The 57,128-nt window shown below is 71.9% G+C and carries 48 protein-coding genes and 3 pseudogenes (1 of these 51 cut by a window edge); 20 read left to right on the top strand and 31 right to left on the bottom strand.

The window, feature by feature from the left end; genetic code table 11:
- From ACFXMF_RS00510 to ACFXMF_RS00490, 5 genes are all read left to right on the top strand, one after another.
- Nucleotides 1–52 carry the 3' end of a hypothetical protein gene (locus ACFXMF_RS00510; protein WP_379989579.1) on the top strand. 215 nt of this gene lie to the left of the window's left edge, so the window shows 52 of its 267 coding nt (coding positions 216–267); the start codon falls outside the window, past its left edge; it ends in the stop codon at nt 50–52.
- An 88-nt stretch (nt 53–140) separates the two neighbouring features.
- Entirely contained in the window at nt 141–1,430 is a 1,290-nt protein-coding gene (locus tag ACFXMF_RS00505) for an amino acid deaminase (RefSeq protein ID WP_379989580.1), read from the top strand.
- Nucleotides 1,431–1,440: 10 nt separating this feature from the next.
- Nucleotides 1,441–3,054, top strand: a complete 1,614-nt coding sequence (locus ACFXMF_RS00500; protein ID WP_379989581.1) for an amidohydrolase family protein — start codon at nt 1,441–1,443, stop codon at nt 3,052–3,054.
- A 130-nt stretch (nt 3,055–3,184) separates the two neighbouring features.
- Nucleotides 3,185–3,646 (top strand): hypothetical protein, encoded by a 462-nt coding sequence (locus ACFXMF_RS00495; protein ID WP_360305704.1) that lies wholly within the window; start codon nt 3,185–3,187, stop codon nt 3,644–3,646.
- Nucleotides 3,643–3,966 (top strand): transcriptional regulator, encoded by a 324-nt coding sequence (locus tag ACFXMF_RS00490; RefSeq protein ID WP_360305706.1) that lies wholly within the window; start codon nt 3,643–3,645, stop codon nt 3,964–3,966. Before ACFXMF_RS00495 ends, ACFXMF_RS00490 begins: the two co-directional genes overlap by 4 nt.
- A 99-nt stretch (nt 3,967–4,065) precedes the next feature.
- Here ACFXMF_RS00490 and ACFXMF_RS00485 read toward each other — a convergent pair whose 3' ends face one another.
- Together ACFXMF_RS00485 and ACFXMF_RS00480 are read right to left on the bottom strand one after the other, a co-directional pair.
- Nucleotides 4,066–4,920: an ABC transporter permease gene (locus ACFXMF_RS00485; RefSeq protein ID WP_379989582.1), complete on the bottom strand. Its 855-nt coding sequence runs from the start codon at nt 4,918–4,920 to the stop codon at nt 4,066–4,068.
- Between the two features lie 75 nt (nt 4,921–4,995).
- The gene (locus tag ACFXMF_RS00480; RefSeq protein WP_379989585.1) at nt 4,996–6,441 is read right to left on the bottom strand and encodes an MATE family efflux transporter; all 1,446 of its coding nucleotides are present in this window, start codon (nt 6,439–6,441) and stop codon (nt 4,996–4,998) included.
- A gap of 184 nt (nt 6,442–6,625) precedes the next feature.
- On the opposite strand from ACFXMF_RS00480, the gene ACFXMF_RS00475 reads away from it, so the two are divergent.
- The 4 genes from ACFXMF_RS00475 to ACFXMF_RS00460 are packed head-to-tail and all read left to right on the top strand — an operon-like array spanning nt 6,626 to nt 11,707.
- Complete coding sequence (locus ACFXMF_RS00475) at nt 6,626–8,170, top strand: ABC transporter substrate-binding protein (RefSeq protein ID WP_380017780.1); 1,545 nt, start codon at nt 6,626–6,628, stop codon at nt 8,168–8,170.
- Nucleotides 8,158–9,201 carry an ABC transporter permease gene (locus tag ACFXMF_RS00470; protein ID WP_379988431.1) on the top strand — a complete coding sequence of 348 codons (1,044 nt, stop codon included), beginning with the start codon at nt 8,158–8,160 and terminating at the stop codon, nt 9,199–9,201. Before ACFXMF_RS00475 ends, ACFXMF_RS00470 begins: the two co-directional genes overlap by 13 nt.
- Nucleotides 9,198–10,061: an ABC transporter permease subunit gene (locus tag ACFXMF_RS00465; protein ID WP_360305714.1), complete on the top strand. Its 864-nt coding sequence runs from the start codon at nt 9,198–9,200 to the stop codon at nt 10,059–10,061. Before ACFXMF_RS00470 ends, ACFXMF_RS00465 begins: the two co-directional genes overlap by 4 nt.
- Nucleotides 10,058–11,707, top strand: coding sequence for an ABC transporter ATP-binding protein (locus ACFXMF_RS00460; protein ID WP_379988405.1), 1,650 nt, complete (start codon nt 10,058–10,060; stop codon nt 11,705–11,707). The genes ACFXMF_RS00465 and ACFXMF_RS00460 overlap by 4 nt, the downstream gene beginning before the upstream one ends.
- Before the next feature lie 124 nt (nt 11,708–11,831).
- Here ACFXMF_RS00460 and ACFXMF_RS00455 read toward each other — a convergent pair whose 3' ends face one another.
- The gene (locus ACFXMF_RS00455; protein WP_360305718.1) at nt 11,832–12,551 is read right to left on the bottom strand and encodes a response regulator transcription factor; all 720 of its coding nucleotides are present in this window, start codon (nt 12,549–12,551) and stop codon (nt 11,832–11,834) included.
- A 423-nt stretch (nt 12,552–12,974) separates the two neighbouring features.
- Between ACFXMF_RS00455 and ACFXMF_RS00450 the strand changes: the two genes are divergently transcribed.
- From ACFXMF_RS00450 to ACFXMF_RS00435, 4 genes are all read left to right on the top strand, one after another.
- Nucleotides 12,975–13,259, top strand: coding sequence for a hypothetical protein (locus ACFXMF_RS00450; protein WP_379988406.1), 285 nt, complete (start codon nt 12,975–12,977; stop codon nt 13,257–13,259).
- Nucleotides 13,256–13,864: a phosphatase PAP2 family protein gene (locus tag ACFXMF_RS00445; RefSeq protein ID WP_360305722.1), complete on the top strand. Its 609-nt coding sequence runs from the start codon at nt 13,256–13,258 to the stop codon at nt 13,862–13,864. The genes ACFXMF_RS00450 and ACFXMF_RS00445 overlap by 4 nt, the downstream gene beginning before the upstream one ends.
- 130 nt (nt 13,865–13,994) lie before the next feature.
- A complete protein-coding gene (locus ACFXMF_RS00440; RefSeq protein WP_379988407.1) occupies nt 13,995–15,449 on the top strand; it encodes a sensor histidine kinase in 1,455 nt (484 codons plus the stop codon).
- 108 nt (nt 15,450–15,557) lie between these two features.
- The gene (locus ACFXMF_RS00435) at nt 15,558–17,450 is read left to right on the top strand and encodes an alkyl/aryl-sulfatase (RefSeq protein ID WP_379988408.1); all 1,893 of its coding nucleotides are present in this window, start codon (nt 15,558–15,560) and stop codon (nt 17,448–17,450) included.
- 235 nt (nt 17,451–17,685) lie between these two features.
- Here the strand turns inward: ACFXMF_RS00435 and ACFXMF_RS00430 are convergent, their stop codons facing one another.
- Entirely contained in the window at nt 17,686–18,699 is a 1,014-nt protein-coding gene (locus tag ACFXMF_RS00430; protein WP_379988409.1) for a saccharopine dehydrogenase, read from the bottom strand.
- 94 nt (nt 18,700–18,793) lie between these two features.
- Here ACFXMF_RS00430 and ACFXMF_RS00425 point away from each other — a divergent pair, with 94 nt between their 5' ends.
- On the top strand, nt 18,794–19,456 hold the full coding sequence (locus tag ACFXMF_RS00425) for a TetR/AcrR family transcriptional regulator (protein WP_360305730.1): 663 nt from the start codon (nt 18,794–18,796) through the stop codon (nt 19,454–19,456).
- A gap of 228 nt (nt 19,457–19,684) precedes the next feature.
- Here ACFXMF_RS00425 and ACFXMF_RS00420 read toward each other — a convergent pair whose 3' ends face one another.
- The gene (locus ACFXMF_RS00420; protein ID WP_379988410.1) at nt 19,685–20,263 is read right to left on the bottom strand and encodes a hypothetical protein; all 579 of its coding nucleotides are present in this window, start codon (nt 20,261–20,263) and stop codon (nt 19,685–19,687) included.
- A gap of 556 nt (nt 20,264–20,819) precedes the next feature.
- Here ACFXMF_RS00420 and ACFXMF_RS00415 point away from each other — a divergent pair.
- On the top strand, nt 20,820–21,707 hold the full coding sequence (locus tag ACFXMF_RS00415) for a Scr1 family TA system antitoxin-like transcriptional regulator (protein WP_379988411.1): 888 nt from the start codon (nt 20,820–20,822) through the stop codon (nt 21,705–21,707).
- Complete coding sequence (locus ACFXMF_RS00410; protein ID WP_379988412.1) at nt 21,704–21,895, top strand: DUF397 domain-containing protein; 192 nt, start codon at nt 21,704–21,706, stop codon at nt 21,893–21,895. The genes ACFXMF_RS00415 and ACFXMF_RS00410 overlap by 4 nt, the downstream gene beginning before the upstream one ends.
- 124 nt (nt 21,896–22,019) lie before the next feature.
- Here the strand turns inward: ACFXMF_RS00410 and ACFXMF_RS00405 are convergent, their stop codons facing one another.
- From ACFXMF_RS00405 to ACFXMF_RS00295, 23 genes and pseudogenes are all read right to left on the bottom strand, one after another.
- Nucleotides 22,020–22,304 (bottom strand): hypothetical protein, encoded by a 285-nt coding sequence (locus ACFXMF_RS00405; protein WP_379988413.1) that lies wholly within the window; start codon nt 22,302–22,304, stop codon nt 22,020–22,022.
- A gap of 841 nt (nt 22,305–23,145) precedes the next feature.
- Nucleotides 23,146–24,756 (bottom strand): lipase family protein, encoded by a 1,611-nt coding sequence (locus ACFXMF_RS00400; protein WP_379988414.1) that lies wholly within the window; start codon nt 24,754–24,756, stop codon nt 23,146–23,148.
- A 286-nt stretch (nt 24,757–25,042) separates the two neighbouring features.
- Nucleotides 25,043–26,161 (bottom strand): aminopeptidase P family protein, encoded by a 1,119-nt coding sequence (locus tag ACFXMF_RS00395; protein ID WP_379988415.1) that lies wholly within the window; start codon nt 26,159–26,161, stop codon nt 25,043–25,045.
- 49 nt (nt 26,162–26,210) lie between these two features.
- Nucleotides 26,211–27,527 (bottom strand): dipeptidase, encoded by a 1,317-nt coding sequence (locus ACFXMF_RS00390; protein WP_379988433.1) that lies wholly within the window; start codon nt 27,525–27,527, stop codon nt 26,211–26,213.
- 79 nt (nt 27,528–27,606) lie between these two features.
- Nucleotides 27,607–28,044, bottom strand: coding sequence for a hypothetical protein (locus ACFXMF_RS00385; protein WP_360305746.1), 438 nt, complete (start codon nt 28,042–28,044; stop codon nt 27,607–27,609).
- Nucleotides 28,041–29,528: an APC family permease gene (locus ACFXMF_RS00380; RefSeq protein ID WP_360305748.1), complete on the bottom strand. Its 1,488-nt coding sequence runs from the start codon at nt 29,526–29,528 to the stop codon at nt 28,041–28,043. Before ACFXMF_RS00380 ends, ACFXMF_RS00385 begins: the two co-directional genes overlap by 4 nt.
- Nucleotides 29,529–29,924: 396 nt before the next feature.
- Nucleotides 29,925–31,370 (bottom strand): MFS transporter, encoded by a 1,446-nt coding sequence (locus tag ACFXMF_RS00375; protein WP_379988416.1) that lies wholly within the window; start codon nt 31,368–31,370, stop codon nt 29,925–29,927.
- A gap of 1,020 nt (nt 31,371–32,390) precedes the next feature.
- The gene (locus ACFXMF_RS00370; RefSeq protein ID WP_360305752.1) at nt 32,391–32,807 is read right to left on the bottom strand and encodes an NUDIX hydrolase; all 417 of its coding nucleotides are present in this window, start codon (nt 32,805–32,807) and stop codon (nt 32,391–32,393) included.
- A gap of 748 nt (nt 32,808–33,555) precedes the next feature.
- A complete protein-coding gene (hypE, locus tag ACFXMF_RS00365; RefSeq protein ID WP_360305754.1) occupies nt 33,556–34,632 on the bottom strand; it encodes a hydrogenase expression/formation protein HypE in 1,077 nt (358 codons plus the stop codon).
- Nucleotides 34,625–35,749 carry a hydrogenase formation protein HypD gene (hypD, locus tag ACFXMF_RS00360; RefSeq protein WP_360305756.1) on the bottom strand — a complete coding sequence of 375 codons (1,125 nt, stop codon included), beginning with the start codon at nt 35,747–35,749 and terminating at the stop codon, nt 34,625–34,627. Before hypD ends, hypE begins: the two co-directional genes overlap by 8 nt.
- A complete protein-coding gene (locus tag ACFXMF_RS00355; protein ID WP_379988417.1) occupies nt 35,746–36,096 on the bottom strand; it encodes a HypC/HybG/HupF family hydrogenase formation chaperone in 351 nt (116 codons plus the stop codon). Before ACFXMF_RS00355 ends, hypD begins: the two co-directional genes overlap by 4 nt.
- A 74-nt stretch (nt 36,097–36,170) precedes the next feature.
- Entirely contained in the window at nt 36,171–38,498 is a 2,328-nt protein-coding gene (gene hypF / locus ACFXMF_RS00350) for a carbamoyltransferase HypF (RefSeq protein WP_379988418.1), read from the bottom strand.
- Nucleotides 38,495–39,301, bottom strand: coding sequence for a hydrogenase nickel incorporation protein HypB (hypB, locus tag ACFXMF_RS00345; protein WP_360305762.1), 807 nt, complete (start codon nt 39,299–39,301; stop codon nt 38,495–38,497). Before hypB ends, hypF begins: the two co-directional genes overlap by 4 nt.
- Nucleotides 39,302–39,305: 4 nt before the next feature.
- A complete protein-coding gene (locus tag ACFXMF_RS00340) occupies nt 39,306–39,698 on the bottom strand; it encodes a hydrogenase maturation nickel metallochaperone HypA (RefSeq protein ID WP_360305764.1) in 393 nt (130 codons plus the stop codon).
- A gap of 188 nt (nt 39,699–39,886) precedes the next feature.
- A complete protein-coding gene (locus ACFXMF_RS00335) occupies nt 39,887–39,988 on the bottom strand; it encodes a DUF6893 family small protein (protein WP_379988420.1) in 102 nt (33 codons plus the stop codon).
- Nucleotides 39,973–40,665: a hydrogenase maturation protease gene (locus ACFXMF_RS00330; protein WP_360305766.1), complete on the bottom strand. Its 693-nt coding sequence runs from the start codon at nt 40,663–40,665 to the stop codon at nt 39,973–39,975. Before ACFXMF_RS00330 ends, ACFXMF_RS00335 begins: the two co-directional genes overlap by 16 nt.
- Nucleotides 40,662–42,194, bottom strand: coding sequence for a hypothetical protein (locus ACFXMF_RS00325; RefSeq protein WP_379988422.1), 1,533 nt, complete (start codon nt 42,192–42,194; stop codon nt 40,662–40,664). The genes ACFXMF_RS00330 and ACFXMF_RS00325 overlap by 4 nt, the downstream gene beginning before the upstream one ends.
- Nucleotides 42,191–42,880 (bottom strand): DUF6084 family protein, encoded by a 690-nt coding sequence (locus ACFXMF_RS00320; protein WP_360305770.1) that lies wholly within the window; start codon nt 42,878–42,880, stop codon nt 42,191–42,193. Before ACFXMF_RS00320 ends, ACFXMF_RS00325 begins: the two co-directional genes overlap by 4 nt.
- Nucleotides 42,881–43,020: 140 nt before the next feature.
- Nucleotides 43,021–43,635 (bottom strand): annotated as a pseudogene (locus ACFXMF_RS00315) (DUF5947 family protein); the annotation flags it as partial.
- Nucleotides 43,632–44,153 carry a hypothetical protein gene (locus tag ACFXMF_RS00310; RefSeq protein ID WP_379988423.1) on the bottom strand — a complete coding sequence of 174 codons (522 nt, stop codon included), beginning with the start codon at nt 44,151–44,153 and terminating at the stop codon, nt 43,632–43,634. The pseudogene ACFXMF_RS00315 and the gene ACFXMF_RS00310, both read right to left, overlap by 4 nt.
- Nucleotides 44,150–45,937 carry a nickel-dependent hydrogenase large subunit gene (locus ACFXMF_RS00305; RefSeq protein WP_360305774.1) on the bottom strand — a complete coding sequence of 596 codons (1,788 nt, stop codon included), beginning with the start codon at nt 45,935–45,937 and terminating at the stop codon, nt 44,150–44,152. The genes ACFXMF_RS00310 and ACFXMF_RS00305 overlap by 4 nt, the downstream gene beginning before the upstream one ends.
- 82 nt (nt 45,938–46,019) lie before the next feature.
- On the bottom strand, nt 46,020–47,102 hold the full coding sequence (locus tag ACFXMF_RS00300) for a hydrogenase expression protein HypE (RefSeq protein WP_379988424.1): 1,083 nt from the start codon (nt 47,100–47,102) through the stop codon (nt 46,020–46,022).
- 74 nt (nt 47,103–47,176) lie between these two features.
- Nucleotides 47,177–48,720 (bottom strand): annotated as a pseudogene (locus ACFXMF_RS00295) (M28 family metallopeptidase).
- Nucleotides 48,721–49,359: 639 nt separating this feature from the next.
- Here ACFXMF_RS00295 and ACFXMF_RS00290 point away from each other — a divergent pair.
- Nucleotides 49,360–49,593: pseudogene (locus ACFXMF_RS00290) on the top strand (peptidylprolyl isomerase); the annotation flags it as partial.
- Between the two features lie 58 nt (nt 49,594–49,651).
- Here ACFXMF_RS00290 and ACFXMF_RS00285 read toward each other — a convergent pair.
- Nucleotides 49,652–50,071, bottom strand: coding sequence for a hypothetical protein (locus tag ACFXMF_RS00285; protein ID WP_379988425.1), 420 nt, complete (start codon nt 50,069–50,071; stop codon nt 49,652–49,654).
- A 521-nt stretch (nt 50,072–50,592) separates the two neighbouring features.
- On the opposite strand from ACFXMF_RS00285, the gene ACFXMF_RS00280 reads away from it, so the two are divergent.
- From ACFXMF_RS00280 to ACFXMF_RS00270, 3 genes are all read left to right on the top strand, one after another.
- A complete protein-coding gene (locus ACFXMF_RS00280; RefSeq protein WP_379988426.1) occupies nt 50,593–51,330 on the top strand; it encodes a nitroreductase in 738 nt (245 codons plus the stop codon).
- A 551-nt stretch (nt 51,331–51,881) separates the two neighbouring features.
- Nucleotides 51,882–52,433 (top strand): RICIN domain-containing protein, encoded by a 552-nt coding sequence (locus ACFXMF_RS00275; RefSeq protein WP_379988428.1) that lies wholly within the window; start codon nt 51,882–51,884, stop codon nt 52,431–52,433.
- Between the two features lie 240 nt (nt 52,434–52,673).
- A complete protein-coding gene (locus tag ACFXMF_RS00270) occupies nt 52,674–53,519 on the top strand; it encodes a helix-turn-helix domain-containing protein (RefSeq protein ID WP_379988429.1) in 846 nt (281 codons plus the stop codon).
- Here ACFXMF_RS00270 and ACFXMF_RS00265 read toward each other — a convergent pair.
- Both ACFXMF_RS00265 and ACFXMF_RS00260 read right to left on the bottom strand, forming a co-directional pair.
- The gene (locus tag ACFXMF_RS00265; RefSeq protein ID WP_380017640.1) at nt 53,444–55,336 is read right to left on the bottom strand and encodes an ABC transporter ATP-binding protein; all 1,893 of its coding nucleotides are present in this window, start codon (nt 55,334–55,336) and stop codon (nt 53,444–53,446) included. The genes ACFXMF_RS00270 and ACFXMF_RS00265 overlap by 76 nt on opposite strands.
- Entirely contained in the window at nt 55,333–57,033 is a 1,701-nt protein-coding gene (locus ACFXMF_RS00260; protein WP_379989008.1) for an ABC transporter transmembrane domain-containing protein, read from the bottom strand. The genes ACFXMF_RS00265 and ACFXMF_RS00260 overlap by 4 nt, the downstream gene beginning before the upstream one ends.
- Nucleotides 57,034–57,128: the final 95 nt, after the last annotated feature.

Here is a 57,128-nt window from a genome sequence, read left to right as displayed (position 1 = left end):
CGTCGAGCGGTCGCCGCCGTCTCGCCGACGGCCGCGTGACGCCGACCATTGACCCGGCGTTGGCTCGGATGTTAGACAACGCCGAGCGATATACGCAATGGGCGTTGCACAGGATGCAACGATGATGTCAGGAGGCTCCCATGGCTGCCGACAACGCGGTCGGCCGGCTCGCCGGGCTCGCGGACGAGCGTGTCGACCACCGCTTCAAGGCCCTGCCACCGGACGCCGAGGGCCTGACCGTCGGCGAGCTGGCCGCCGAGCGCCGCAACCTCTTCACCGGCGGCTTCACCACACCGGTCCTGGCCCTGTCCGCCGAATCCGTCGAGCACAACCTGGCCCTGATGGAGACGTACGCGCAGCGGCACGGCCTGGCCTTCGCCCCGCACGGCAAGACGTCGATGGCCCCGCGGTTGTTCGCCCGCCAACTCGAACACGGCGCGTGGGGCATCACCGTGGCCGTCCCGCACCAGGCGCGCGTGGCCCGCGCGTTCGGCGTCTCGCGCATCTTCCTCGCCAACGAGGTGGTGGACGCGCCGGCGCTGCGCTGGTTGGCCGGGGAACTCGACGCGGACCCGGACTTCCGCTTCCTCTGCTACGTCGACTCCGTGCGCGGCGTCGAATTGATGGACGCCGCCCTGCGTGCCGCCGAGGCCCGTCGCCCGCTCGACGTGGTCGTCGAACTCGCGGCCGGCGAGGGCGCCCGCACCGGAGCCCGCACCGAGAGCGAGTGCGCCGAGATCGCCGACGCGGTCGCCGCCTCCCCGGTGCTGCGCCTGGTGGGCGTCGCCGGCTACGAGGGCGAGGTGCCGCAGGCCGACGGCGACCGGGTGCGCACCTGGCTGCGCCGACTGACGTCCCTGGCCGCCGACTTCGACAGGCAGGGCTGCTTCGAGCAGCTCGACGAGATCGTGGTCAGCGCGGGTGGAAGCGCCTGGTTCGACGCGGTGGCCGACATCTTCGCCGAGCTTCCCGAGCTGTCCCGCCCGGTCCTGAAACTGCTGCGCTCCGGAGCGTATGTCTCGCACGACGACGGCCACTACCGGCACCTCACGCCGTTCAACCGGGTCCCCGACGAAGGCGCCCTCCAGCCGGCCTTCCGCCTGTGGGCCCAGGTCGTCTCCCGTCCGTCCCCCACGCAGGCGTTCGTCAACGCCGGCAAGCGCGACGCCGCATACGACCTCGACCTGCCCGAGGCACACGTCGTGCGTTCCGCGCGCGACGGCTCGGTGCGCCCCGCCACCGGCATCACCGTCTCCGGCCTCTCCGACCAGCACGGCTGGGTCACCACCGACGCGGGCGCCGAGCTGGAGGTCGGCGACTGGCTCGGCATGGGCTTGTCGCACCCCTGCACGTCCTTCGACAAATGGCAGTTGATCCCGTTGGTGGCAGCCGACGGCACCGTGACCGACTACATCCGCACCCTGTTCTAGGAGCCGTCGCATGGACCTCGTCATTCGCGATGCACGCGTCGTCGACGGCGCCGGTGGTGCGTCCTACCGGGCCGATGTGGGTCTGGACGGCGGCCGGATCAGCGAGATTCGGCGGGCGGGCGGCCCCCGGCTCTCCGGTCGGCGCACCCTGGACGCGGGCGGCCTCGCGCTCTCGCCCGGCTTCATCGACATGCACGCGCACAGCGACCTCGCCTTGCTGCGCGACCCCGATCACCGCGCCAAGGCCGCTCAGGGCGTGACGCTCGAAGTCCTGGGCCAGGACGGGCTGTCGTACGCCCCCGTCGACGACCGCACGCTCGCCGAGGTGCGCAGGTCGATCACCGGCTGGAACGGCGACGGCTCCGACATCGACTTCGACTGGCGCACCGTCGGCGGCTACCTCGACCGCCTCGACCGGAACTTCGGCGGACAGGGCATCGCGGTCAACGCGGCATACCTCATCCCGCAGGGCACACTCCGCATGTACGCCATGGGTTGGGACGACCGCCCCGCGACCGACACCGAACTCGCCCGGATGAAACGGCTCGTCGCCGAGGGCATGGAACAGGGCGCGGTCGGCATGTCGTCCGGACTCACCTACACGCCCGGCATGTACGCGGACGACGCCGAACTCACCGAACTGTGCCGCGTCGTCGCCCGATACGACGGCTACTACTGCCCGCACCACCGCTCGTACGGAGCCGGGGCGTTGCAGGCGTACGAGGAGATGGTGCACCTCACCAAGGCGGCCGGCTGCGCGCTCCACCTCGCCCACGCCACCATGAACTTCGGCGTGAACAAGGGCAGGGCCCCCGATCTCCTGGCCCTGCTCGACTCCGCCCTGGACGACGGCTGCGACATCTCGCTCGACACGTATCCCTACACCCCCGGCTGTACGACGCTCGTTGCCGTGCTGCCGAGTTGGGCGAGCGAAGGCGGTCCCGAGTCGACCCTGGCCCGCCTCCGGGACGACGCCACCGCCGCGAAGATCCGCCACCACCTGGAGGAGATCGGCTCGGACGGTTGCCACGGTGTCCCCATCGAGTGGGACACGATCGAGATGTCCGGCATCTCCGAACCGGGCCTTGCGGACTACGTGGGCAAGACGGTCGCCCGCAGCGCGATCGAGCGCGGCGAGGAGCCGTGGGTCACCGCCCGACGCCTGCTCGTCGACGACCGACTCGGCTCGACGATCCTCCAACACGTCGGCCACGAGGAGAACGTCCGGCAGATCATGCGCCACCGGATCCACACCGGCGGCAGCGACGGAATCCTGCAAGGAGACAAGCCACACCCGCGCGCGTACGGCACCTTCCCGCAGTACCTGGGCCGCTACGTCCGGGAGTTGGGGATCCTGAGCCTGGAAGAGTGCGTGGCGCACCTGACTTCGCGCCCGGCGGCCCGACTGCGCCTGTCCGACCGGGGTTTGGTCCGCGAGGGATACCGCGCCGACCTGGTCCTCTTCGACCCGGACACGGTCGCGGCCGGCTCGACGTTCGAAAACCCGCGCACCCTGCCCGTCGGCATCCCACACGTCCTGATCGACGGCCGATTCGTCATCGAGGACGGCCACCGCACGAACGTCCTCGCGGGCAAGGCAATCCGCCGGACGACCATGGCTTAGCCCGGGGGCCGACGGGGCCGAGGCCGCGCCGCCGCGATCGACTCGGTCGAAGCGCCGTCGCGCGGGCCCTTGACTTTCCCATCGGGAAAGTAGGACTCTTACTTTCCCGATGGGAAAGTGAGGTTCCGTCATGACGAACACCGCTCCGGAGCAGGCCCGTGCCGCGCTGGATGCCGTCGACCGTGCCCGGCGCCAGGTGGCCGACCAGGTCGGTCTGCCGCGCGGCTACTGGTGGGTGATGGCGGCCGGCTGGCTCGGGTTGGGTGTGCTCGGCAGCGTGTCGCCGTGGCTGGGCGGGACCGCGGCCGCGGTTTTCGGCGCCGGGCACGGGACGCTCGCGTCCCGTCTGCTGGCCGGCCGTCGGCGCACGGACGGATTGCGGGTCAGCGCGGCCGTCGCCGGGCGTCGCACCCCCGTGGTCGTGGTCGGCATGTTGGTCGGGCTCGTCGGCGTCACCGTCCTGGCCGCTCTCGCGCTGCACGCCGACGGCGCCGAGCACGCCAGTATCTGGGCGGCGGTACTGGTCGCGGCCGTCATCGGCTTCGGCGGACCGGACATCCTGCGCGTCCTGCGCCGTTGGGCGCGGGCATGACGAAGGCACGGTTCGACGAGCTGATCCACCCCAGCACCCGGCTGACGCTGGTGGCGACCCTGGCGGCGGCCGACTGGGCGGAGTTCGCCTTTCTCAAGGAGCAGTTGGGGTTGTCGGAATCGGCGCTGTCCAAGCAACTCGCCACTCTGGAGGAAGCCGGGTACGTGGCCACGGAGCGCCGCCCGAGCGGCGGCCGCCGCAAGGTGCGTGCCCGCCTGACCACCGCCGGCCGGGACGCCTTCGACGGCCACGTCGCGGCACTCCAGGCCATCGTCACCGGCGCCACCACCCCCGCCGAAAGCCCCGCAGCCCGGTCCTGAGGCGGGCGCCGGGGCCGAGCCTGCGGGGCTGATCCGACGGGAGACGAGTTCGGGCGTCCCGGATCCCATGGGCCGGCCGTGCAGGGGGCGGGGCCGAAGTCAGTGGTTGCCGGCGGCGTGTGGTGGCGGGGGACTGTGCCGTCGGTGCCATGGGCGGCGGGACGGGGGCTTGGCATCCGGGGCGGCGGGGGCGGTGATGCGGGCCCGGGCGATCAGTTCCAGCGTGATCGCGGTGGCGACGGCTTGTACGGCCATCAGGGCGACGAGGACGAAGAGTTGCACCGCGCCGGCCGTGATCGGGTCGGCCCCGCCGAGCAGCATGCCGACGAATGCGCCCGGCAGGGTGACCAGGCCCACGGTGCGGGTCTGGTCCAGACCGGGGACGAGTGCCTCCGAGGCGGCCGGGCGGGCGATCTCGATTCTGGCGTCCCGTTCGAGCATGCCCAGTGCGAGGGCGGCCTCGACCTCGCCGTGACGCAGTCGCAGCACCGCCAGGCTCTGTCGGCCGGCCAGGACGGTCGCGGTGAGCGCGCCGCCGATGAGGATTCCGGTGATCGGGATGAGGGTGATGCCGCGGGGCGGGACGAGGCCGGTCGCCAGGAGCAGCCCGACGAGGGGCAGCACACCCGCGGCGATGGGGACGGCCGTCCACCACCACGTGCGGTCGGGGGTGATTCTGCGACCCGCGGTGCGCACGGCGACCGCGAACATCACGAACAGGAAGGCCGGAAGGCCCGCGGGCGCATGCGCCAACCAGCCGATGGCGGCGGAGACGGCCGCGAGTTGGAGGGCGGCCCGGATGCCCGCGAAGAGCACCTCCCTGGCCCGGCCGGCGTCCTGATCGGGTGACAGGCGGCACACCGCGACCACGGTGACGGCGGCGGCGAGCAGCAGCGCCAGGACCCAGCCGAGGGCCGCGTCGACGGGCAGCAGGGCGGCCGAGGCCGAGTTCATGGGATCACCGTAGTACCGATCACCGAACCCCCTGCCGCGGCTGCCCGCTCGGACACGACGGCCGCCCCGGGTCGGCTACGTGGCCGCGGCGACGGCCGGCCCGGCCGCCCGGCGGTCGAGGGCGGCGGTGAACGCGCGCAGGAGCAACGCGGCGGTGGCGGCGAGTCCGGCGAGCAGGCCGAGCCACAGGCCGAGGGCGTCCCCGCCGAACCCGAACGCGAACAGGCACGACGCGGGCAGGCCGATCGCCCAGTAGCCGACGAGCGTGACGCGGAAGCCGGTTCGGGTGTCGTCGAGGCCGCGCAGGAGTCCGACGCCGATGTTCTGCGCGCAGTCGAAGAACTGCAGGACGGCGGCGACGACCAGCAGCCGGGTGGCGATCGTGCGGGCGTCGCCGGCGGAGGAGTCCAGGAACGGGGCGAGGACCAGGTGCGGGAGCGCCAGGTACACGACGCCGACCGCGGCCATCACGCACGCCGCGCAGCCGAGCGCGGTGCGCATCAGGCGGCGGGCACGGGCGAGTTCGCCGAGGGTGATCTCGCGGCTGACGTTGATCGACGCGGCGTGGGAGAGGCCGACGGCGACCTGGAAGACGATGTACACCAGTTGGTTGACCGCAGTGTGGGCGGCGAGGGCGGCGGGCCCGAACGATCCGGCCATCAAGGCGGTGAAGAAGAAGAACCCGGCCTCGGAGCCGTAGGTAGCGGCGATCGGCACGCCCAGTCCGACCAGGCGCCGCACGGCGACGCGGTCCGCCTTGGCGGGGTTCAGGGCCAGCAGCGGCGCGAGTTCGCGATCGCGGCGGGCGGCGGCGTACAGGGCCAGGAAGGTCAGGAAGTAGACCCCCGACGTCGCGGCGCCGATCCCGACCAGCCCGGCCTCGGGCAGGATCCAGGTGCCGTGCACGAGGGCCCAGTTCAATCCCGCGTTGACGGCGACGGAGGCGAGCGTGATGCGCAGGAGCGCCTGGGGACGGCGCATGCCGACCGTGAACTGGCGCACCGCCTGGAACCACAGGCACGGCAACAGACCGGGGGCGAGGGCGGCGAGCATGTGCTGCGCGCGGCGGGCGACGTCGTGGTCCTGGCCGAGCACCGGAAGCGCCTGACCGACGCCGAGCATCAGCACCGCGCCGATCAGGCCCGCGCCGGTGGCGACGGCCATGGCGGCGCGTACGACGCCGCGCACCTCCTCGCGCGCGGCGTCCGCCGTCCCGGGTTCGCCCGCCCCGGCGTCCGCGGTGCCCGGCGTGGTCGGGCCCGCGGCGTCGGCGGCGCGCTCGGCCCGCGCGGCGGCCGCGGCGACCTGGTTGCCGACGGAGGTGACCAAGCCCACGCCCATGGTGCGCACCTGGTTGAACACGACGATCGCCAGTCCGCCTGCCGCGAGTTCCTCGGTGCCGAGCAGGCCCATCATCACGGTGTCGGTGGTGGTCAGCGCGACCTGGGCGAGTTGGGTGAGGATCAGCGGGACCGCGAGCACGGCCAGGGCGCGGCCGTCGCGGAGGAAGGTCGTGGACATCGTGCGCAGCGGCTCCTCGGGATCGGGCAGGGCACCGTAGCAGTCGAGTTCCACGCCGTCGGAGCGCGGTCGTGCGGGCGACCGCGAACACGGTGCGCTACCGTCTGCGGTCTTGCGCTGTCAGTCGAAATTAGGATAGGCACACCTAATCCAACTGTGCCGGACCGAAGAACGAGGACGCACCGTGTACGTGAACAGGCGCCAAGTGCTGATGACCGCCGGCGGACTCGGGGCGGCAACCCTCGTCGGATGCTCGTCCCAGAGCGGCGGCGCCCCGGCGCCGCAGACCACCGGCGGCACCCCGAAGAAGGGCGGCACGCTTCGCGTCGGCGCGCTGGGCCGGGCCGGGGCGATCACCCGCGACCCGCACGGCACGCAGAGCAACGAGAGCGACTACCTGGTCCTGTCCCTCGTGTTCGACACGCTGACCGTCCCCGCCGGCCGGCCCAACACCGCGCCCCGCCTGGCCGCGTCGTGGGAGTCCACCCCCGACCTGAAGACCTGGCGCTTCAAGATCGCCCCCGGCGCCGCCTTCCACGACGGCAGCCCGGTCACCGCCGCCGACGTCGTCTGGTCGCTGCGGCGCCTGCGCGGCACCAAGTCCGGCGCCTCGCGCCTGCCCGGCATCCAGGCCGAGAACATCACCGCCGACGGCGACGGCACCGTGGTCCTGGTGTCCGACTACCCCAACGCCGAACTGCCGCTGCTGACCCGCCTCAGCAGCTTCATCCTCAAGAAGGACACCCCCGACAACGCGCTGGACAAGGCCCCCGGCACCGGCCCGTTCAAACTCGACTGGTACCGCAACGGCAACGCCCGCCTGGTCCGCAACGAGAAGTGGTACGGCGGCGAAGTCCTGCTCGACGCGGTCGAGATCACCATGTTCGAGACGGCGCAGGCGATGTCCAACGCGATCCTCGCCGGCCAGATCGACCTGGCCTCCAACGTCGGCCCGGTGGCCGCGCGCATCGCCGAAACCCGCAAGGACCTGCGGGTGGTGCGCCGCGCCGACGACATGGCCATGCCGATCGTCATGCGCACCAAGGACGGCCCGTTCGCCGACCCCCGCGTGCGCGAGGCCCTGCGCCTGGTCGTCGACCGCGACGCCATGGTCAAGCAGGTCCTGTCCGGCTACGGCACCGTCGCCAACGACGTCATGGGCACCGGCGACCCGCGCTACGCCCGCGACCTGCCCCAGCGCAAGCGCGACCTGGCCCGGGCCGGGCAGCTCCTCGCCGAGGCGAACTTCGACCTCGGCAAGACCTACGACCTGATCACCACCGAGGACATCGCCGGACTCGCCGAGTCCGCCACGCTGTTCGCCAACCACGCCCGCGAAGCCGGCATCAGGATCAACGTGGTCAAGCAGGAGTCCGGCACCTTCTGGGACGCCACCTGGCTCAAGGGCACCCTCTACACCACCTACTGGGGCACCAACGACTCGGTGCTCTTCCTCGGGTCCAAGCTCATGGTCGGCGACGCCGGGCAGAACGAGGCCCAGTTCGCCGACCCGGCCTTCGACGACGCCTACCGCCGGGCGGTCGGCGCCGCCGACGAGGCCGGCCGCGCCGCCGCCCTCGTCGAGGTCCAGAAGATCCAGTACGAGCGCTCCGGATACCTGCTGTGGGGCATGGCCGACGGCATCGACGTCGCCGCGGCCAAGGTCCAGAACCTGCCCACCCTGGCCGGATACGGCCGCGTGCAACTGCAGAGCACGTGGCTGCGCTGACCCCAGGCGCGCCGGCGGCCGGGTCCACCGACCCGGCCGCCGCGGGCCCGCCCGTACCGCCGCGCCCCCGTGACGACTTCGCGCGCCGTGCCGGGCGGGCCGCGCTGCGCGCCGGTGCCGTGCTGCTGCGCCGCATCCTGGTGCTGGCCGCCCTGCTGGCAGTCGTGTTCGCCGCCGTCGAGATGCTCCCGGGAGACGCGGCCACCGCCACGGCCGAACGCGGCGACAGCGCCGCCGCCATCGCCGCCCGCCGCGAACACCTGGGCCTGGACCGGCCGTTGTGGGAGCGCTTCACGGACTGGATGACCGCACTACCGACCGGTGACCTGGGCACCTCCGCGCGTGGCGAGAAGGTCGCCGACCTGCTGCGCGACCCCTTCCCCAACACCCTGACCCTGGCCGGCGCGGCGTTCGCCCTCACCGTCGCCGCGTCCCTCGCCCTCGGCTGCCTGGCGGCCGCGCGCCCCGGCAGGCGCACCGACCGGATGATCGGCCACACCGCCACCACCGCGTTCGCGGTCCCCGACTTCGTACTGGCCACCGGCCTGGTCCTGGTCCTGTCCCTGTGGACCGGCCTGCTGCCCGCGGTCACCGTCGCCGACGCGTCCGGCAAGCCCGCCGAATGGACCATGATGATCATGCCGGTACTCGCCCTCGCCGTCCCGCAGACCGGCTGGAACACCCGCATCGTCCGCGGCGCCCTCGCCGACCAGGCCGACGCCGCCCACGTCGAAGCCGCCCGCCTGGACGGCCTGTCCACCACCCGCGTCCTGCTGCGCCACGCGCTGCCCGGCGCACTTCCCGTCATCGCCACCGGCATCGCCACCTCGACGGGCATGCTCCTGGGCGGCGCCGTCGTCGTCGAGACCCTCTTCAACCACCCCGGCATCGGCACGGTCCTGGCCGGCGCGGTCGCCGGGCGCGACACCACCCTGATCGCCGGGTGTGTCGCCCTCGCGGGCGCCGCGATCACCCTCGTCCTCCTCGCCGCCGACCTCGTCCGCGCCAAGACCGTGGGAGCCGGCCGATGACCACCGCCTCCGCCTCGACCGACACCGCGACGCCCGCACCCGCCCGCCCGGGCCGGCACCCGCACCCGCGCCGCGCGCTCCTCCTGCTCCCGGCCGCGCTCTTCCTCGCCGTCGCCCTAGCCGGGCCCTGGCTCGCACCGCACCCCATCGACGCCCCGGTGACCGCCACCTACGCCGAGGCGGGCGACGGCGCCCTCCTCGGCGGTGACCAACTCGGCCGCGACGTGTGGTCCCGCCTGCTGGACGGCGGCACCGCGTTGATCGGCTGCGCCTTCCTCATCGGCGCCGCCGTCACCGCGACCGCGGCCCTGCTCGGCTGCCTCGCGGCACTGCGCCCACGCGCGGGTCGCGTCCTCGAACGCGCCGCCGACGTCGCCATCCTCCTGCCTTCCGTCCTGGGCATCATGCTCGTCGCGCTCGCCTGGCCGGACGGCGGACGCTGGGCCGTCATCGGGGCGGCCATCGTCCTGGGCATCCCGTTCGCGGTCCGCGTGATCGCCGCGGCAGCCGCGCCGCTCGCCGCCGCCGGGTACGTCGAAGCCGCCCTGATGCGCGGCGAATCCAGCCTCTCCATCACCGTCCGCGAACTCCTGCCCAACCTCCGCGGCACCGTGGCGGCCCTGTTCGGACTGCGCTTCGTGGAAGCCGTCTACATCATCTCCACGGCCGCGTTCCTCCAGATCGGCCCGCAGCCACCCGAAGCCGACTGGGCGCTGATGATCCGCGAGAACGCCCCCGGCATCCTCCTCAACCCGTGGGCCGTCCTGGCCCCCAGCGCCGCCGTCGCCCTCCTCGCGATCACCGTCAACCTCGCCACTTCGGCACCGGCCCCCCGCACCCAGGCGGTGACCTCGGCATGAGCCCGCGCACTCCCACCCACCCGGGACCCGACGACGGCACACGGCTCCCCACGCACGCGGACACCGCCACCGGCGGCGGGAGCCTCGCGACCGGCGATACCGCCGACGCGGTGGTCGTCGACATCGCCGGACTCGGCGTCCGCCTGGTCGAAGGCCCCCACCTGCTGCACCCGGCCCACGCCACCGTGCGCGCGGGGCGCATCACCGCGCTCACCGGCGCGTCCGGCTCCGGAAAGACCACACTCCTCAAGGCCCTGCTCGGTCATCTGCCGGCCGGCGCCACCACCGAGGGCACCGCACACGTCCTGGGCCACGACGTGTTGAGGCTGGACCGCGCCGCACTCGGCCGGCTGCGCCGCACCGAACTCGCCTATGTCGGTCAGGACCCCGGCTCCGCGCTCAACCCGTACACGAGCGTTCGCCGCATTGTTGCCGAGACCGCCCGGGACCGAACCCGACAGGGCGTCGAGGCCGTCCTCGCCGAATGCCGACTGCCCCTGGACGGCGGTCTGCCCGACCGTCGCCCCGGCGCCCTGTCCGGCGGCCAACAGCGCCGAGTCGCCCTCGCCCGCGCCCTGGCCCGCAACCCCCGACTCCTCCTGCTGGACGAACCCACCGCCGGACTCGACCCCACGTTGCGCGACGAGATCGCCCGGCTCCTGCGTCGCCTCGCCGACACCCGCGGCCTCGCGGTACTGATGGCCTGCCACGACCCGGAACTGGTCGGGGCGTGCGCCGACGACACCATCACTCTCGCCACTTTGGGCCCGCCCGCGCCGCCGCCCGCCGCCCCGCAGCGGCCGCGAGTCCCGGCGGGGCGCAAGCCACCCGGCGAGAGCGCCGCCACCCGCGTCGACCCCACCCACGTGGGCTCGCCCGCCGGGCCCGTCGTCGCGGCAAGGCCCGAGCGGCACGCGCTCGCCGCCCATCGGGTCACCGTCACCTTCGGCACCGGCCGCGATCGCCGCCCGGCCCTGGACGGTGTGGACCTGACGCTCCCGGCAGGCGCAGCGATCTCGATCGTCGGGCCGTCCGGCTCGGGCAAGACCACGCTGCTGCGCGTGCTCGCCGGACTCGCCGTGCCGGACGCCGGCACACTCACCCTGGACGGCGCGCCCCTGCGCCCCGCGATCCGTCGCCGCGGACGGGACCGGCAGCGCCGCATCCAGTTCGTCCCGCAGAACCCGCTCGCCACCCTCAACCCCAGCCGCACCGTCGGGGCCGCCCTCGCCCGCCCCCTGGCCCTGCACACCCGACTCACCCGCGCCGCCCGCACCGCACGCGTGGTCGAGCTGCTCGAACTGGTCAGCCTGCCGCCCGCCTTCACCGACCGCTACCCGGCCGAGCTGTCCGGGGGCCAGCGGCAGCGCGTCGCGATCGCCCGGGCCCTGGCCGTCGACCCCGACTACCTGCTGTGCGACGAGATCACCAGCGCCCTCGACCCCGACACCGCCGCCGCGGTCATGGACCTGCTGCACACCGTGTGCGTCGAACGCGGCACGGCTCTCGCCCTGGTCACCCACGACCACGAACTGGCCGCCGCGTACACCCGAACCGTGCACGTCCTCACCGACGGCCGACTGACGGCGTGCGGCGACGCCGCGACGGTCCTGGCCCACACCACGGGGGTCGGTCGAGAGCCCTGAGCATCGGGCCGGGTCGCCGGGCCCTCGCGTCGGCGGTGGGCGGGTCGTGTGCCGTATTCCGGGGCTGCCGACACGCGGCCCGGCGATTTGGGCCGTCGGTGGCGAGTCGCCCTCGGATGGCGAATCAGTCGGAAGCGACCAGCCGGTACCCGACCCCGCGCACGGTCTCGATCACCGGCCGCCGGCCGGGCGTCCCGGACGGCGCTGCGGGCCCCGTACCCGCGTCGCGACCCTCGCGGGCGAGCTTGCGCCGGAGGTAGCCGACGTACACCTCGACCACGTTCGCCGGGCCCTCGTAGTGTGCGTCCCACACGTTCGCCAGGATCTCCGTCTTCGAGACCGCGTCGCCCGCCCGCCGCATCAGGAACTCCAGCAGCGCGAACTCCCGTGGGGTCAACGGCGTTTCCTCGCCGTCGATCGCGACGCGGCGGCGTGCGGGATCCAGGGTGAGGCCGCCCACCGCCAGCACCGCCGGCCGTACCGGCGCCCCCCGGCGCACCAGTGCGCGCAGCCGTGCGATCAGGACCACGAAGCCGAACGGCTTGGTGAGGTAGTCGTCCGCCCCCAGGTCGAACGCGTCCGCCTGGTCGTAGTCGCCGTCCTTGGCGGTCAGCATCAGGATCGGAGTCCACACGCCCGCCTCGCGCAGCCGCTCGCACACCCGGTAGCCGCTCAGGCCCGGCAGCATGATGTCGAGCACGATCACGTCGTAGGCGTTCTCGGTCGCGGCCCACAGGCCGTCCGGGCCGGTGTGGACCACCTCGACGTTGAAGCCCGCGTCGACCAGCCCCAGTCGCACGGTCTCCGCCAACCGGACCTCGTCCTCCACCAGCAGTACCCGCACCCGACACCTCCGCCGCCCGCGCACCGGCCGCCGGAACCGCCGACCGTGCGGCCCAGCACACCACCGCGAACCCAAGAGCACGCTGAGACACGGCGGCGCGATCGGTCCCGGCCCGTCCGACGCACGTCGCGCTCGTGGTCTTCCGTCCCTTCCGGGAAGGGGCGGGCGGCCTTCCCACTGCCCGCGAGGCACCCCCGCAGGCAGTGCCGGCTGCACCGGGGGGACCAGCCCTTCCCCCATGCGCGAGGCACCGCCCCGAGCTGCTCGACCGCGGTACTCAGCGGATTCTCAGGACCGCCCCGGCAGGCTCGGGGTGGACAACGCGGAGCCGTGCGGCGCTGCGGTGTCCGGGCCGCGCCCGGCGTGGGAACGCCGCAGGCGCGGCGGACGCGGAATCACCGGACGGGAAGGGAGGTGCGCGTGATGTCGTCCACTGCCGGCGACCCGGCCTCGAACGCCCGGGACGCGCGTTCGTGGCCGGGGTCGTTCGACGCGCCGGGTAGTGCGGGGGTGCTGCTCGTCGAGACGGGCCCGATGGCGCTCCCGCACAGACCGCCGGTGCTCGCCAGGCGCGACGCGCGCCGGCGTCGGGGCGAGATCCCCGAGGCGCCGGCCCACGTCGGTGCGCACGCGCACCCGGCCTCGTCCCCGAACCCGCCCCGCTCACGCGAGGACGACCCGGCCGACGGAACGGGGGACCGGGCATGAGCGGCCTCGCGTTCTCGGGCGCCTCCGTCGACGGACCGCTGTACGAGCGGGTGACCGAACTCGCCCGCGAGGCGCCGCCGTTCCTCAACCGGGTGGTGGCCGACTGGTCGACGTACGGCCTGGCGCTGTTCGCGGTGCTGATGCTGACCGTGTGGTGGACCGCCCGCAGCCGCGAGCCCGCGGCGATGGCCCGGGCCCTGGCCGCGCCCGCGATCGTGGCCCTGGTGTACCTGCTGGACACCGGACTCAAGTCGGTGTTCGCGGAAAGCCGCCCGTGCCGGACCCTGACCGGGGCCTTCACCCTGGAGGCGTGCCCGGGTCCGCACGACTGGTCGTTCCCCAGCAACCACGCGGTCGTGGCCGCGGCTGCCGCGACCGCGCTGTGGGCGGTGGATCGGCGCATCGGCGCGATCGCCGCCGTCGCCGCGCTCGCGATGGCGGCCTCGCGCGTGTGGGTGGGTGTGCACTACCCGCACGACGCGGCGGCGGGCCTGCTGATCGGGGTACTCCTGGCCTGGCCCCTGGTCCGGATGGCCGGACGGGCCGCACCGCTGGTCGAGGGCCTGCGAGGCACCCGATGGCGGGCGTACGTGGCGACCCGATGACAGCCCCGCGAAAGCCCCGCCCCCGGTGCCCCGCCGACCGCGCACCCGACCCGACCGCCCGAAGCCGGCGACACGCGGCCCGCGCAAGCGCCGCACCCGAGCCGGGCGACCGCGAACTACAGTGACCGACATGTGGCCCCGGCTCGGCGCGTGGTACCGACGGCACGCCGGGGTGCGCATGCGGTCCGCGCTGGCCGCCGCAGCGGTCGTCGCCGTCGTGATCGCCCTCGCCGCGGCGGCGTTCCTGTTCCTCTACCACGGCTCCCTGCTCGACTCCCTCGACGCCGACGCCCGCCGCCGCGCCGCCGCGGTCGCCGCCGAACTCACCCGCCCCGAGCCGCCGGGCCAGGCATCCGGGGCGATCCCCCCGGAACGCGGCGACCTGACACCCGTCCAGATCCTCGGCCCGGACGGCACCGTGGTCGCCGCCTCGCCCTCGGTGCGCGGGCTGCCGCCGCTGACCCCGCTGCGCCCGCAACCGGGCCGGACGCAACGCGAGAACCGCAGCCCGGTCCCCGGCCAGAGCGACACCTACCGCGTCGCCGCGCTGGGGGTGGCCCGCCCCGACGGCACCTACACCGTCGTGGTCGGCGAGTCCCGGGAGGCGATCGACGACAGCGTCGAGGACGCGGGCGCGCTCCTGCTGCTCGGCTGCCCCTTCCTGATCGCCGTCGTGGCGGCGGCCACATACCTCTTCGTCGGACGCTCCCTGGTGCCCGTGGAGGCCATGCGCCGCAAGGTGTCGGTGGTCACCGCCGACCGGCTCGACGAACGCGTCCCCGTCCCCGAGGCCCGCGACGAGGTCGCCAACCTCGCCGAGACCATGAACGCCATGCTCGACCGCCTGCAGACCCAGGTCGAGGCCCGGCGCCGCTTCGTCGCCGACGCCGGGCACGAACTGCGCAGCCCCATCACCACGCTTCGCGGCGGCCTCGAAGTCCTCGCGGCACGACCGCTCGTCACCCGCGACGCCGACCTGGTCGGCCTGCTCACCGCCGAGGTCGGCCGCCTCGACCATCTCGTCGACGGGCTCCTGTGGCTGGCCCGCGCCGACGAACACGGTCTGCACACCCGGCACACCGACGTCGACCTGGACGATCTCCTCGACGCCGAACGCCGCCGCCTGGCCGCCCGATACCCCGCACTGCGGATCACCGCCGAGCCGACCCCGACCCGGGTGTACGGCGACGCCGGACAACTCGCCCAAGTCCTGCGCAACCTCGCCGACAACGCCGCGGCCCACGCCTCGTCCGCGGTGCGCCTGGTGGTCGCCCCGTCGGCCGACGGACACACGGCCGTGCTCGACGTGGCCGACGACGGCCCCGGCGTGCCCCCCGCCGAACGCGACCGCATCTTCGGCAGATTCGTCCGCCTGGACCCCAGCCGCGACCGCGACTCCGGCGGCGTGGGCCTGGGCCTCGCCATCGTGCACCACCTCGTGGCCGCCCACCACGGCACCGTGGCCGTACACGAAGCACCGGGCGGAGGCGCACTGTTCCGAGTCGTCCTGCCCACGGAACCCGACCGCCCCGCGGAGCCCAACCGCCCCACAAGCCCACCCCACGACGCCACCGACGACGCCTGAACCCGCGCGGCCGTCACCCGATCCGACCCTCGGGACCGCCCCGGGAGCGCAAAGTCCATCCGGGTGCCCCCGAGTTCAAAAGTCGCCGATGGGTGCAAATGTGACGTAATGACTTCGATGCCCAAGCCGGCCCAGCCGTCCATCGCCCGACAGCAGGCACAGTTGCGCACCCGTCTGCCGTTCTCCGACACGCAGGACTTCGAGGACGCGACTCGCGGTCTGATCGCACGCCGCACGCCGAATGCCGTCATGGGCGAGGACGGCACCGTCGTATGGGACAACGACACGTACGCGTTCGTGACCGGCGACTCCCCGGACACCGTGAATCCGAGCCTGTGGCGCCAGTCCCGGCTCGCGACCGAGCAGGGCCTGTTCGAGGTCGTCGAGGGCATCTACCAGGTACGTGGCATGGACCTGTCGAACACCACATTCGTCGAGGGCGACACCGGGATCATCGTCGTCGACACCCTGCTGTCGAAGGAGACGGCCGCCGCCGCGCTCGCCCTGTACCGCGAACACCGCGGCGACCGCCCTGTCACCGGCATCATCTACACCCACTCCCACGTCGACCACTTCGGCGGCGTCAAGGGCATCACCACCCAGGAGGAGGTCGACGCCGGCCGCGTCCCCGTGCTCGCTCCCGCGGGCTTCACCGAACACGCCGTCTCGGAGAACGTGTACGCGGGCACCGCCATGGGCCGACGTGCCGCCTACATGTACGGCGCCGCCCTCGCCCGCGGTCCACGAGGACAGGTCGGCGCCGGTCTCGGCCAGACGGTCTCGACGGGCACCATCACCCTGATCCCGCCGACGGTGACCGTCACGACCACCGGGCAGGAAGAGGTCGTCGACGGTGTTCGCATGGTCTTCCAGATGGCTCCCGACACCGAGGCGCCCGCGGAGATGCTCATCCACTTCCCCGACTTCCGCGCCCTGTGCGCGGCCGAGGACGCCACCCACAACCTCCACAACCTGCTCACCCTGCGCGGCGCCGTGGTCCGCGACCCGCACTCGTGGGCGAAGTACCTCACCGAGGCGATCGACCTGTTCGGCGACACCACCGACGTCGTCTTCGCCTCGCACCACTGGCCCACCTGGGGCCGAGAGCGCGTCGTGGCGTTCCTGGGCATGCAACGCGACCTGTACGCGTACCTGCACGACCAGACCCTGCGCCTGATCAACAAAGGCTGGACCGGCCCCGAGATCGCCGAACATCTCCGGTTGCCGCCGGCGCTGGAGAACGCCTGGAACACGCACGGCTACTACGGCACGGTGAGCCACAACCTCAAGGCCATCTACCAGCGCTACATGGGCTGGTTCGACGGCAACCCCGCCCACCTGTGGCAACACACCCCGGTCGAGGCCGGCAAGCGCTACGTCGACTTCATGGGCGGCGCCGACACCGTGGTCACCAAGGCGCGCGCCTCCTTCGACGGCGGCGACTACCGCTGGGTCGCCGAGGTGCTCGGCCACCTCGTCTTCGCGCAACCCGACCACGCCGGGGCCCGCGAACTCCTCGCCGACACCTACGAACAACTCGGCTACGGCTGCGAGAGCGGCACCTGGCGCAACTTCTACCTCTCCGGCGCCACCGAACTGCGCGACGGCCGATTCGGCACCCCCACCGTCACGGCCTCCGCCGACGTCGTCGCCAACCTCACCCCGCAGATGCTCTTCGACGCCATCGCCATCCGGATCGACGGTCCCAAGGCATGGGACGAGCAGCTCACCGTAGACGTCAAGCTCACCGACACCGGCGACCACTACCGGCTCCGCCTGTCCAACGGTGCCCTGACCTACAGCGCGGTCTCGCACAAGGGCGACGCCGACCTCACCCTCACCACCACCACCGCCGCCCTTCCCGCACTGGCACTCGGCGGCCTGACACCGGACGACCTCGCCGAAGCGGGCATCCGGGTCGACGGCGACCCGTCGATCCTGCGCACCCTCGCCGACGTACTCGACCCCGGCGACCGGGACTTCCCCATCGTCACCCCCTAGAGAGCCTGCCGCGCCGGGTCCTTTTCGGCACGGCTCGCGCAAGCAGCCGCCGAGGAGGGGGCCGTGAAGGCGCCGCATCACTCGGGGGCGGGTGGAGCCGGTGAGGATCGAGCGCCAGCGGCGCCACCGGCGCCACCGGCCGAAGCGGCACCGTCGCCACGCGGATGACGACTGTCGTCGGACGCGGAAACGTCTGCTTTTCGCCACGGCCAAGCGTCGGTGGGGTTCAGCGGTCCTACGCGCCGGGGGCGTCCACGAAGACCGCCCCGATCTCCGCCAGGCCCTTTGCCGCATCCACCGGGTCGATCAGCGACTCGGGGGTGTGGATGCCCGGCGCGGCGGCGTCGCCGGCGAGGCCCAGCAGCCGTTCCACGCCGAGCGCGATGCCGAGGGCGGTCAAGGGGCGCTGCCCCGCGGCGTGTACGAGGTAGCGGGCGACCGTCAGGGGTGCTCCCGACGGGCCGATGCCGTCGATGTCGATCCGGACCTCGGCGGACGGCCCTTCGCCGCGGCGCCGGCCTGCCGATTCGGCGACCGCGAAGTCGAACCGGACGTCCGGTGCACCCGTCGCGAGCGCCAGGCTCGGCACGTCGAGGACCGCGATCCGGGCGGCCGGCAGGACGGTGCCGTCGAGGGTGGTGACCTCCGTCTCCGTATCCGCGCCGGCGACCCAGGTGAAGACACCGTCCCGGCGCACGAGTCCCGCGCTGGTGGCGGTGACCCACCGCTCCAGGTCCGCCACTCCTGCGGGGCCGCCGGTGTCGGTCTCGTCGAGGACGGCTCCGATGGCGATGCGGTCGACGCGGCGGAATTCGCGGGCGACGTGCAGCGCGGCCAGTACGACCGTGCCCGCGCAGAAGTGACTCGCCAACAGGATCGGTGCGGTGCCCGGACGTTGCGCGCCCGCGACGACCTCCGGGGCGATGTCCACGAAGCCGCTGGAGATGCCGAGGTACGGCAGCCCGTGCCGCTGCGCGTACCGCAGGGCGTTGAGCCGGTCGTCCCACAGCGTGGCGACGACGGCCGAGAACCCGGTGCCGTCCGCCGGGAGGCCGAGGTCGCCGCGCCGCATGTCGACGGTGACGGCGGTCGCGTCGCGGAGGCCCCCGGCCACCTGTTCGGCGCGGCCGATGTCGCGGCCCGCGATCACCAGGGGCAGCGCCGGGTGCCGGCGGCGCAGGAGGGCGGCCGCTCCCGAGCCCGCCTGCCCCGAACCGCCCAGGATCAGTACCGGCTTCGTGTGTCCCATCGTGTTCCTCCGTCTCACCTTGAGGCTACATTCTGTAACCTACATTTTGTAGGTTACATCGTGTAGGTAGACTCGGGGAAACGCAAGGAGGGCCATGACCCCGTCTCCCACCCGCCTCCCCAAGGCCGCCCGGCGCGAGCAACTGCTCGACGCCGCCCTGGGGATCGTGCGCGCGCATGGCGCGGACGCGCTGACGCTGGTCACACTCGCCGAGGCGGCCGGGGTGAGCAGGCCGATCGCGTACGACCACTTCGCCACCCGCGCGGGACTGCTGCTCGCCCTCTACCGGCGGCTGGAGGAACGCCACCGGGCCACGGTGGAGCAGGCGCTGCGGACCGCTCCGCCGAACGCGGGGGCGATCGCCCGCGCGACGAGCACCGCGTACTTCGCCTGCGCCACGGACATGCCGGAGTTCACCGCCGTCTCGGCGGCGCTGAAGGGCGACCCGGAAGTCGCGGTGCTGCAACAGGAGATGCTGGACGGCTACACGAGCGTGATGGCCGCCGCCCTGGCCCCGTACTCCGACCTGGACGCCGAGGCGCTCCGCCTGCACTGCCTCGGCCTGCTCGGAGCCGCAGAGGCGATCGCCGCGGAACTCAACCGGGGCCGGACCACCGCCGATGCGGCCGTCGCCACACTGGCCTGCCTGATCACCGCCGCTGTGGCCACCACTCCCGACGAACTCGGCGAAGCGCGCCCCCGGGCCGGGTCCGACCGACCACGCCTCGAACCGGCGGAGGATCGCGGCGACGCGTAGTGCGGCTTGGCGGTCGGTGGCGAGACCGTCGCCGCGCATGGCGATGCCGCGCCGGCTCGGCGTGGCAGCGAACCCCAGGGTGCCGTCGGGGCCGAGGACCGGTCGCCGACCCCGTCGGGGGCTGCCGGGCCGTGAAGTCCGCGCCGACCAGGACAGGCTCGTGCCCATGCCCGCGAGAGGCGCGGGGCAGGGCGCCGCGTCGCTGAGCAGTAGCCGCAGGCCCGACGGTCAGGGGTTGGGGCGGGACGCGAGCCAGTTCTGGAGTTCGCGGTGGCGGAACTGGTAGGCGATGCCGGATATGCGCAACAGACCTGCCCCGTACGACCAGTGCAGGAAGGCGCCGAGGCGCCGGTGAGTGTCGTTGGGGCGGTAGCGGCCGGGTCGGGTCGGGTGTTGCCGGACCACGGCGGGCACGTACAGACCCAGCAGGTGGTCGCGGACCGTGCCGGGTGAGGCGAGGGCGCACAGGTCGCCGGGGTCGCGCACCGGGAGCAGGGTGTCCGGGTCGCGTTCCTCGTAGACGGTGGCGGCGAGGTTGAGGCGCCAAGGGGTGTCGAGGGAGCGGGCGAGGGTGCCGCCGGGTGCGGTGTGCAAGGTGGTGACGACGGGTGTCCAGCGGGTCGGGTCGGTGCTGCGGGCGGTCAGGTACGCGTCGGCCTGGGCGGGGGTGACCGGCTCGATCTCGATGCGGGCGGCCTCGCGCATCCGCATGTCCAGGGCGGCCAGTTCGCTGTACTGGTCGGTGCGGCAGGTCAGGATGACCGAGGCGCTGCCCGCGGGGTCCTGGTAGGCGTTGAGTTGCCGCAACGCGACCACCGCCCGGCGTCAGAGCAACCGCGGTGGCGGCCACGGACGCCACGTCGAATTGCCACGTCAGCCATAGGGCCGGCGCCACGGAAGCCGCCTGTAGGACTCCGTAGACGGCAGCCGCTCGCCCCGTCCGCAATCGCACCATGGCACGCATCATCCCCAGCGCCACCGTGCGCGGGCCGACGATCTCCGCTCCCGGTGCCGGATCGTGACTACCCGCCGCCGGCGCGTGATTGAGCGCTCGGTCGTGCTCGCGGGTGCTTCGGGCCGACCGGAAGGACCGGACGCCGTTCCGGCCGACGCGATCACGTGCGGAGTGTGGAGGACGACACGCGCGCGAAGGTGCGGGCCGGGGCGACGAGTTGGCGAATCGCCTGGTTCATGGGGCCGGCATGCGGCGGCCGCGTCCCCGGGCACCGGCGGGGCATCGCGTACGCGCAGTCATTCTTCGGACACGAAGAGTGGACGGTACGGGTGGTTTTCCGCCACGATGGGCGGTGTCCGGGGCAGCTCATCAGGGCCGTTGTGATGCGGCATGAGAAAGGGGCAGCGGATGGACATCGTCGGAGTCGAAGGGGAGGCGTCCGGGGCCGTCGGCGCGCGGGTGGTTCCGGTGGGGGAGTGGGAGCGGGAGCCTCATCCGTCGGACAGTCTGCGCACGTTCGGAGCCGTGGTTCAGGCGCTGCGCGAGCACGCGGGCCTCAGTCGGGTCGACCTGGGTACCCGGGTCCGGTTCTCCAAGCACACGGTGGAGTCGGTGGAGTTGGGCCGCCGGATGCCGGACGAGGCGTTCGTGGAGCGTGCGGAGGAGGCTCTCGGCAACACCGGCGCACTGCGCATGGCCGCCCGGCATCTCACGCGGGGAGAGGCGGGGCTCGCGGCGTGGTTCCGGCGGTGGGCTCGGCTGGAGCGGGAGGCGGTGAGCCTGTGCACGTACGAATGCCGTTTGGTGCCGGGGTTGTTGCAGTCGGAGGCGTATGCGCGGGCGGTGTTCGACAACAGCATCCCGCTGCTGACCGATGAGCAGACGGAGGCACAGGTGGCGGCCCGAATGGAGCGACAGACGATGATGCGGGAGCGGCCGACCGTGCCCTTCGGCTTCATCGTGGAGGAGTCCGTTCTCCGACGCGGACTGGGCGGGACGCGGGTGCAGTCGAGCATGCTGGACCATGTGCTCGGGCTTACCGCGCCGCGCAATGTGACGCTTCAAGTGGTGCCGCTGCAATCGGAGTTCCACGGATGCTTGGACGGGCCTGTGCGAATCTTGGAGACCCAGGAGGGGCGGCGGCTCGGCTACTCCGAGGGGCAGCAGAACGGTCGGCTGATCTCCGACGTGAAAGAAATGAGTCTGCTCTGCCGACGCTATGACACACTGCGCTCGCAGGCCCTGAACCCCAAGGAATCCCGGGATCTGCTGGAGCGACTGCGAGGAGAGCTATGAACAGCGGTACGTCGGAACTCGCCTGGTTCAAGTCCAGCTACAGCGGTACCCAGGGCGACGACTGCGTGGAGGTCGCCATCACCGAACAGGGCGTCCACGTAAGGGACTCCAAGGACGTGACCCGCCCTGCGTTCGCCGTGGGTCGCGCCGAGTGGGCTCCGTTCGTACGGTCCGTGGCCGTGCGCTGATCGACTTGCCCGCCGCCTGACACCACCGGAGTTCGATGGGGTGTCAGGCGGCATGGCTCGTTTTGTGGCTCTTCGCAGTCGCTGGTGCGTCAGGCTGCGCATGTGGCCGACGGATAGCGCTCGTTCAGCCCTTCTCGTCGCGTTCCTCATCCACGCGCCGACGGCGTGCTCGCCCGGCGATCTCCCCGGCGAGCCTGCCCTTTACCGCGCCGGCCCGATCGAGGGTTCCGCTGCCGATGCTCTTGGCGGCTCCGACTCCCTTCGCTCCTGTTTCGAGCGCCCTGTTCCTCACCTCTGTGGCCGCCTCCACCCATCGTCTCGCCTCCGACGACTCGCCACCCGAATCGATTCCGAGCCGCCCGTGAAAGTCGTGGACGCCGGTGATGACATGGTTGCTCGACTGGACCACAGCCGGGGACTTGGTCGGGTGCCGCAGCACCTTCGCGTTGGCCGCGCCGGACGCCGCATTTGACCGTGGGCTGCTCCGAAGTCACGGCCTGGCGCCGGTTGCGAGACTGGACCGAGGCCGGAGTCCGGCCGCGCGGGTCGGGAACTGGGCCGCATGTGCCGACGCGCTGGCCCAAGCCCTGGCGGAACGGGGACAGGGCCGCGTGAATGCCGGGGAATGGGGTGAAGCGCTCGCCGACTTCGCCACGGCGGCGCGGCTCGGCCACTCTCTGGGCCCCGGCGGCCAGGCAGCCGTGCACCGCGCGTGGCGGAACGTCGGGCGGAGCCGGAACGGGTACGGCTACTCGACGATTACACGAATCCACGGCCTGGAACCGGCCTACCCGCTACTGCCCGGGGACAGCGCACTGGCCGAACTTGCCGCAGAGTTGGCGCGGCAGGGCCGGAACGTCTTCGACAGCGATTCCGAGCAGAGCAGGAGGCGGTTCGCCCGGGCCCTGGCCGTTTCGCCTGGCGACGAGGACGCCCGGTCCGGGCTCGACGACCACCTGGGACATCGGGATGGTTCCTGGTTCGGAGCTGCAATCTCGGGCGGGCCCCGATCTCCGCCATGGGATACGACGAGGCGCCGACACTGCTCGACGAGGCCGACACGACCGCAGAGGCGACCGGGAACGACGCGATGCGCCCCGCGCCACGATCGTGCGAGGGCGGGTCCGCCGGCATCGGGAGTGGTCGACGCCTGTCGGGCACCGTCGATGCCGATGTGTCGCACGCGAACGGCTGCGCGTCCGGTACCGGGAATCGGGAGTCGGGACGCCCGACGTGGGCCTCGACCGGGACTAGCTCGGCTCCCCGTCACCGGTCGACCGGTCCTCGTACGTGAACTCGCCGGCCGGGCCGGTGGGCGACGTGGCCACGCCGACCGTCACGGTGACGTCCACCGTCTTCGCATCGTCCGCGTTCGATTCGTCGAGCAGCCGGGGCGGCGCCTTCGCCGTGACGAGGGTCGTGGACTTGAACTCGGAGTGCGCGACGTGGTCCTTGAACCGCACGGTCGCATGGGACGTGAAGCCCGAGCCGTTGATCGCGACCGGCGTGCCGACCGGCCCGTGGATCGGGTCGATCGAGCCGACCACGACGGGTGCGGGCCCGCCGTAGGCGAACCGCCCCAGCGGGACGGCGGGCGAGGTGCCGAACAGGTTGGTGACGCGGACGTCGACGATGCCGACCCCGTCGGGTACGACCGCCGCGATCCACATTCCTTCCAGGTCGTGGGCGAACTCGGTGCACGGGACGGGACCGAAGTCGACGACGCTGTCCGGGGTGAACCCCGTGCCGTTGACGACGAGCTGCGTGCCGCCTTCCCCGCTGGTGAGGCTCAGCCCGGTGACCACCGGGCCGGCGGGGACCTGAGGCGCGCTCAGCAGGTACAGGTAGCTGTAGTTGGAGTGTTGGAAGGCGACCTGGGCCATGAAGTCGGCGGTGGTCTTGTTGATGCAGAACGTGTCGTGCCAGTAGTACGACGGGTTCCACGTGACGGGGCTGTCGGCGAGGGGCTGGACGTACACGTAGTGCTTCTTGAGCTTGTCGATCTCCGTCAGAAGGAGCTTCACCTCGTCGGTCGCCACCGGGCCCTGGGGGGACGGGTACCACTTCGTGGCTTCGAGCACGGCGGACCACGCCAGCGGGACCACGTCGTAGGCGTTGACGTGGCGTTCGTGCAGGATCCAGGGCAGGCCGTCGACGTGGTCGGCGAAGCTCTGGAGGCCGGCCGTGGGGGCGGCGAAGGTGACGAGTGCGAACTGCGGCGGGTTCGGCGTCCACGTCCGGGTCTGGAGGTACGTGGCCAGCATGGTGGCGACACAGCCGCCCAGGCTGTGGCCGGTCACGTGGACCGTCGGCTGGGGCGAGGACGGCACGACCGCGAGAAGGAGGGCGAGCGCCTGCGTGAGCGTCGCGTCCACCGGGATGGCGGCGTCCGGCCCACCGGACCCGTCGGCCCCATCCGGCTCGGCCGGCACCCCGGTGATCCCGCGAGCCGTCGCGACCTGCGTGAACGCGGCCATGGCACCGGTCGAGACGGCGATGTCCGTCGACCCGCCCGCAGTGAACGGCACCACGGTGCCGACGTCGAGGTCCTCCATCGTGTCGATCGGCTGGGAGACGGTGCCCCGGACGGCCACGACGATCTGGTTCGAGCCGTCGGAATTCCAGGCGATGTAGGCCAGGTTGGCGTTGTCCGGACCGAGGGCCAGCCACTTCAACAGCCAGGTGCCGCCGGTGGCCAGCGTGGGGTCCTGCAAGTGCGAGGTGATGCCGGACCTGGCGCGCAGGGCCTGCTCCAGCGTGGTCTCACCGGACGGACGCGGAACCGCCGCCGTGGCGGCGATCGCGGCGAGGGTCATCAGGACCGGGGCGCTCGACGGGTCGGGCCGGGCCGACGTGGCCATACGTGCTCCTTGGGTGTCTGCGGAGCGGAGCGGGCCGCGACGGCCGCCGTGTCCGGCCTCGGGAGACCTCGGCACCCCCTTACCGTGCCGACGGCAGGTGCACACCACCCCTGCGATCGTGCTGCTCGCGCCCATCCTCGTCGGCGCCACACCCCGGCCGAGATGTCACGGGCCGGAGGCCATCGGATTTCACTCTCCCGGCCCAGCGCCCCAGCGCCCTTCGGGCGCCGACCCGCTGCGCCCCTGCGCGACCCCGGCGCCGCCGCCGAGGAATCGCCCGGTGTCCTCAGGAGACGGTGGCGAGTTCGTGCGGGGTGTTGTTGAACCGGAGTCCGGCGGTCTCCGTGACGGTGACGATGTCCTCGATCCGGACGCCGAAGCGTCCCGGGAGGTAGATGCCCGGCTCGATGGAGAAGCACATTCCGGGGACCAGAACCTGCTCCTCGCCCTCGATCATGTAGGGCGGTTCGTGCGTGGTCAGGCCGATGCCGTGGCCGGTGCGGTGGATGAAGTACTCGCCGTAGCCCGCCTGCGTGATGACGGCGCGGGCCACCCGGTCGATCTCCTGACACGGGACACCCGGCCGGACCGCCTCGAACGCCTGCTGCTGCGCCTGACGAACCACCTCGTGCACCGTGCGGACCTCGTCGGGAATGTCGGGGCCGACCTGGACGGTCCGGGTGGTGTCGGAGCCGTAACCGTCCTTGAGGCCACCGAAGTCCAGCACGACGGTGTCACCGGGCCGAATGACCCGCTCGCCGGCCTCGTGATGAGGGTTGGCTCCGTTGGGACCGGAGCCGACCACGGTGAAGTCGACCTGACTGTGGCCGTACTCCTTGAGGAGCCGGGCGAGGTCGGCGGCGACCTCGCTCTCCCGCCGGCCGGCGAAGGCCACCAGGACGATGCCGCGGAAGGCGTCGTCGGCGGCGGCGCCCGCAGCGGCGAGCCGCTCCAGTTCGTCGGAGTCCTTCACGGCGCGGAGCATGGGCAGGGCTCGGGTGAGGGGGAGGTAGCCGCCGGCCGGGAGGACCTCCTGTAGGCCGAGCAGGTGCAGGGCCCAGGCCGAGTCGGAGATCCCGTACCGGCCGTCCGGGTCCAGCAGCCTGCTCGCCGCGGCGTACGGATCGGTGCCGTCCGCCCAGTCCGTGATCGTCAGGGCTCCGGCTCCGGGTGCGCCCTCGGCGTCGGGGTGCTCCAGCCTCGGCACGATCATGGTGGGCGGACGGTTCGGTGTGAGCACCAGCGCGGTGAGCCGCTCGGTGATCGCGACCGGCCGATAGCCGGTCAGATACAGCAGGTCCGGACCGGGTGTGACGACCAGCCCGGACAGGCCGGCTTGCGCCGCCGTGTCGGTGGCCCGCGCCATGCGCGCGGCGAAGTCCTGGACGGTGAAGGGTCTCGGCATGGCGTGGCCGCTCCCGGTTCGGTTCGGTGGTGGGGAAGCGGGCGCCGGATCAGCCACCGACGAGGTCGGCGTAGTGGCGCAGGAAGTTGGCCTCCACCAGGGCCATCCGCTCGATCTCGGTGGGATCGACGCTCTCGTTCGGCGCGTGGATCATGCAGCGTGGCTCCTCGACGCCCATGAGGATCAGTTCGGCCTCGGGGAAGGCGGTGGCGAGGACGTTGCACAGCGGGATCGAACCGCCCTGGCCGAGGAAGGAGATCGGCCGCCCGTAGGCGTCCTGCATGGCGCGGTCGAGCGCGGCGTACGCGGGTCCGTCGGTGGCCGCGCGGAACGGCGCGCCGGTGCCCTCGCGCTCCACGTGGACCCGCGCGCCCCAGGGGGCCGCGGCCTTCAGGTGCGCCGCCAAGGCGTCCGCGGCCTTGTCGACATCGGTGCCGGGCGGGACCCGGAGGCTGACCCGCGCTCGCGCCTTGGCCGGCACGGCGGCGGCCGAACCGACCACCGGGGGGCAGTCGATACCCAGGACGGTCACGGCCGGGCGTGCCCACAGCCGGTCGGCCACGCTGCCGGAACCGAGCAGCGCCACCCCGTCGAGGACACCCGCGTCCGTGCGGAACTGCTGCTCGTCGTAGCCGATTCCCTCCCAGACGCCGCTGCCGGACACACCCTGGACGAGGGTGCCGCCGTCCGCGTCGCGGAGCGAGTCGAGGATCCGGATCAACGCGGCCAGCGCGTCCGGCGCGGGCCCGCCGAACATGCCCGAATGCACGTCGCCGGCCAGCGTGGACACGGTGACCACGACGTTGGCCAGGCCACGCAGCACGGTCGTCGCGGTGGGTACGCCCACGGCCGCGTTGCCGGTGTCGCAGACGAGCAGCGCGTCGGCGCGCAACTCGTCGGCATGTTCCGGCACATAGGCCTCCAGGCCGCCGGTGCCCTGTTCCTCCGACCCTTCGACCACCAGTTTCAGGCCCACCGGGATGTCCTCGCCCAGCGCTCGCAGCGCGGTGAGATGCATGACGATGTTGCCCTTGCAGTCGGCCGCGCCGCGCCCGTACCAGCGGCCGTCCCGCTCGGTGAGCTCGAACGGCGGGGACTGCCAGGCCGCGGCGTCCAGCGGGGGCTGCACGTCGTAGTGGCTGTACAGCAGCACGGTCGGGGCCCCCGGGGGTGCCGGACGGTGGCCGACGACGGCGTTGCTGCCGTCCGGGGTCGGCACCGGGCGAACATCGCGCAGCCCCGCCTCGGTGAAGGCCGCGGCGACCCATTCGGCGGTACGCAGGCAGTGCTCGGGAGGGTATTGGCGAGGGTCCGCGACCGAGGGCATCGCGACCAGTTCCGCGAGATCCGCCTTGGCCCTGGGCATCAACGCGGCAATCCGGCCGGCGAGATCGTCGGTCACGTCCGTCCGCCCGTCCACTGCTCCTCGGCGTCGTGTCGGTTCGTCAGTCACGGACGATGTCCCCTGTCTTGAGATCCTTGATCCTGTTCTGGTAGTCGTCCAACTTGTCCGGACAGTAGATCCTGATCACCTCGGCGCCGGCCTCCAGGATCCGCCGGTCGGCGATGATCGGGCGCTGACCGGGTCCGCCCGCGCCGTTGGACATCTGGTTCAGCCACAGGCCGCGCCTCAGGGCCGAGTTGGGGTCCTCGCAGACCGGGCCGCCGTCGGTGCCCAGGGTGTCGGCGATGTTGCCCGTGTTCCGCGCGGCGAAGCCGTGGGCGACGAGGGCGTCGTTCAGCTCGTTCGCCTTCCGGTGGGCCTCGTTGGAGGCCCGCTGCTGTGTGTACGTCAACAGCGCGATGACCATCATGCCGACCAGCACGACGACCGCGCCGACGAAGATCCAACGGTGCTCGGACCACATTCGGGTGGGGCTCATGCCGCACCTCCGTCGACCTGGGCGGTGGCATCGGGCTGCCGCCAACCGGGTTTGCGTGCCTTCAGGAACGCCACCGGGATGACCAGCCCGAGCAGCAGGAGGCCACCGCCGACGATGCCGACGTAGGCCCAGGCGTTGCCACCGTTGAACTGCGAGGACGGGATGAAGCCGATCGCCATGGCCAGCGCCGAGGCGACGAAACCGACCACGCAGAGCGTGGTGAGCATCGGTGCGCGGTAGCCACGCGGATGGTCGGGCAGCTTGCGGCGCAGTTGGATGGCGGCCACGAACATCAGCAGGTACATGATCAGGTACACCTGGGTGGTGATGACCGAGAAGATCCAGTAGACGCTGGACACGTCCGGGATCAGCGCGTACAGCAGGGCGATGACGGTGGTGAGCAGGCCCTGGGTGACCAGGATGTTCTGTTGGATGCCATGGGCGTTGAGCTTCTGGAGGTACGGGGGCAGGTAGCCCTCTTCACGGGAGATCAGCAGCAGGCCCTTGGACGGGCCGGCCAGCCAGGTGAGCATGCCGCCGAGCGAGGCGGCACACAGCGCGATCGCGACGATCGGGACCAGCCAGCCGATGTGGAAGTACTGGAAGAAGGCGTCGAAGGCCTGCATGACACCCGCGGTGAGGCTGAGCTGGTTCGCCGGGATGACCCAGCTGATCGCCAGGGCCGGCAGGATGAAGATCAGCAGGACCAGGCCCATGGCCAAAAACATCGACTTCGGGAACTCCTTGGCCGGGTTCCGCAGCTTGTTGACGTGGACCGCGTTCATCTCCATGCCCGAGTAGCTGAGGAAGTTGTTCACGATCAGCACCAGGCTGGCGATGCCGGTCCACTGGGGGAACAGGTGCGACCCGTCCATCGGCGCGGCGGAGGCGTTGCCCTGGCCGAGGAAGACGAAGCCGAGCAGAACCAGCAGCGTGCCGGGGATCAGCGTGCCGATGATCAGGCCCCAGGACGCCAGGCCCGCGACGGCGTTCGTACCGCGGGAGGACACCCACACGCCGCTCCAGTACAGGACCACGATGACGATCGCGGTGTACACGCCGTTACTGGCCAGTGCCGGATTGACCACGTACGAGATCGTGCTGGCCACGAAGGCGAGCAGGCTGGGGTAGTAGAAGATCGTCATGGCGAACTGGCACCAGACGGCAAGGAAGGCCAGCGGCTTCGACAGCCCCTGCGCGACCCAGTTGTAGACCCCGCCGCTCCAGCCGGACGCCAGCTCCGCCGACACCAGCGCGGTGGGCAGCAGGAACACGATGGCGGGCACCAGATAGAGGAAGACGCAAGCCAGTCCGTACACGGCCATCGTGGGCGAGGCCCGCAGACTCGCGACGGAGGCCGTCGTCATCATCGCCAGCGTCAGCCAGGGGATCTTCCCTGCCGCGGCTGCCGAACGGGCCTCGCTCACCGGCGTCGCCCCGGCCGGCCGGCCGAAGTCGTCCGCCGGCACGTCAGCAGCGCTCATCAGGTGCCTCTCTTCCCTGTCGATGATCACCTGGAGTTCATTGTTGTCACGGTGAGTGAGACTTGCGCGTCCGGTTGGGCCTTCCGGGGTTTGATCAACCCGTCCGGTGGTCGGAAGCCGCGACTCGGTCGATCTCGGTCGTGGCGGGCGGGAGGGCGGTGACACGGCCGGGTGGCCTCCCCGGTGGCCCGGGTACGAGAGCCGATTCCTGTGTGACGACGTCGGCATTTCCGCCGGGTTCCGCGCCGGCCGGATCCGTATCGACCGCAGGGTCGCCGCCGGCGCGCCGAGGCGGTGGTCACCGTGTCGGAGCACGTGGGGCGGGTCGGCGGGAGCGCTTCGAGGACGCGTCACCGAGCGGCCAGGATCTGCCGGCGCGAGAGAGCCGGGTACCGGTTACCGGCCTCCGCCGGGGACGGTATGTGCGTGGGAGGCCGCCGACATCCCGTACGCCCCGGGCTCGGCCCGGCGGCGGCGGGTACGAACCGCCAGGACGGACAGCAGCACGCCCACGCCGGACGCGATCGCCAGCAGCAGGCACGCGCCGGACAGGCCCGCCGCCAGCGCATCCGCCGCCCCTTCTCCGTCCGAGCGCCGCGACTCTCCCACCGTCGCGTTGACCGTCGCCACAGCCGCCGTGAACGCGGCCGCACCGATGTATCGCGCCATGTTCGAGATGCCGGACGCCGCGCCGACGTCGTCGTCGGACACCGACGACGTGGACGCCGAACTCGCCGGACCGTTGACGAGTCCCAGGCCGACGGCCACGAGCACGAGCGGGAGGACGAACGCCGCATACCGCCAGTCCCCCCGGACGAACACCAGCCACACGCAACCGGCCGTCGTCGCCGCGAAGCCGATGGCGAGCATCGGTCCGATGCCCAGCCGATGGACTGCCCGGGGCACGAGCGGCGTGACCGCGATCAGGCCCACCGTCGCGGGCAGCGTGGCCAGTCCCGCCTGCAACGGGCTCAACGCGAGCGTGGCGGGGTTCTGGAAGTACAGACTGACCAGATACATCAGACCGTTGATCACGCCCGCGCTCAGCAGGATCCCGACCGTCGCTCCGATCAGCACACGATTCCTCAGCAGCCGCAGGTCCACCAGCGGTGCCTCGATCCGCCGCTCCACCGCGACGAACGCCACGCCCGCCACCAACGCCACGGCGAAGCACCCCAGTACCCCGGCCGACGCCCAGCCCCATGTCGCCCCCTCGCTCAGCGCGAGCAGCGCCGGGGCCAGTACGGCGGCGATCAGCACGGTCCCCGCGAAGTCGATCGAGCGACTGCGATCGGGATCGCGGGATTCGGCGACACCCCTCAGCGTGATCGGGACGCAGACGAGAGCGATCGCCGCGTCGATCCAGAACAGCCCCTGCCATCCGGTGCCTTCCACCAGCACACCGCCGGCCAGCGGCCCGGCCGCGGCGCCCACCGCCGACGCCCCGCCCCACAGCGTCACCGCCCGAACCTGCCCCGCCCCTGCCGTGGAAACGGACAACAGACTCATCCCACACGCCAGGATCGTCGCCCCCGCGGCCCCCTGGATGGCCCGACCCGCGATCACCCCCGCACCACCGCCGGACAACGCGATCAACACGCAGGAGACGATGAACAGCGCCAAGCCGCCCAGGAAGACCAGACGCCGTCCGAACACGTCGCCCAGGGCGCCCGAGGTGACGATCACCGCGGCGCCCACCAGCGAATACCCGGTGACGGCCCACTGCAAGGTGTCCAGCGACGTGCCGGTGTCCGTACTGATCGCCGGAAGCAGGATGCTCACCGCGGAGGTGTTCGCATTGACGACCAGAGTCGAGACGCAGGTCGCGATCAGCACAGCCATCGACGCCGACCGGTCGGCAGCCGCGGGTACCGCGTCGGGTGTCCGGGAATTCACATGGGCAGGTTCACACGCGTCGCACCACCCCGCAGCCCGGGACGGCAACCGGGCGGGCCCGACCGGGTGCCGTACGGCACCCGTGTGGCGCACGGATGTGATCGGCGCTTCGCGGCAACGCGGGACACGACATGGCAGGTGTGATTCAGCCGTGAGAGTGGTGAGAGGCGGGTTGACCTCGAAGACGATCGGGCACCGAGTGCCGAGCGCCGCCGCGACCCTGGCCGACGGCCCGGGGCGTGCGTCGGTGATCCGGACCCTGGAGGTCCGGTCGTGGAAGTCGTCGTCGGCGCGGTCGGCCGACCGGGTGATGGACTGCGAGTTGCCGGGGCCCTTGTGGGGCGTTGGTGGGTGGCGGTTCGTCCGGGGTTTCGTGTGTTGGTCGGGAACCCGGCGGGGCCGCGGTGGGCGGGGTCGGGCTGTGGTGGTGGGGGCTTCGCGGTGCGGGTGCGGGTGCGGTGGCCTGGGGGTTGGTCGTCGAGGGCGGCGTCGGCCGGGTCGAGGGCGCTGCGCGGGTCGTGATTGTTGTGGCGGATATCGGCCCGGAACGCGAGAGCGGTGGACCCGGTGGTGGCGTCCTCGCAGGAAGTGGCGGCCCGTAACCAGATGGCGAAGTGTCGTTCCGCGCCGGCGTTGTGGCCGCTGTCGTACGCGCGCCACGCCGGTGATGGGACGCCTCGGCGGGGCTGCTCCGAATGGGCGTCGGCCGCAGTCCCGACCCTCGTGCCGACGGGCCCACTCACACCGCGTCCCCAACCCCGCCACACCGCACCGGCCGCGCCACGGATGAACGTCTTGTCGTAGCCGAGAGCTCGGCCCAACGCCTGCCTGGGACAGGGCGTTGACCGTGCGGTGGTGGCGCAGGATCCGGGCGAGGTGGCGGGTGGCGGGGACGGCGTGGCCCTCGGGTGTCGCCGATCGCCACACCCCTTGTCGCCGGGGCGGTTCCGAGGGTCGTGGTTCGGTTTACGCCCGGGCGGGGTGGTCGAACCACGTTTCGATGGAGCGTTTGTAGCCGTCCGGCATGAACAGGGCGGGGATCTCCGCCCGGCCGAAGAGCCCGATCTCCTTGTGTTCGTGGCTGAGGACCGGGGCCGTGCGGGTGTCGAGAGGGTGGACGCCGTAGGTGACGATCAGCACGTGCCGACCGGGGATGGGCTGATACACCCAGGTGTCGAGCAGGGGGCCCGTCTTCGCGTCCCACATGGTTTCCTCGGCGACCTCGCGGACGACGCACTCTTCGGGTTCCTCGCCCAACTCCAGGCGTCCACCGGGGAGTTCCCACTCCCGACGCTCGTTACGCAGGAGCAGGACACGGTCTTCGTGGTCGACGACGACCCCCTTGACCGAGACGGGCCAGGTGCGAGGGGTGGGGTTGTCCATGGAGTCCTTCACGGGTGGCGTTCCGGGCACGGGACCTTCGGAACCTGGCACCGGGGCCGACCCGCACGGGACTCCTGCGGCGATGACGGTGGGTCGACGATTCCAACTGCTCAACCCGCCACGCCTGATGATGCCGACTTGCGCGGCTCCCGCAATGTCGGTGGGCAATGCCGACTCGCGGACGGGCGGGCGCTCCCGAAGGACCCGGCCGAGCGGCCATTGGACGCCGTCGATGCCCGGTCGGCGTTGTCCGGGCACGGTGACGGCCACTTCGGATCGGTGTTCGCCCCGGCCGGCCCCGGGTCTGGGCGATACGGCCGCGCCAAGGCGACATGGCCCGGTCCGCGTCGATCACCCGGTCACACCTCCCCCTACCGCGCGAGGTCATCGAGGCGAGCACGCCGACCGTGGAGACTGCGCCGGGGTGCGGCAAATGGCGACAGGACGGCGACCCTTCCCACGAGTGGGACGCCTGGATCAACGACGGCCTCACCTGTGAGGACATCCCCTCCGCCTCCGGCGCCGCCGGCACTGCCACCCCGCCCCGACACCCGCTGCGGTCGCCCCCGCCGCCACCGACACTCCCGACGCGGTCACCGGCCGTACGCCTACCGGCGGGGTGAACACCTGCTCGCACTCGCTGGTTCTCGCGGTCGCGTCCGGCGCCGCCTACTCCACGCGTGCCCCCGAGGGTCCGTCCCTTCGACGGCATCGAGCACCCGTGCCTGCGGGCACGGCTCCGGTGGCTTCAGCAGATGCGGGGCAGTTGTTCGCCCAGTGGCATGTCCAGCACGCGCGTGCCGCCCAGGCCCGTGCGGGCGACCACCATGCCGCGGTGCTCCTCGACGCACTCGCCGATCACGGCCGCGCCCGCGCCCAACGGGTGGGCGCGCATCGCCGCCAGGATCGCGTCGGCGTGCTCACGGGGTACGAACGCCACCAGCTTGCCCTCGTTGGCCACGTACATCGGGTCGAGGCCCAGGATCGCGCACGCGTTGGTCACGGCCGGCGGGACCGGGACGGCCTGTTCCGAGATCACCACGCCCACCCCGGCCGCCGCGGCGATTTCGTTGAGCGCGGCGCCGAGCCCGCCCCGGGTGGGGTCGCGCAGCACGTGCAGGTCCGGCGTGACCGCGAGCATCGCCTCGACCAGGCCGCCGAGCGCGGCGCAGTCGCTGCGGATCTCGACGTCGAATTCGAGACCCTCGCGCACGCTCATCACCGCCACACCGTGCACGCCGATGTCGCCGCTGACCACCACCACGTCGCCCGGGACCGCGCGTTGCGGCCGAATGTCGACGCCCGCCGGGATCAGTCCGATCCCCGCGGTGTTGAGGTAGACGCCGTCGCCGTGACCGGCCTCGACGACCTTGGTGTCGCCGGTGACGATCTCCACCCGCGCGGCGCGGGCCGCGTCGCCCATCGCCCACGCGACCCGGGCGACGACCGACATGTCCACGCCCTCCTCCAGGATGAAGGCGCAGGACAGATAGGCGGCCCGCGCCCCGCTCATCGCGAGGTCGTTGACCGTGCCGTTCACCGCGAGTTCGCCGATGCCGCCGCCGGGGAAGAACAGCGGCCGGACCACGTACGAGTCGGTGGAGAACGCGAGTCTGGCCCCGCCCAGGGTCAGCACCGCCGAGTCCGCGAGCCCGGCCAGCACCGGGCCGCCGAACGCCGGGGCGAAGACGTGCTCGACGAGTTCGGCGGACAACGCGCCGCCGCCGCCGTGGCCGGTGACGATCCTGGGATGGTCGCGCAGTGGCGTCGGACAGGTCCAGCCGGAGAAGTCGGGCGCGGAGTGCACGTCGGTGAGGTCAGACAACGGGGCTCGCCTCCCGGGGCGCGGTCGTGGCGTCGAGTCGGCGGTAGAGGTAGTAGGCGGCGCAGGCGCCCTCGCTGGAGACCATCGTGGCGCCCAGCGGGTTGCGCGGCGTGCACGAGGTGCCGAAGGCCGCGCACTCGTTGGGCTTGAGCAGGCCCTGGAGCACCTCGCCGCTGCGACACTCGGCGGGCTCGCGGGTGGTGATGTCGGTGACCTCGAAGCGGTGCTCCGCGTCGTGCTCGCGATAGCGCGGCGACAACCGCCAGCCGCTGTCGGGGATCACCCCGATGCCGCGCCAGGCTCGGTCGGTGACCTCGAAGACGTCGGCGAGCATGGCCCTGGCCGCGGGGTTGCCCTCCGGGCGCACCGCGCGGGCGTAGGCGTTGTCGACGGTGTGTTCGCCGCGTTCGAGTTGGCCCACGGTGCGGCGGATGCCCTCCAAGATGTCCAGCGGTTCGAACCCGGTGACCACGATGGGGACCCGGTGGCGTTCGGCGAGCGCCGGATACTCGTCGATGCCCATCACGCTGCACACGTGGCCCGCCGCGAGGAACCCCTGTACGCGGCAGTCGGGCGAGTTCATGATCGCCTCGACGGCGGGCGGAACCCGTACATGCGAGACCAGCAGGCTGAAGTTGCGAATGCCCAGCCGCCTGGCCTGATACACCGTCATGGCATTGGGCGGTGCGGTGGTTTCGAAGCCGATGCCGAAGAAAACCACTTCGCGATCCGGGTTGTCCCGGGCGATCTTGAGCGCGTCCAGCGGTGAGTACACCACCCGAACGTCGCCGCCCTCCGCACGCACCCGGAACAGGTCGCGATCCGTCCCCGGTACCCGCAGCATGTCGCCGAACGAGCAGAAGACCACCCCTGGGCGGGCCGCGATCGCCAACGCCTTGTCGATGATCTCCAGCGGCGTGACGCACACCGGACACCCGGGTCCATGGATCAACTCCACCTCGGGAGGCAGCAGTTGATCGATGCCGTGCCGGATGATCGTGTGCGTCTGCCCACCGCACACCTCCATGATCGACCAGGGGCGGGTCACCGTCGCCCGGATCTCGTTCAGCAGGCGACGGCCCACCTCCGGATTGCCGAACTCCTCCAGATACTTCACCGCGCGATCTCCCTCGCTGTGTCGCCCGCGGCGACCGCGGGGCCCGATCCGGGCGCCTCGTTCGGCCCGGACACCCAGTCCAGTTCGCCGGCCGCCTCCCATGGATCGCCGAACTCCTCTTGCAGCAGCCCGAGTTCGTCGAACAGCGCCAGCGTCTGCCGAGCCGACTCCTCGTCCAGCCGCTGCAGCGCGAACCCCACGTGCACGATGGCGTATTCGCCCACCCGCAGGTCCGGGAGATATTCGAGGCACACTTCCTTGACCACGCCGCCGAAGTCGACGAGAGCCATCCGGGTGCCGTCGCGATCCTCGATGCTGGTCACTCTGCCGGGTACCGCCAGGCACATCGGATTCTCCTCGTAGTCCGGAACGGCTTTGATTCGACGCTGTGATTCGACGACTGTGATTCGACGGCTGTGCTTCAACGGACGGCGGAGCGATCGTGCGCCGCCACCATCAATTGGCCGAGCGCGAGCCCGCCGTCGTTGGGCGGGACCCGGTGATGCCGCAGCACGGTGAAGCCGTCCGCGCCCAATACCCGCGTACACGCCGACACCAGGAGCGCGTTGGCGAACACCCCGCCGGTCAGCGCGACCGCCGTCGGTCCGTACACCTCCCGCGCCCGCGCGCAGACCCGGGCGACAAGATCGGTCACCGCATGGTGGAAGCGGGCCGCGAGCACCGGAACGGGTACGCCCGCCCGCAGGTCCGACAACGCGGCGGTCAACACCGGCCCCGGATCCGCGACCAGCAACGCGGGAGCCGCAGCCGGCAGCAACGCGAAGGCGTAGCCCGCTCCCGGCTCCACGCCCACGGCGGCCGCTTCGAGCTCGATCGCGGCCTGCGCCTCGTAGCCCGCCCGATGACAGATCCCGATCAGCGACGAGAACGCGTCGAACAGTCGGCCCATGCTCGACGTCGGCACACAGCCGAGCCCGCGCACCAACTGGACCTCCAACACCCGCAGTTCCTCCGCAGGGCAGGCCGCGACCGGAGGCAGATCGGGCGACCACGGCAGGCCCGCGGCGTGCAGGTGCGACAACGCCATGCGATACGGCCGGGCGACCGCGCCGTCCCCGCCCGCGAGCGGGGCGTAGCGCAGGTGCGCCAGGCGCCGGTAGCCCGCGTAGTCGGCGAGCAGGAACTCGCCGCCCCACACCGCCCCGTCGTCGCCGTAGCCGGTGCCGTCGAACGCGACGCCGAGCACCGGCTGTGCACCGGTGAGGCCGTGTTCCGCCATCGCCGCCGCGACGTGCGCGTGGTGGTGCTGTACCGCCGTGACCGGCCGGCCCGCCACGTCGCGCCGCGCCCACGCGGTGGACCGGTAGCCGGGGTGGCGATCGGCGGCCAACGCCTGCGGCCGCACACCGGTCACCGCCGTCAGGTGCTCGACCGCGTGGCCGAACGCGGTCAGGGTCGCGATGTCGTCCATGTCGCCCACGTGCGCCGACAACCACGCCTGGCGTCCCTCGCCCACCGCGAACACGTTCTTCAGATCCCCGCCCGTCGCCAGGATCGCCGGGATCGGCGCCGGCAGCCCGATCGGCAACGGGGCCCAGCCGCGCGATCGGCGCACGAACATCGGCTCGCCGTCGACGACCCGCACCACCGAGTCGTCGCACGCCACGTGGATCGGCCGATCGTGGGTGAGCCACGCGTCGGCGAGCGACGCCAGTCGGGTCAGCGCCTGCGCGTCGTCGATCACGATCGGCGCGCCGGCCGGGTTGCCGCTGGTGAGGACGAGCAGTTCCGGCCCGGGCGGATCCCCCGGGAGGCCGAGCAGCAGGTGGTGCACGGGCGTGTACGGCAGCAGGAAACCCAGGTCGGGGCTGCCCGGCGCGACCGCGGGCGCGAGCCCGGAACCGCCCGCGCGCCGGCGCAACAACACGATCGGCCGGGCCGCGCCGGTCAGCAGCTCGCGCTCCCGGGGACCCACGTGCGCGTGCGGCTCGACGTCCGCGACGGAGCGCGCCAGTACCGCGAACGGCTTGTCGCCGCGGGCCTTGCGCGTGCGCAGCAGAGCCACCGCGTCGGGATTGCCCGCGTCGCACGCCAGGTGGTAGCCGCCGAGGCCCTTGACCGCGACGATCGCCCCGTCCGCGAGCATCCGCCGGGCCTGGGCGATCGGATCCGCGCCGCCGTCCACGCCGGGCCCGACCAGGCTCAGCCGAGGACCACACCCGTGGCACGCGACCGGTTGCGCGTGGAACCTGCGGTCGGCGGGATCGCCGTACTCGCGGGCACACTCCCCGCACATCGGGAACCGGGCCATCGTGGTGTGCGCGCGGTCGTACGGCAGGGCCGTGACGATGGTGAAGCGCGGGCCACAGTCGACGCACGTGACGAACGCATGCCGGTGTCGACGATTGCCCGGGTCGACCAGCTCGGCCAGGCAGTTCGCGCAGGTCCCCACATCCGGCGGGATCAGCGTCCGGCCCGACCCGCCGGCCGGCGACGCGAGGATCGTGAACCCGGCGACGCCGTCGACGGGCAACTCCTCGTCGCGCACCGACTCGACGGTGGCCAACGGCGGGGCATCCGTGCCCACCCGGCGCCGGAACTCCGCGACCGCGGCCGACGGGCCCTCGACCTCCACGACCACGCCCGCACCGGTGTTGACGACGTGACCGGCCAGGCCGAGCCGGTCGGCGAGGGTGAACACGAACGGCCGAAACCCCACCCCCTGCACGACGCCGCGCACCGCGATGCGCAGCCGCCGGGTGGCGATCAGGTCCGCGTCGGTGGTCAAGACACCTCCTCCGCGAGGTCGTGGGTGTGGGTGTGTCCGTCGTGCGTGTGGGTGTACGCAACGGCGGGTTCCTCGTCACGGCCGTGTTCGTGGCCGTGCCCGCCCGGGTCGCGGGCCTGCCGCGCCATCACCGGTACATGCGCCGGCGTGCCCGCCGACACCGCCAGCGCGCGATCCAACAGGCCGCCGACGCCCAGCCCGGAGCGGGCGGAGGTGAACAACACCTCGACCCCCGGGTTGACCTGCCGGACGTTGGCCAGGAACGTGGCCTCGTCGAACTCCACCGCCGCGGCGATGTCCAGCTTCGTCAGCACGACGAGATTCGCCAGCCCGAACGCCGTGGGGTACTTGAGCGGCTTGTCCTCGCCCTCGGTGACCGACGCGAGCGCCACCCGCAGGCTCTCGCCCAGGTCGTAGGACGCCGGGCAGACCAGATTGCCGACGTTCTCCACGAACAGCAGCCGCGCGTCGTCCGGCAGCCAGCCCGCCAGATGCCGGCGCAGCATCGCCGACTCCAGATGGCACAGGCCGTCGGTGAGGATCTGCTTCACCGGAACGCCCGCCCTGGCCAGCCGGGTCGCGTCGTTCTCGGTCGCGAGGTCGGCGGTGAGCGCCGCGACCGGTACGCCGCGGGAGCGGGCCGCCCGCAGTTCGGCCTCCAAAAGCGCGGTCTTGCCGCTGCCGGGGCTGGACAACAGGTTGACGGCGACGACACCTCGCGCGGCGAGTTCGGCGCGCAGCTCGCTCGCGCCGAGATCGTTCTTGGCGAGTACGGCCCGGCGGAGATCCTCGACACGGCACATGGGGTCAGCCCTCCTGGGCGGGTCGCGCGAAAGCAAGAGCGGGAGCCGGGGAGTCGGCCCAGGCGACGTCGACGATCTGCAACTCGCGGCCGGCAAGCAGTTCGGCCGTGGCGCCGTCGCACCGGGGGCAGCACAGGTCCGGTGGCATCCCGACCGCCCACTCCACCGCGCACGGCGCACAACGGGCCCGGGCCGGCACGGTCTCGACGATCAGCTCGGCGCCCCGCAACACCGTGTCCGAGCAGGCCAGTTCGAAGGAGAAGGACAACGCATCGGGGACCACGCCGGCGAGTTCGCCGACCCGCAGACGTACGGTCAGGGCGGCGCTCGCCCCGATATCCCGAGCGGCCTGCTCGACCTGCTCGACGACGGCCATCGCGATCGACATCTCGTGCATCGGTCCTCCTCCCGCAGGCGCCGGCCGCTGCGGCGGCTCGAACCGCGTCGAGCGGTGTGTCCGTCGCGGGTTCATTACAGGGGCCGGTGGCGACGTGTCCGGGGTACCCACGCCGTCACCGCCCCCACAGGTCAGCCATTTGCCGCAGCGCGACGCCCCCGCTCGCCGGACGGCCACCGACCGGGTGTTCACATCCTGCGCATGCGCAGGTAGCGCTTGATGTCGGGCAGGTTGGGGACGACAACGACGACGACGCCCAGGAGCGTCGCGCCGATCAGGATCTTTCGCACGCCGGTGCCTCTCTCGTGGTGGGGTGTTGCGGGTCGTGGTGGGGCGGGTCGGGTCGGTGCCGGTCCGGCCGCGTCGCAACCGGGTTCGGGGCCGCTTCGGCGGCGATTCGTGCGTCCGTATCGGTACCGCCGGCGGCCCGACCCGGCCGGGTGCCCGGCGGGGCCTCTTCGGCGAGCACCCGCAGGATCAGGGCGACCGCCTCGTCGACGGCCGCCGCCACCGGCGGGCTGAGGCCGATGCCCTCCGCCAACGAGGCGGGTTCGCACCCGACCACCAGGACACGGTTCGGTGGGCTGCCCCCGGTGCCCGCGCTGAGCGTGCCGAGCAGGGCCAGTACCGCGTCCGGTCCCATGCGATGGCCGTCGAGGAGGGCGGACCCGGGCTCCACCGAGCCGGCGACCGCCGCCTCGATCAGATAGACCGTGCCCGGCGCACCTCCGCGTGCGGTGGCATCCACCAGGACCAACGTCTGGTAGCCCTCCAGGAGTTGGTACGCCAGGTGCACGCCGCGTACGCCGAAGTCCACCACCTCGACCCCGGCAGGCAGCGGGTGACCGCCGAGCCGAGTGACCGTCTCCACGCCGAACCCGTCGTCGCCGAGAAAGATGTTGCCGACGCCGGCGACCAGTACGTGCGGGGTCGGACCGGCCTCCGGCGGTGGCTCGTGGGCGTTCACGCGTCCTCCGGGAAGCTGATCTCGTCCGGTTGGAAGTACAGGAACCGGCCCTGGAGCCGCCGCAGATCCGCGCCGGGATCGTCGTCCACGATCACCGCGAGGTGCACCGTGCCGTCGACGTCGTGCAGCACGGCCTCGACGAGAGCGTCGCGTCCGTGCAGGAAGAGATCCTGCGCGTCGGTGCGCCGAGGTCCCGGCCGCAGCCGGACCCGGCTGCCGGCGCCGACCGAGCGACCCTCGACGGTGACCCGGTCGGTCGCCGGGTCGAATCCGGCGTCGCTCGCCGGATCCCACCACGGCGTCTCCGGCGGCACGGACAGCGCGGGAGACGCGAACGGGTCGGACGAGAAGGCATCCGACGAGAGGCGGTCGGACGAAGGAGCATCGGACGCGAGGCCGGGCGACACCGGGACGCCGACCGCGAACGGGTCCGGCGGCAAGGTGCCCGCCGAGGGCGCGCCGATCTGCTCCGGCCCCCTGCCCCCGGTCACCTCGCGCAACGCCCGTACCGTGCCGTGCAGGCGTTCCCACACCTCCGGCGGCAGCGAGTCGGCGAGATCGACGGCCGCCCCGGCTCGGGCGTCGGTGCCGCGTGCCTCGCGCTTCTCCTGCTCGGTCAGCGCCGATGTGCGCAGGGCGAGGATCTCGTCGATCTCGGTGGCGTCGTACAACGCGCCCGGGCTTTCCGGCGCCACCTGGGGGTGGTCCTCCAGGATGATCGGCGAGGACAGGACCACGTCGTCGCGATCGCTCGCCAGGACCGGCCACGTGTGCAGGTTCCGGCACCCGTGCGAGGCGACCTTGGCCCACTCCGGCGGATCGGTCACGGACAGGAACGACCCGGCGGACAAGCCGAGCAGCACGTGCGCGGAGACCAGCGAACTGGGCAGCGCGGCCTCCCGGTCGGCCCGCGTCGGGGGGACCCATGTGCCGGTGTTCTCGACTTCGACGGTGAGCCTGAGCGTGGTGTACGGGCCGGGCAGTTCGGCGGTCCGGACCCGGATCACGCCGTCCACCCGCTCGCGTCGGTGCACCAGGCGGCCGATCGACCGGCCGTCGAGCTCGACCGGTTCGATCTCCTCGCGCGCGGGCCTGGTGAACGCGAACGTACCCCCTTCGCCGGCCAACCGGTCCACGGGAAGCACCAGTTCGATGCGCTCCTCGACGCCCTCGTCCCACGGCACGAACACCCGGTCCGGCAGTTCCAACTTCTCGACCCCCTCGAAGGCGCCGTCCTCGCGGACTCGTTCCACCGTGCGTCGTCGAGCGTGCAGGAAGCGCACCTGGACCGAGAGCGTCGAGCCCCGGCGCGGGTCGATCAGGCACTCGGTGCGCTGCGCGCAGTGTTCGGCGCTGTCGGCACCCCACGCCGGCGGTACCAGCACGCCGAACTGCCAGCGCATCCGGTTCTTGGCCGCCGACGCCCGGTACGGGTAGAGCACGTAGCCCTCGAAGAGCACGGCATCGGCGATCTGCCGAGCCGCCGCGAACCGCGCGGCGACCTCGGGCGTGAACACGGCCTCGCTCATCGCGCCGCCCCCTCGGTCGGCCGCCGGCTGAGACCGCCGAACACGGGTGCCGTGGACGGGGGTTCGGCCGCGTCGAGCAGCGCCCGCACGGTCGCCTCCCAGGACGGCAACCCGTGTCGGGAGCGGTACGCGAGCAACGCGTTCATCGCGTCGCGCGGCAGTCTGAGCCAGCCGCAGCCGGGGAAATGTTGCTCGATCATGTCGTGCCACACCCCCACCGGCAGGCCGAACCGGGCCTCCTTGTGCCACGGCACCGGCTCGACCCGAAAGCCGCCGGCGCCGGTGAACGCCGTACCGGAGAACAACAGCAGCAACGGCACCTCGCCCTCGGCCAGCGCGTGGAAGTAGCGGGACGAGGCGATGTCCATGTCATACGTGCACGGCACGACCAGGTCCACCTCGGTCTCGCCGGTGAACCCCGGCACGGTCAGCGAGACCTGCGCGAACTGGATCGGGTTGAGCGTGGTGCCCCACCGCGAGCGATCACCGAACAGCACGTCCAGCCGTTCGCCCTCCGCCGCGCCGTAGCGCCGCCGGGCCGGCTCGATCCGCATCTGGCAGCGCAACGCGAGCGCGTGCACCCGGGCGTCGTTCTCGGCGGTGATCCGCAACCGGAGAACCAGGGTGGGACCGGCCGCGTACGCATCGGCACGGGCGCCGACACACGTGAAGTTCAGCTCGGTCACGGCTGCTGCCCCTCGGCCGGGACGCCCGCCGGAACAGCGGGGGAAGCGGGGAACGCAGGGGCGACCGCCACGGGCCGGGCAGGCTCCGGGGAAACGGTGTCGGACGCCGGATGCGGTGCTTCCTGCGCGACGCCCTGCCCGGTGCCGCGGAGCACCTGTGCGCGGGCACGTACCCCGTCGAAGAAGGCCGCCAGATCGGCCCGGGCCTCGGCGCCGCCGTCGAAGCCCTGCCAGTGCAGGCGCATCCGGCCCACCAGTTCGTAGCAGATGTCGATCGGCACCAGGAAGCACTCGCTGCGCTCGTCGGCGCGCCGCACCAGCAGCGCCTCCACGTCGGGCCGCAACTCCCGGGCGAGCGTGCTCTCGCCGAGCACCGCCTGCCACATGTCCGGGTCGAGTTCGCTCTCGGTGGCGCCGGCCGGGCTCGGGTAGAACGCGACGAACCGGTCCAGGGCCGCGTTGCGGAAGAAGAACGCGGTGCCGACCGGGATCTGCAGGCTCTCCCAGGCGCCCTCGCCGAGGCTGTGGTCGGGATCCACGAGGTAGCGCTCGGGCACCGCGCGGAACCGGCCGCGCGCGGCGCCGCGTTGCTCGAACAACATCGCGCAGCCCCGGCACGCGCACGCCAGGACGCGCGCCTCGGTGTCGACGAGGTGCCGGTGTCCCGGGTCGACCTCCTGCCCGCACAGTTCGCACCGCTCGGGCCGCGGTGGTGCGGCCCGGCGAAACCGGCGCAGCCCCGTCGCCGCGGTCACCGCGTCACCCCGGCCGGGCGGGAGCCGATCTGGAGCAGCGCGGGCTCGGGCGGCGCGGCGGGCACGTGCTCCAGGTCGAGCGCGGTGACCTCGGGGGCGTGGCACGCGAGTGCGGCCTCGATCGCCTCGCGCGCGGTCCCCGCGGTACTCCCGCAGCCGCAGCCGGAGCTCTCGGCCGCCACCCGCAGCCGCAGGGTCCCGGACGTCGCGTCGAAGCCGAGCACCTCGGCCGGGTGATCCGCGACCGCGGTCAGGCCCCGGGCGATCCGGGTGTCGACGTCGTCGGGGTGCAGGTCGTGCAACACGAGCAGACCGGTGACCAGTTCGTCCGCCAGCACCGTGCGTCCGGCGGCCCCGGCGGCCCGGAGCAGGACCGCCAGCCGGGTGAGCCCGGCGCCGTAGAAGTCCATCAGGGCGCGCACCAGGTCCTCGGCCGCGGCCCGGACGGCCGGATCGTCCCGCTCGTCCAGGCCGGCCAGGATCTCCTCGACCCGCAGGCCGGTCTCGTCGGCGTTCACCCGCCCAGTCCGCTCAGGCCGGTGGGCATGTGCATCTCGCGCAGGGTCCGGCCCTCGCCGAGATACATGTGCACGCCGCACGGCAGGCACGGGTCGAAGCTGCGCACCGCGCGCATGATGTCGATGCCCTTGAAGTTCTCCGGAGGGTTCTCCTCGAAGATCGGCGTGTTCTGCACGGCGTCCTCGTACGGCCCCGGGGTGCCGAGAGTGTCCCGCACGCTGGCGTTCCACGGCGTCGGCGGATACGGGTGGTAGTTGGCGATCTTCCCGTCCCGGATGACCATGTGGTGCGACAGCACGCCGCGGACCGCCTCGGTGAAGCCGACGCCGACGGCCTGGTCGGGCACCTCGAACTTCTCCCACGTCTTGGTGTTGCCCGAACGCACCTCGTCGAGGGCCTTCTCGGCGAAGTGCACGGCCATCGCGGCCATGTACGCCTGGAAGTAGGTGCGGGCCCGGTTGCGTTCGAGGGCGTTGCTCCACTTGGGGATCTTCCACTCGAACGTGGTCTCGGGCTTGGTCATCGACTTCGGCAGGTTGATCACCACGCTGTGCCCGGTGGACTTGACGAAGCCGGTGTCGACCAGGCCGTTGAGCGCGGTGGACCACAGCCGGGCGAGCGGGCCGCCGCCGGTGTCGAGGGCGAGATAGTCCTTGCCGTCGTACCAGCGCGGCGACATCACCCAGCTGTAGTTGCCGGCGAAGTCCCGCTTCTGCGGTTCCGGGATGGTGTGCTGGTTCCACGGGTGGCGCGGATCCACGGGGTTGCCGAGCGGGTCGTGCGTGACGAACTGCTCCTGGCCCTCCCAGTCCTTGTAGTACGAACTGCCGAGCAGGATCCGGATGCCGAGGTTGATCTCGGTGAGGTCGTTGGTGATCAGCTTGCCATCCACCACGATGCCCGGGCTCACGTACATGCGCCGACCCCAGTCGGTCATGTTGCGATACGTGAAGTCGCAGTGGTCGGGGTCGTTGAGCGCGCCCCAGCAGCCGAGCAGGACGCGGCGGCGGCCGACCTCCTCGTAGCCGGGCAGCGCCTCGTAGAAGAAGTCGAACAGGTCGTCGTGCAGCGGGACGACGCGCTTCATGAATTCGACGTAGCGCATCAGCCGGGAGAGGTAGTCGGTGAACAACTGCACCGACGCGACCGTGCCGACGCCGCCCGGATACAGCGTGGAGGGGTGCACGTGGCGCCCCTCCATGAGGCAGAACATCTCCCGCGTGTATCGGCTGACCTGCAACGCCTCGCGGTAGAACTCGCCCTCGATCGGATTGAGCGAGCGCATGATGTCGGCGATCGTGCGGAAGCCGTGCTCGGCGGCGTGCGGGGACTCGGTGCGCTCGGCCAACTCCAGGACGCCCGGGTTGGTTTCGCGGACCATCTTCTCGCAGTAGTCCACCCCGACCAGGTTCTCCTGGAAGATGTTGTGGTCGAACATGTACTCGGCCGCCTCGCCGAGGTTGATGATCCACTCGGCCAGATGCGGGGGCTTGACGCCGTAGGCCATGTTCTGCGCGTACACCGAACAGGTCGCGTGGTTGTCGCCGCAGATCCCGCAGATCCGGCTGGTGATGAAGTGCGCGTCGCGCGGGTCCTTGCCGCGCATGAACACGCTGTAGCCGCGGAAGACCGACGACGTGCTGTAGCACTCGGCCACGCGTTTCTGCTTGAAGTCGATCTTGGTGTGGATGCCCAGGCTGCCCACGATCCGGGTGATCGGGTCCCAGGACATCTCGGTGAGGCCGCTGCCGTCACCGGCCGCCTTCGTCGTCGTCGATGTCATCGTGTGTGTGGCCCTTCTGGGGGGAAGACGTCGGCGAGCAGGACGCCGGCCGCGCGGACGGGGGTGGATCGGCGGGGCTGGTTCAGCGGGGCGCGCGGTAGCCCGTGGTGAGCTGGGGGCCGCGTCGGCGCCAGCGGGGCTCCTCGTCCACGGTCTTGGCGGTGATCGCGCGCAGCTTGCGGATCAGCACGCCGTACGCGCCGCTCGCGGTGCTGGAGACCTTGCCGCCGGGGGGTTCGTCCATGAAGGGCATGAACTTGTCCGGGAAGCCGGGCATGGTGCACGCGATACAGATGCCGCCGACGTTGGGGCAGCCGCCGATGCCGTTCATCCAGCCGCGCTTGGGCACGTTGCACTTGACCACGGGGCCCCAGCAGCCGAGTTTCACCAGGCATTTGGGGGAGTCGTAGGTCTTGGCGAACTGGCCCTGCTCGTAGTAGCCCGCCCGGTCACAGCCCTCGTGCACGGTCGCGCCGAACAGCCAGGCTGGGCGCAGCTTGTCGTCGAGCGGGATCATCGGCGCGGAGCCGGCGAGCTGGTAGAGCAGATAGGTGAGCGTCTCGGAGAAGTTGTCGGGCTGGATCGGGCACCCGGGCACGCACACGATGGGCAGGCCCGCCTTGGACTTCCAGTCCCAGCCGAGATAGTCCGGAACGCCCATCGCGCCGGTCGGATTGCCGGCCATGGCGTGGATGCCGCCGTAGGTCGCGCAGGTGCCGATGGCCACGATGCCGGTCGCCTTGGGCGCGAGGCGGTCGAGCCATTCGCTGGTGGTGATGGGTTGACCGGTCTCCGGGTCGTCGCCGAAGCCGCTCCAGTAGCCCTCGGCCTTGATCGACTCGTTGGGGATGGAGCCCTCGACGACCAGGACGAACGGGTCGAGCTCGCCGCGTTCGGCCTTGAAGAACCATTCGATGAAGGTGTCCGCGCCCTGCACGGGACCACACTCGAAGTCGATCAGCGGCCAGTGGACCGCGATCGCGGGCAGCCCGGGCAGGGTTCCGGTGACGATCTCCTCGATGCTCGGTTGCATCGCGGCGGTCAGCGCGACGGAGTCGCCGTCGCAGCTCAAGCCGGCGTTGATCCACAGAATGTGGATCAGGGACGGATCCGGATCGGCCGGGGTCGGGGTGGTCTGGGTGGAACTCGCGGACGTGGCGCTCATGAGGACGCCTCCTCGAAGGTCATGAGTCCGACAAAACGGACTTGTGATCTTCATATCAGCAGGTGGCGGGATGTTCAGAACGTTTCGCCCGTCCGGGGGGTGTTGCGCGTCCGGAGGGTGTAATCGGGTGGGCGGGGCGCGGAGGGCTCGACGGCGGCGCGGGAGGGTGCGTGTCGTGCCGAACCGGATGGGCGAGACGGGGGTGGAGGCTGCGTCTCTCGGGGGTGGCTCGGACGATCGGGCACGGGGACGGGCGAGGGGATGGTCGCCGGTCGGGACACGGCTTGGGTGCGGCTCGGGCGCGGGTCGGGCGTCGGCGGGGGTGGGGTCGCCGTGGCGAGCCGTGGCCCACAGGGTGGGGCGGTGCCCTCGTCCGGGGTGTCCGCCGGACGAGTCCGGCCTCGCGCGTGAGATGGGCGACGCGGCGCTGCTCGACGCGGGGCGCCGTCATGCTCCCGGCGCGCGCTCGGTATTGCCGGTTCCAGCCGGGTATATAACTCTTTCGTCCTTGGGGAACGAGGCCGCGGGGGGTGGCGATCGCCGGTACCGGCCGGATGGAGCAGGCCGGTACCGGCGATGGTCAAGGGCTGGGTGGCGGGCGTGGTCAGGCGACTGCGGTCTTCCAGATTGCGTACGCCACGCCGTCGGCGTTGCGATTGAGCACCGTGGCGTCGATGTTGCTCGTGGTGTCACACGCGGAGTGGTAGCACGAGTCGTAGGAGGCGCCGGCCGTGCCGCCCCACTTGGTCGCCTGCGCCGAGCTCTTGATGGCGCTGGCGCCCGCGGCGTAGCCGGAGGTGGGGATGCCGGCTCGCTGGAAGGAGTAGTCGTCGGAGCGGCCTTGGCCCTCGACGTTCTCCTCGGGACGCAGGTTCAGCGTGTCCCAGTACGCCTTGAGGGGCGCGGCGGTGGCCGAGTTGATGTTGTTGATGAAGTAGCCCGCGTTGCGTGAGCCGACCATGTCGAAGTTGTAGTAGCCCTTGATCGAGGAGCGCTGCGCCGAGGTGAGTTGGCTGACGTAGTACTGCGAGCCCTGGAGGCCCTGTTCCTCGCCGGCCCACCAGCCGAAGCGCACGTGCTTGGTGAGGGTCGGGTTGGCCTGGGCGAGCGCGAGGGCGTTCTCCAGGAGGGTGGCGGAGCCGGAGCCGTTGTCGTTGATGCCGGGTCCGGCGGAGACGCTGTCGAGGTGGGCGCCGAACATGACGACCTGGTTGGCGGGGCCGCCGGGCCAGTCGGCGATCAGGTTGTTGGAGCGGTATCGGCAGGAGGTGCAGACCTGCTCGGACACGGTGAAGCCGGCGGCCTGGAGCTTGCTCTTCACGTAGGCCACGGACGCGGTGTAACCGGCGCTGCCCGCACGGCGGTTGCCGCCGTTCTGCGACGCGATGCGGTTGAGCTGGGTCAGGTGCGCCTGGACGTTCGCCACGTTGATGTCGGGCGGCGCCAGGCTCCGGTTGCCGGGCCCGGTGACGGCCTGCGCCTGGGAGCCGGGCGGCGCGGGTGGTTCGGCCGCGGACGACTGGGTCGCCGAGCCGAGGGTTAGGCCGACGAGTAAGGCGAGGACGGTCCCGGCGGTGGTCAATGTTCGATTCATCGAGGCTCCTTTGGTGGAAGGCAGACCTCGACCACGCCACCGACCTGCTGTCGTGGGCACCTCGTGAGGGCCGCAGACGACCGAGCAGGACGGGGTCGTGCTCGAGCAAGCGAAACACTCACACAGGCGTCCGTGCCGGGCGAAGGGACCCGGCCGAACCGGCAAATTCCGGGAAACGGGCCCGCCTCGGGTGCTCCGGGGCTGCGACCGGGTGCCGTGTACCGACCCGCGCGCGCCGCCGCACGCACATCGTGGCCTCGGATCACGCCGCTGCCGAACACCACCGGGGGAGAGGACGGCGAGGACACCGGAGCCTGTGCGGCGCGACCACCGCGGCGCCGATCGCGACCGCGTGCAGCCCGTTCGTCATTCCGTCGGGGAAGGCGTCCCGTACCGGCGCGGGCAGCGAACGCGGCCGCTCCGGGGGCAGGTTGGCGATGTCTTCGGGGCATCTTGGGATGTCGCCGATGCTCGAACAGACAGCCGCGACGCCCGTTTCATCCGGTGAGCGTCCCCAACCGCGAAGGTATCGCTTGCGTGCCGCTGGAGCAGGCCATGCCGGCTCCGTGACCGGACCGGCCTCGGTTGCCGGACGGCATTGCCCGATCCGGAGCGTCGTATTCACGTCCGGGGGAAGTGCGGGACGGCTACCGAAGGATCTTCATGGCGGAAGAGCTGTACGCGACGTCGAAGAGCAACCGGGGCGACATCGTGATTCGGTTGCTGCCGAACCACGCGCCGAAGACGGTGAAGGACTTCGTGGAGTCGGCGACGGGCGAACGCCGATGGGCCGACCCGAACATCGGGTAGCCGGGCAATGAACTGCTGTACGACGGGACGGTGTTCCACCGGGTCATCGACGTGGTGACGATCCCGGTTCTCGGCAATGGGTCGGGGTGTCGCTCGGCGTCGTGCCCGCCGATGGTGCCCGGTGTGCCTGCTTCGTCCGAGGAACCTAACCGGGGGGACGGGCGGGGTCGTGTGTTTGCGTGGTGGTTCGTGAGTCCAGGTGGGCCAAGAGCAGTGATTGCAGGTCCGGGGTCAGGGCGATGACGTCCTCGCTCGTCGGAACCAACGCCAACCCGCCGTTCTTGGGGATGCCGCGGTGAAACGCCGCGTCGACCCTGCTTGCCTCGAACAGACGCCCGTCCGGGGACAGCACGAGACTGTGTTCCTTGTTGCCGGTCTCCGGCGCGATCGTCGCCAGTTCCCAGGCCTGGCCGACCGCCTCGAAGACCCGCACCAACTGCTTCTTGCGGCCGAACAGGCCGGCTTTCTCCTCGCGGGTGTCGACGTGCAGGAACAGTGATACGAGCTTCCGTGTGGGCAGCCGCCCGGCCACGTCGGCCACGAAGGTGGCGAGCTCGGGAGTCATCCGAACTCCCCGGCGCGAGTCGATGCCCCGGAGCCTGAGGTGCTCCCGCTCTTCCGCGAACTTGATCTGTTCGACCTCGTGCTCTCGCCTTCGAGCATCGTCGACCGGCTCCATCCGCCACCCCCGTGTTCCTGGTGCCGGGCACGATAGTCCGCGATGGGCCGTCGTGACTCGGGAATGGCGAAGAACCGCCGGGGGAGAGGACGGAACGAGCGGCCGGCATCGGAGGCCACCTTGGTGTTGGGCGACCTCGGATAACTGGCCTGAGCGAGTGTTGTCTCATTGCCGGTCGTGGTGATCCCCTGGTCCGCGAACAGCCGAGTGGCGGCGGCCAGGACGCGTTCCCGTGCGCCTCGCCCCGGCCGTTGCGCCGGCTGCGCGGGTACGTCCGCTTCCGTCTCCGGTGCCGCATTCATGGGGCGAGTATACGGCGGCGTTTACTTCCGGTGTGGCGGGTGGGTAGAGTTGCATCCATCCAAGTAAACGTTTACGTTTACCTTTGTGTGGGTGAGGAGTACTTCATGGGTCGGTCCGGTCATACCGAGCTGAGTGGTTACGCGGAGCGGCTGATCCGCGGCCGACGAGCCGTGCGTGCGTTCCGGCCCGACGCCGTGGCCCCGGAGACGATGCGTGCGATCTTTTCGCTGGCCGGCGCTGCGCCGTCCAACTCCAATACGCAGCCGTGGCGGGTGGAGGTGATCAGCGGTGCGCTGCGCGACCGTCTGGCGGACGCTCTGCAGGCGGCCCACGCCGCACGCCGTACCTCCGCCGACTTCCCGTATCGCGACGACATGTACGCGCCGGTGCAGCAGGAACGGCGTGCCGCCTTCGGTGCCGAGCTCTACGGCGCGCTGGGTATCGGCCGTGACGACACCGCGGCCCGGGTGGCCTACGACGCCGAGAGCCTGCGGTTCTACGGCGCACCGCACGTCGCGTTCCTCTTCGTCTCCTCGGGCCGTGCCGACGCGCGGCCGGCCGCGGATGTCGGCGCCTACATGCAGACGCTGCTGCCGGCGATGGCCGCGTACGGCGTGGACAGCTGTCCGCAGGGGCTGCTGAGCTTCTACGCCGATACCGTGCGCGGCGAACTCGGCGTCAGCGAGGGGAAACTGCTGGTCGGGGTCTCGTTCGGCTACGCCGACGGTGCCGCACCGGTGAACCGGGTCAGCGCCGGACGCGTGGAACTGGCGGCGACTACGACGTTCCACGACCAGGCCGCGTCCGATGGATGGGATGTGGTGGGAGTTCGTGGGGGCTGACCGGCGGCCGGGGGAATCCGATCGACCCGTTGTTGCCGGATCGTACGCGGGATGCCCTCCGGTCCGTCGGCCTGCCAAGCCCGGAGGTACGTCGCACGCGGTCGTGACGGCGGACCGCCGCCGAGTTGGGTCGAGACTTCGAAGCAGCGACGGATCGCCGACACCGCAGGCGTCCGGCCGTCGCACGGTTTGTCCAGGGCTGCCAAGGCCGCCCTTTGGATGGCGACGCCGAAGTGCCCCGGTCGTACACACCGCCCCGGCGGGAGGAAATCCACCGAACCGGACCGCCGTCTTGGCCGTCCGACGTCGGGCCGGCCTCCCGGGGGCCGGCCGCCGGGCCGCCATAATCGGCCACCGCGTCGCGGCGAATGCCTCGCGTTTATACAGGGGTGATTCAACGCATGGCCGGGTACGTATGTGCATGCTTAATTGGCGCTTCCGAGTGATTGATAAGAATCACCCTCGAAGAATGCCGATTATGCGCCTGCTTGCTGTTGTACTCGGCGATGCCCTTGCGGTATATGCCGTGCCATCGGAGACAAGGAGCGCACGTGAACGCCAGGTTCAAATCCACCCTATTGCGACGCTCGACGGTGATCTCGGCTGCGGTTGCCGTGGTCCTGACTCCCCTCACGTCCTTATCCCAGGCCACCGCGGCGCCTTCCGGCACTCCGCGCCCAGCACAAGCCGATGCCGCCGCCGTCGGTGAAATCACCACGTTTGCGGACAAGTGCCTGATGGTGGCGAACCGGGATCCCAGCGACGGCGCCCGAATCGTGCAGTATCGGTGCGAGGGCGACCCCACTCAGCACTTCACCCTCGTCCCGATCGGGGGTGGGATATTCGAGATCAAGACCTTTGCGGACAAGTGTCTGACGGTGGCGAACCGGGACCCCGGCAACGGTGCCGCGATAGTCCAGTCGCGCTGCCAAGGCGACCGCATTCAGCGCTTCACCCTCGTCCCGGTCGACGCCGGGAAGTATGAGATCAAGACCTTTGCGGACAAGTGTCTGACGGTGGCGAACCGGGACCCCAGTAACGGTGCCGTGATAGTTCAGTCGCGCTGCCAGGGTGACCCCATTCAGCGCTTCACCCTCGGCTAGGTGTATCGACCGCGAGCGTTGTCGACGGTCGGGTCCTGATCGTGGCGAAGACCTCCGGTGTGGTGGAGGTGTCCAGGCTCCACACCACGCACGGAGGTCTTCGCGCCCGTACCGCCAACCGCCAACCGCGAAGTCCTACTTCGTGGAACGAACACCGGGGGACGTTCGATGGCGCACCTGCGGCGAGGTCGCCCCGGAGAGGTTAGGGAACCCTAAGTCGTCGCCGGTATAGTGCGGTCCGTGCAGCAGGTCACGAGGTCGGGCGGCGGCCCGACGCGCGAGGTGGAGCCGCCGTATGCCCTCACCACGTCACGTTTGGGGCGGGAGGCGCGTCCGGGCGGGCATACGTGGGAGTCGCATCGCCACCTCGACCACGAGTTGTTGTGGGGCGTCGTGGGGTCGGTCACCGCGGTGGTCGAGGGGGTGTCGTGGGTGGTGCCGCCCACCGTGGGGTTGTGGTTGCCCGCCGGCGCGGCGCACGAGGTGACGACCGGGCCCGGCACCGACTTCTACGCGACGTACTTCAGGACCGAGGTCTTCGCCCCCGCGTGGGCGTGCGACCTGCCCGGTCTGGTGCCGATGTACGGGGCGCTGCGCGAGGTGTTGTTGCACATGCGGCGCTACGACATGCCGTTCGCCGCGCGCTCGCGAGCGGAGCGGGTGGTTTTCGACATGCTCCAGCCGTTGGAGGTGGCTGCGGTGGATGTGCCGATGCCGCGTGATCCGCGTGCGTTGGCCGTGGCCCGGGCATTGGTGGCCCGGCCGGCGGATCCGCGTGGGCTGGACGAGTTCGCGCGCTGGTCGGGGTGCAGTGGGCGTACGTTGACCCGGGTGTTCACCGCGGACACCGGGATGGGCTTCGTGCAGTGGCGGATCCAGGCGCGGGTGCGCGCGGCGTTGACGTATCTGGCCGCCGGTTTGCCGGTTTCGGTGGTGGCCCGTCGGGTCGGATACGACAGTCCCAGTGCGTTCGTGGCGGTTTTTCGCCGGGTCACCGGTCGCACACCCGGTCACTGTTTCGGGCTCGTCTGCGACGAGGACGTCGAGCATGGGCCGGTCGGCGTACGATCCGCCGCGGGTGCCTGAAGCGTCTCCGACACCCGACCCGCAGCGGGCGCTCGGCCCTGTGCGGGCGCCGACCAAACCTGCCACAGCCCCGCGTAGCGCCCGCCCGCCGCCACCAGGTCGTCGTGCCGTCCCTGTTCGACGATCCGTCCGTGATCCAGGACGATCACCCGGTCCGCGGTCGCGGCCTGCCGGAGGCGATGGGCGACCACGATCGCGGTGCGCCCGTCGAGCACCGCCGACGCGGCGGCCTCCAGGGTGCGGGCGCCGGCACTGCCCGCGTCCGCGGTCGCCTCGTCCAGGACCACGATCGGCGGATCCAGGAGCAGGACCCGGGCGAGCGCGAGTTGCTGCGCCTGAGTGGCGGTCGGGGTGTGTCCGCCGGCGCCGATGCGGGTGTCGGGGCCTTCGGGCAGCGCGCCGACCCACCCGTCGGCGCCGACCGCTGCGAGGACGCGTGCGATCGTCGCGTCGTCCGCGTCCGGTCGGGCCAGCCGCAGGTCGTCGGCGAGGGTGCCGGCGAAGACGTGGACCTCCTGGGTGACGATCGCGATCTGCCGGCGGCCGGCGGTGCGGCCCAGATCGGTGAGCGCCACCGTGCCGAGCCGGATCGTGCCGGCGGTGGGTGTGCGGACGCCGGCGATGAGCGTGGCGGCGGTCGACTTGCCCGCGCCGGTCGTGCCCACCAAGGCGACCCGCTCGCCCGGTGCGATCCACAGGTCGAGCCCGGTGAGCACGTCGGGACCGTCGGGGTAGGCGAACGAGACGTGCTGCACGTGTACGGACGCGTCGTGCGGCGTCGGCGGGTGGGTGGGTTCTTCGGCGCGCGGGAGAAGGGTGACTCCGACCAGTCGGGCCAGGCCCGCGGCGGCTTCCTGGAGTTGGTCGAAGACGGCGAGCAGGGAGCCGACGGGGTCGAAGAGGCGGTGGAAGAACAGTGCGGCGGCGGTCGCCTCGCCGATCGAGACCGTGCCCGAGCGGACCAACTGGAATCCGACGGCGAGTACCGACGCGAGCCCGACGAGTTCGGCGGCGTTGAGTCGGCCGAAGAAGCGCGTGCGCAGCCGGGTCGCGGTCAGGCTCAGGTGGATCGAGGCGTGGGAGCGGTCGGCGACGGCGTCCAGGTGGGCCGGGCCCAGTCGCAGCGCGGTGACGGTGTCCACGGCGCCGAGGGCGTCCAGGAGGCGCTGGGCGCGTTGTCCCTCGGCGATCCGCTCGGCTCGGTACACCGGTGCGGATCGGCGCAGGTACCAGCGCAGCGCGCCGATCTGGATCGGCGCGGCCACCAGGGCGGCTAGGGCGAAGCGCCAATCGAGGGTGCCCATGCCGATCAGGGTCAGCACGATGGTCGACAGCGCCGTGGTGAACACCGGGACGGTTTCGGCGGCGGCGTCCGCGACCACGCGTACGTCGCCGCCGACGCGGGCGACCAGGTCGCCGCGGCCGGTGCGCTCGATGTCGTCGATGGGTAGGTCGAGCGCCCGGCCCAGGACGTCCTCGCGCAGGTCGGCCACCATGCTCTCGCCGACCCCGACGACCAGGTAGTGGCTGATCGCGCCCGACACGGCCTGGGCGAGGGCGATGGCCGCGAGCAGGCCGGCCAGAACCGTGACGTGCGATCCGGCGTCGGGCCCGTGCCGGTCGACGGCGTCGACCATGCGGCCCAGGACGAGCGGGCCGGCCAGGCCGATCGCGGTGGAGGCGGTGAGCAGGGTGACCGCGGCCAGGGCCCGGCGGCCGTGCGGGCGCAGCAGTTGTCGGGCGGCGGATCGGGTCTGTGCGGTGTCGGCGACGGGGAGCAGGGGTGGTTCGGGTGTCGGGTCGGCGTGCCGGGTCATGCGAGTACCAGCTTGCGGTAGGCGGGCGAGACGGCGGCCAGTCGGGCGTGGGTACCGGTGGTGCCGCGGGTGGCGTCGGCCGCGAGCACGATCACCCGGTCGCATACGGCGAGCAGGGTCGGGCTGGTGGTGACCAGGATCGTGGTGCGGCCGACCCGGTCGGCACGCAGGCCGGCGGCGATCCGGGCCTCGGTGACGGTGTCGACCGAGGTGGTGGGGTCGTGCAGGACCAGGATCGGGGCGCGGGTGGCCAACGCGCGGGCGAGGGCAAGGCGTTGGCGTTGGCCGCCGGACAGGGACAGGCCCTGTTCGGTGAGGGTGGTGTCGAGGCCGGCGGGCAGGGCCGCGATGTCCTGGTCCACGCAGGCCGCGGCGAGTGCGGCTCGGACCGCCTGTGGCCGGGCCCGCCCCGATGCCCCGACATTGTCGGCGATGGTGCCCGCGAACAGGGCGGCGTCGTGGGGTGGGGCGACCACTGTTCGGCGTAGGTCGTCGGGGTCGAGTTCGGGCACGGGTATGCCGTCCAGGTGCAGGGTGCCGGCGTCGGGGTCGCGGCGCCGGGCGAGGACGTCGACCAGCGCTTTGGCGTGTACGGCGTCGTCGGTGATGATGCCGACGAACTCGCCGGGCTCGACGGCGAAGCCGACGTCGATCAGGCCGCCGACGCTCAGCCGGTCCGCGCGGACGTGGCCGGCCGGCCGGCCGGTGTCGGTGCCCGCGGGGGTGCGGGTGCCCGGGCCCACCGCCGGGTCCGTCGTGAGCAGGGCCACGACCCGGCGTGCCGAGGCGCGGGCGCGGCCCAGGCCGGAGGCGAAGTAGGCGACGTCCACCAGGGGGCCCTGGAGGAACTGGGCAAGACCCACGACGGTCACCAACTCGCCCACGGTGATCCGGCCGCGCGCCGCCAGGTGCGCGCCCACCAGGGCGATCAGCGCCAGAAGACCGCCGGTGAGCAGGGTGTTGGCGGCGGTGTACCAGGCCTGGGCGCGTTCGGTGCGCAGCGTCGCGGCGAGTGCGGCGCGACTGTCGCGGCGGTAGCGGCGGGCGGCCTCGGAGCGGGCGCCGATGCCGTCCAGGACGCGCAGTCCGGTGAGCAGGTCGGTGGCGATGGCACCGGCGCGGGCGGCGAGTTCGTGGTCGTGTTCGCTGCGCCGTTCCAGCGGGCGGCTCAGGTATTGCATCGCGATCAGTACCGGTGGCGTGCCGAGCAGGACGAGCAGGCCCAGCGGGACGGAGATCACCAGGAGCGCGACCGCGGCCGTGACGATGGCCGCGGCCGCCGCGAGTTTGCTGCTGAGGGTGTGGGTGAACCGGGCCACCGTCTGCGCGTCGGAGGTGGCGAGCGCCACGAGTTCGCCGGGCATCCGTCGCGGTGTCGTGCCGTGCGGGTCCAGTGCCCGGCGGGCGACGGCCATTCGCACGTCGTGGGCGCCGTACTCGGTGACGCGGGCGGCGGCGCGGGCGGCGAAGCGCCACGAGCACAGCAGGCCGACGAACACCACGGCCAGCACGCTCAGCCCGTGCCCGAGCGCGGCCGCGTCGCCGGTGGCCACCGCTTGGTCGATCACCACACCGACGACGACCGGGACGGCCGCCTCGGCCACCTGATGCCCGGTCAGGCCCACGGAGGCGCCGACCAGGTATCGGCCCCGTCGATCGCCGGTGAGCGCGTACCGCAACACGGCGCGTGAGGTCACGGGCGTACCGAGAGGGCCGGGCGGGGGTGAGTGGGCAGGGGGTTTCGGCGAGACGGTGGGTGCGGGCATGGGAGCCGACGGTAGTGATGGGGCCG

This window comes from Embleya sp. NPDC059213, from assembly GCF_042754445.1.
Taxonomy (GTDB): domain Bacteria; phylum Actinomycetota; class Actinomycetes; order Streptomycetales; family Streptomycetaceae; genus Embleya.
Note: the sequence above shows the minus strand (reverse complement) of the source record. Positions and strands in the feature narration are given on the sequence as shown.

Bases quoted from the DNA above. Each gene is read 5' to 3' on its own strand.
- ACFXMF_RS00465 (WP_360305714.1), top strand. From the start codon at position 9,198: ATGACCACCGCCTCCGCCTCGACCGACACCGCGACGCCCGCACCCGCC.
- ACFXMF_RS00485 (WP_379989582.1), bottom strand. From the start codon at position 4,920: ATGAACTCGGCCTCGGCCGCCCTGCTGCCCGTCGACGCGGCCCTCGGC.
- ACFXMF_RS00410 (WP_379988412.1), top strand. From the start codon at position 21,704: ATGAACAGCGGTACGTCGGAACTCGCCTGGTTCAAGTCCAGCTACAGC.
- ACFXMF_RS00480 (WP_379989585.1), bottom strand. From the start codon at position 6,441: ATGTCCACGACCTTCCTCCGCGACGGCCGCGCCCTGGCCGTGCTCGCG.
- ACFXMF_RS00395 (WP_379988415.1), bottom strand. From the start codon at position 26,161: ATGCCGAGACCCTTCACCGTCCAGGACTTCGCCGCGCGCATGGCGCGG.
- ACFXMF_RS00375 (WP_379988416.1), bottom strand. From the start codon at position 31,370: ATGGCTGTGCTGATCGCGACCTGCGTCTCGACTCTGGTCGTCAATGCG.
- ACFXMF_RS00495 (WP_360305704.1), top strand. From the start codon at position 3,185: ATGACGAACACCGCTCCGGAGCAGGCCCGTGCCGCGCTGGATGCCGTC.
- ACFXMF_RS00305 (WP_360305774.1), bottom strand. From the start codon at position 45,937: ATGACATCGACGACGACGAAGGCGGCCGGTGACGGCAGCGGCCTCACC.
- ACFXMF_RS00460 (WP_379988405.1), top strand. From the start codon at position 10,058: ATGAGCCCGCGCACTCCCACCCACCCGGGACCCGACGACGGCACACGG.
- hypB (WP_360305762.1), bottom strand. From the start codon at position 39,301: ATGTGCCGTGTCGAGGATCTCCGCCGGGCCGTACTCGCCAAGAACGAT.
- ACFXMF_RS00385 (WP_360305746.1), bottom strand. From the start codon at position 28,044: ATGAGCCCCACCCGAATGTGGTCCGAGCACCGTTGGATCTTCGTCGGC.
- ACFXMF_RS00380 (WP_360305748.1), bottom strand. From the start codon at position 29,528: ATGAGCGCTGCTGACGTGCCGGCGGACGACTTCGGCCGGCCGGCCGGG.
- ACFXMF_RS00505 (WP_379989580.1), top strand. From the start codon at position 141: ATGGCTGCCGACAACGCGGTCGGCCGGCTCGCCGGGCTCGCGGACGAG.
- ACFXMF_RS00450 (WP_379988406.1), top strand. From the start codon at position 12,975: ATGTCGTCCACTGCCGGCGACCCGGCCTCGAACGCCCGGGACGCGCGT.
- ACFXMF_RS00400 (WP_379988414.1), bottom strand. From the start codon at position 24,756: ATGGCCACGTCGGCCCGGCCCGACCCGTCGAGCGCCCCGGTCCTGATG.
- ACFXMF_RS00300 (WP_379988424.1), bottom strand. From the start codon at position 47,102: ATGAGCGCCACGTCCGCGAGTTCCACCCAGACCACCCCGACCCCGGCC.
- ACFXMF_RS00435 (WP_379988408.1), top strand. From the start codon at position 15,558: ATGACTTCGATGCCCAAGCCGGCCCAGCCGTCCATCGCCCGACAGCAG.
- ACFXMF_RS00445 (WP_360305722.1), top strand. From the start codon at position 13,256: ATGAGCGGCCTCGCGTTCTCGGGCGCCTCCGTCGACGGACCGCTGTAC.
- ACFXMF_RS00500 (WP_379989581.1), top strand. From the start codon at position 1,441: ATGGACCTCGTCATTCGCGATGCACGCGTCGTCGACGGCGCCGGTGGT.
- ACFXMF_RS00325 (WP_379988422.1), bottom strand. From the start codon at position 42,194: ATGAGCGAGGCCGTGTTCACGCCCGAGGTCGCCGCGCGGTTCGCGGCG.
- ACFXMF_RS00280 (WP_379988426.1), top strand. From the start codon at position 50,593: ATGGGTCGGTCCGGTCATACCGAGCTGAGTGGTTACGCGGAGCGGCTG.
- ACFXMF_RS00440 (WP_379988407.1), top strand. From the start codon at position 13,995: ATGTGGCCCCGGCTCGGCGCGTGGTACCGACGGCACGCCGGGGTGCGC.
- ACFXMF_RS00340 (WP_360305764.1), bottom strand. From the start codon at position 39,698: ATGCACGAGATGTCGATCGCGATGGCCGTCGTCGAGCAGGTCGAGCAG.
- ACFXMF_RS00285 (WP_379988425.1), bottom strand. From the start codon at position 50,071: ATGACTCCCGAGCTCGCCACCTTCGTGGCCGACGTGGCCGGGCGGCTG.
- ACFXMF_RS00370 (WP_360305752.1), bottom strand. From the start codon at position 32,807: ATGGACAACCCCACCCCTCGCACCTGGCCCGTCTCGGTCAAGGGGGTC.
- ACFXMF_RS00425 (WP_360305730.1), top strand. From the start codon at position 18,794: ATGACCCCGTCTCCCACCCGCCTCCCCAAGGCCGCCCGGCGCGAGCAA.
- ACFXMF_RS00415 (WP_379988411.1), top strand. From the start codon at position 20,820: ATGGACATCGTCGGAGTCGAAGGGGAGGCGTCCGGGGCCGTCGGCGCG.
- ACFXMF_RS00390 (WP_379988433.1), bottom strand. From the start codon at position 27,527: ATGCCCAGGGCCAAGGCGGATCTCGCGGAACTGGTCGCGATGCCCTCG.
- ACFXMF_RS00355 (WP_379988417.1), bottom strand. From the start codon at position 36,096: ATGTGCCTGGCGGTACCCGGCAGAGTGACCAGCATCGAGGATCGCGAC.
- ACFXMF_RS00265 (WP_380017640.1), bottom strand. From the start codon at position 55,336: ATGACCCGGCACGCCGACCCGACACCCGAACCACCCCTGCTCCCCGTC.
- ACFXMF_RS00490 (WP_360305706.1), top strand. From the start codon at position 3,643: ATGACGAAGGCACGGTTCGACGAGCTGATCCACCCCAGCACCCGGCTG.
- ACFXMF_RS00430 (WP_379988409.1), bottom strand. From the start codon at position 18,699: ATGGGACACACGAAGCCGGTACTGATCCTGGGCGGTTCGGGGCAGGCG.